Genomic DNA, 57018 nt, shown 5'->3' on the forward strand with positions numbered 1-57018 from the left:
GTGTTCTGCGCGGCGTAGGCGTCATACAGCGGCGCCTGCAGGTTAACGGCAAAGGTCACAGCGAACAGAATCACGGCAAGCAAAGCAGCAGACATAAATCGGAGCATTGGGCGGGCCTCGCAGGTTGACTTGCCTCCGCAATGCCATGAAGTTTCGACGTATGACAATTTTTCTATTGTCCTAATGACAGTGAGCAGATGAAGAAAGCCAGATATATCCGCCTTGCCGATATGCTCGCCAATGCGATCCGCGAGGGCAAACTGGCGCCGGGCTCCAGACTGCCGACACACCGGGCCTTTGCGGAGAAATCCGGCGTCGCGCTGGCGACTGCAACCCGTGTCTACAAGGAACTGGAGCGCAGGGGGCTTGTCAGCGGCGAGGCCGGGCGCGGCACCTTTGTGCGTGATCCTGGCCTGCCCATGACACTGGGGGTGCATCAGACCGCGGCTGAGGGGATCACGGATCTGGTGTTCAATATGCCAGGCGGACCCGCGGACGCAGACATTTTGCGGGCCGGATTGCGGCGGCTGGCGGCGGCGGGCGATTTGGATGCGATGCTGCGCTATCAGCCCCACGGCGGCCGCATGCACGAACGCCGGATCATCGCCGAAAGCCTCGGACGGTCTTTGGGCCGGATTGACCCCGAACACTTGCTGGTCACCTCAGGCAGCCAGCACGGGCTGGCGATCACGTGTCTGGGCCTGTTTCAGCCCGGCGATGTGATCGCTGCTGATGCGCTTACATATCCAGGGTTCAAATCGGCTGCCGCATTGAATGGTCTGGAACTTGCCCCGGTCGGGACGCAGCAGGGTGTCATGGACCCGGATGATCTGGACCGGCAATGCCGCATGCGGAACATAACTGCTGTCTATCTGATGCCGACGGTCCAAAGCCCGCTGGGAACCGTCATGGATGAAACAGTCCGGCTGCACATGCTTGACGTGGCGCAGCGGCACAACCTCCTTATCATTGAGGACGCGGCCTATGCGTTTTTGGAACCGGATCCGCCGCCCGCTTTCCTGTCGCTGGCACCGGACCGGACGGTGCATATCGGCGGTTTTTCCAAAAGCCTCGCAACCGGTTTGCGGTTGGGATATGCGGTCGCGCCTGCAAACCGCACTGCAGCGCTGCTGGAAGCGATCCGCGCGACGACCTGGAACGCGCCCGCATTGATTTCCGCATTGATCACAGGCTGGATCGAAGACGGGACGCTGAAAAACTCAGAGAAAGCCCGCAGGCAGGATGGCGCCGCGCGCCAATCGGTATGCCGGGAGGTCTTTGGCGAGGCTTCGGTCATTTCGCATCGAAACGCGGGGTTTGCCTGGCTGCCGCTTGAAAAAGGTGCCCGTGCGCAACCTATCGTGACGCGATTGAACGGCCAGGGGGTCTCGGTATCCGGCGCAGACGCTTTTGCAACAGCTGCCGCAGCTCCGCAGGCCCTGAGGCTGGCGTTTGGCGGTTTGCCGATGGCAGAGCTGCGCGGCACACTGGAGACGGTGCGCCAAGCGGTTCAAGCTGAGAGGGCAGGCTAGGGCGGGCATCCCAAAATGCGGCCCGCTGGTCATGTGTTTCTTCAGCCGTTGCCGGCTGGGTTCAGAACCACTGCCCCGGCTCCATCAGCCCCAAATCCAATAGTTGGCGCGAATGCCATTCAAACGGCGCGGAGTTGTGCCACCGGAAGGTTTCAATATCGAAGGTGGAGCCGGGATTGCGTTTCAGCGCCTTGGCGGTGCGGAAAGAACAGACCGCAGCAGTCAGGTTATGATGCCAGGGGCAGGCATAGGTGTTGTATTCCTGATCGTTGAAAGTGTGGTCCTGCTGCAGCACCAGTCCCGGTTTGGCCTTGAACAGTGATATCCGGTCGATTTTACGGCTTTTCTCCGGGATATGCTCTTCGAACCGCCAGCGCACCCCGCCAAAGAAATCCAGCTGCCGTTCGCGCGGATGGCCGGTTTCTGGGTCCTTGCGCGACTGGGCATAGTAACCGGATTTGTCGAGATAGGCCGCCTCCAGCGAGACAGCGCCGGGGCAGGCCTCCAGATCGCCGGCATAAAGGTCGATCACATAGCTGAGCACCGCATCCCGCCGCTCTTCGGTGTGGAAGGTCAGCATTTCGCCAACGCTGCGCGTCTCGCAGAACGGGTAGAACAGATATTCGGCATTGTAGCAGTAATAAAGCCAGCAACCGGGTTGCGCGGCAGCGATCATCGCATTGACGGCCCCTGTCAGCGCACCTTCAGGGGCGCAGTCAAACGGCACCCGGTGCACCTTGGCGCGTACATCCTGCGGCAAGTCAAAGGCATCCGGCATCAGGGCCACAACCGCTTTGAAACCGCTTTGCAGGTGGTGGCGCAGCGTGGTGGCGATTTCCACCTCATCCTCGACAAAGACCAGCGCAACCGGTCCTTTGGCCAGCAACGCCTTGCCCTCTTTCAGGAAATCCTGCAGCGAAGAATACATCATGCCTGTCTGCCTTTTGCCTTTCTGGCCATTGCGGCCAAAATCGGGTAAATCCCGCCTCATTGCAAGCGGCGGCATTTGTCTGTAAGGCAGGCCGCTGTTTACCCACCTTGGCTGGAAGGCTGACCCGCATGAGCGCCCCGAAGAAGCTGTTTATCAAGACCTATGGCTGTCAGATGAATGTCTATGACAGCGAACGCATGGCCGAAGCGCTGGGCGGTGAAGGCTATATCGAGACCAAATCGGCAGATGACGCCGACATGATCCTGCTCAATACCTGCCACATCCGGGAAAAGGCCGCCGAGAAAGTCTATTCCGAGCTGGGCCGTTTTAAAGGGCTGAAGGCAGAGAAGCCGGATCTGAAGATCGGTGTCGCCGGCTGTGTAGCCCAGGCCGAGGGCGAAGAGATCATGCGCCGCCAGCCGCTGGTGGATCTGGTGGTCGGCCCGCAAAGCTATCACCGTCTGCCCGAAATGGAAGCCAAGACGCGCGAAGGGGAAAAGGTGCTGGACACCGATTTCCCCGAGGAAGACAAGTTCGAAAAGCTCAAGAACCGCCCCAAGGCCAAGCGCGGCCCCACCGCGTTTCTGACGGTGCAGGAAGGCTGCGACAAATTCTGTGCCTTCTGCGTGGTGCCCTATACCCGCGGCGCCGAAGTTTCGCGTCCCGCGGACCGCATCCTGACCGAAGCCCGCGATCTGGTGGAGCGCGGCGTGCGCGAAATCACCCTGCTGGGCCAGAATGTGAATGCCTACCATGGTGCCGGCCACAATGGCGACCTGACCCTGGCGCAGCTGATCTGGGAGTTGGACAAGGTCGACGGGCTGGAGCGTATCCGCTTCACCACGTCGCATCCCAACGACATGCAGGACGACCTGATCGAGGCGCATGGCACCTGCGCCAAGCTGATGCCTTATCTGCATCTGCCGGTGCAGGCGGGATCGGACAAGATCCTGAAGCGGATGAACCGCGCCCACACCGCCGAAAGCTACCTCCGCCTGATTGAGCGCATCCGCGCCGCGCGGCCCGACATCCTGATCTCCGGCGACTTCATCGTCGGTTTCCCGGAAGAGACCGAGGACGATTTCCAGGCCACCATGGACCTGGTGGAAGAAGTGAAATACGGCACTGCCTATTCTTTCAAATACTCGACCCGCCCCGGCACCCCTGCAGCCGAACGCGCCCAGGTCGATCCGGCCGCGGCGGATGACCGTTTGCAGCGCCTGCAGGCCCTGCTGACCCGGCAGCAGCGCGAGGTGCAGGACAGCATGGTGGGCCGCGAGGTGGGTGTTCTGTTTGAGAAGCCGGGCCGCCGGCCGGGCCAGATGGTCGGTAAATCCGACTACCTCCACGCCGTCCATGTCGCTGATTGCAACCGCGCGCCGGGGGACCTGGCCCGGGTGCGCATCATTTCCTCTGGTGCAAATTCCCTGGCCGGGGAGTTGATCGGCTAAAACTCCCGCCACAGCGCGAATCTTCCCAGCCGCTTTTAACAGAGCGGCTCAATTTCCGTTTATTCTGAATGCGCATGTGAGTCCCGATTGCATCGGTTCCGGCGACAATTTCCTTTTGATGCTTTGAGTGTCCCGGAAAATGCGATTAATCTGCGCGGAATAACAATTAATTTAGCAGGTATACTGCATCAATTTCAGGTAGTTTGACTCTTATGGCCTGAGCGGTGGGCACGTAAGCGGCAAGCGCGCTGGGGGAACTTAGGTGAAGGAAATCTGGTTGTGTTGATACTCAAATTTAATAAGGCGGTTGCATTGGCCGCCGCTGCTGCGGCCGCGCTCAGCATCGCTGCCGCGCCTGCCAGCGCGCAAACTCAGCGGACCATCAAGGGCGAACGTTATGTGCCCACCATCTGGGTTGACCCGGACGGCTGCGAACACTGGGTGATGGATGACGGTGCCGAAGGCTTCATGTCCCCGCATGTGACCCCGGATGGCAAGCCGGTCTGCCGCCGCGGCAACATTTGCGGCGTGATGCCGACAGATCAGTTTTTTGCCACAGACAAACACTACATCAATGCCGCAGGCCGCAAGCGCCTGGGGGAATTTTTCCAGCAGGCGAAATCCAATGGCGCCCGCGCCTTTATCGTGGCAGGCCATACCGACAGCCGGGCCTCGGATGAATACAATATCCGCCTGTCCGAGCGCCGCGCCCATGCCGTGGCTCAGGCGGGCCGTTCGGTGGGTGCGCGGATCAATGATGTGCGCGCTTACGGTGAACGCGATCCGCGGGTGCCTAACACCAGTGCCGGAAATATGGCGCAAAACCGCCGTGTCGAAATCTATTGCCTGCGCTGAGGAGACAAAACCCATGCTGATGCGTAAAACACTTCTGCTCCTCGCCGCCGCGGCCCTGGTCCCGGCCTGTTCCGAAACCCTGGACAAAACCCGTGACCAGCATGCCGGCGATGGCTCCTCCAGCCATCTGTCGAACATGACCGCGGGCATCTGGGTCGACCCGCAGGGCTGCGAACACTGGATCATCGACGACGGTCTCGAAGGCTACGCCGACCTGCGCCGCACACCCGACGGCAAGCCGGTCTGCAACAGCAACCTGCCGCGCAACACTGCCACCGGCCCGTTCAAGGCAGGTTCAACTTTTGCCGACGCGCTGTAATACGGAAAGAACGGCACGCTAAGAAGCCGCCCTCCGGGGCGGCTCATTTGTTTCAATTGAGTGATTTTCCGCTGCTGATGCTTGCGCAAACGGGACAACGGCGGCAAACTGAAAGGGCAACGCCAGATTGAGGAGATCAGCTTGGCCATCAGTGCCCTGAATGACGCGCAAGACCAGTCCGCAACCCATGAAGTGCTTCTGGAATTTCCCGACAACCGATTGCTGATCGACCTGTGCGGCGAATACGACCGCAACTTGGCTGACATCGAACAGAAACTGGGCGTGCAGATCGTCCGCCGCGGCAACCAGCTATCGGTGATGGGCGAGGAGTCGGCACGCGGACAGGCGGCAGGCGTGCTCACCGCGCTTTATGACCGGCTGGAAACCGGCCGCAGCGTCGAAAGCGGCGATATCGACCGCGAATTGCGCATGGGGCAAGAGACTGCGGATGCCGAACCGGACGGCCAATTGCAAATGTTCCGCGGCGGCCGGGTGGAAATCAAAACCCGCAAAAAACTGGTGGAACCTCGCACCGAAGCTCAGAAGGCCTATGTGCATTCGCTGTTCGAAAGTGAACTGGCCTTCGGGATCGGCCCGGCAGGCACGGGCAAGACCTATCTCGCCGTTGCAGTGGGTGTTTCCATGTTCATCACCGGCCATGTGGACCGCATCATCCTCAGCCGCCCGGCGGTGGAGGCGGGCGAAAAGCTCGGCTACCTGCCCGGCGACATGAAGGACAAGGTCGATCCTTACATGCAGCCCTTGTACGATGCGCTGAACGATTTCCTGCCGGAAAAACAGGCGGCCAAACTGATCGAGGAAAAACGCATCGAAATCGCGCCGCTTGCTTTCATGCGCGGGCGGACGCTGTCCAATGCCTTTGTGGTGCTGGATGAGGCGCAGAATGCGACCACCATGCAGATGAAGATGTTCCTGACCCGCCTGGGCGAAGGCTCGCGCATGGTGATCACCGGCGACCGCTCCCAGGTCGATCTGCCGCGCGGCGTGCAATCGGGTCTGGCAGACGCGGAACGGCTGCTGAACGCGATCCCGAGAATCAGCTTCAATTACTTCACTGCCCGCGACGTGGTGCGGCACCCCCTTGTGGCGGCGATCATCGAAGCCTATGACGCGGATGCTAAACCGGCCTGATGCAAAGGCTCTGCCGGGTTTCACCTTTGTAAAAATACTCCGGGGGTGCGGGGGCTGGCCCCCGTATGTGCAACGGCTCCATGACGCTCGACATCACGATCGAAGACAGCCGCTGGCAAGAGGCCGGGCTTGAAGCACTGGCTGAACAGGCTGTCTCAGCGGTTCTGGCGCATTTTGCGTTGGACCCGGAGGATTGCGAAATCTCGCTTCTGGCCTGTGATGACCCGCGCATTGCGGATCTCAACGCCGAATTCCGCGAAAAGGCCAAGCCGACAAATGTGCTGAGCTGGCCCGCCGAAGACCTTGCCGCGGAAGAAGACGGCGGCACCCCGGCGCTGCCCGAGGCGGATTTCACCGGCGAATACCCGCTGGGCGACATTGCGGTTTCTTATGACACTTGCGCCCGTGAAGCGGCGGAAGCAGGCAAGCCGCTGGGCGATCATACCAGCCATTTGATCGTTCACGGAATGTTGCATCTTTTCGGTTATGATCACATTCGTGACCGCGATGCCGCATTGATGGAAGGGATTGAGGTGCTGCTACTTGGCAAAATGGGTATCGCGAACCCATATATGAGTGAGGACGCCCCTTAAGCGGGGCCTTTGGATAGGATCGATGGGCGACATAGAAGGCAGTTCTAACGCGGCGCAGGGCGCGCTGCAGAACATCAATGGCACGGCAGCGGATGCGCCGGCCTCTGGGAAAACCGGTTTCTGGGCACGGCTCTTCGGGGCCTTCAGCGCAGAGCCGCAGTCCGAAGAAGACAGTGGCCGCGAACAGCCCGTTTCCGGCACGGAACCGCGCGGCATGATGAACCTGCGCCGGCTGCGGGTTGAGGATGTCGCTATTCCATCTGCAGAAATCGCTGCCGTGCCGGTTTCCATCGCCAAGGAAGACCTTGTCGGCATTTTCCGCGAAAGCGGCTTTACCCGGATCCCGGTGTATGAGGGCACGCTGGACACGCCGCTGGGTTTTGTCCACCTCAAGGATTTCTCGCTGACCCACGGCTTCAACGGCGGCACCTCGGACTTCGAGCTGTCCCAAATGCTGCGTCCGCTGCTGTTTGTGCCGCCTTCGATGCCGATCGGGGTGCTGCTGACCAAGATGCAGGCCGAGCGCCGCCATATGGCGCTGGTGATCGACGAATACGGCGGTGTGGACGGGCTTGTCACCATCGAGGATTTGATCGAGCAGGTGGTGGGCGAGATCGAGGACGAGCACGACGCGGATGAACTGCAGACCTGGTTCGAGGAAAAGCCCGGATGCTACATCGCGCTTGCCCGGACTCCGCTGCCGGAATTCGAGACTGAGATCGGCCAGTCTCTGACCAGCCACGATGACGTGGACGAGGAGGAGATCGAGACCCTGGGCGGGCTGGTCTTCATGCTCTCGGGCCGGGTGCCAGCCCGCGGCGAGGTGATCGAACACCCCGAAGGCACTGAATTTGAAGTGATGGACGCCGATCCCCGCCGGATCAAGCGGCTGCGGGTGCGGTTGCCGGACGCCGCTGCATGACAACAATCCGGCTGCGGCAGGCCGTGCGGGAGCTCCGCCCGGCCCGGGCCGGGCTGGCCTTTGGCGGCGGCGCGCTGGCGTCTCTGGCACTTGCCCCCTGGAGCTTTTTGTTCGGACTGCCGCTTGCCTTGGGTGCCGCAGGCTGGCTGGTTCTGCAGGCCGCCACGGCGCGCGCGGCGATGCTGGCCGGCTGGCTGTTCGGGCTGGGGTATTTTGCCTTTGGCCTGTCCTGGATCCTGGAACCCTTTCAGATTGATCCGGAACGCCATGCCTGGATGGCGCCTTTTGCGCTGGTATTCCTGGCGGGCGGGCTTGCCTTGTTCTGGGGGGCTGCATTTGGACTGGCCGTCCGGTTCAGCGCCGGCGCCTGGCGGATCCCGATGCTGGTGGCAGCTTGGTCCCTAGTGGAAATTGGCCGCGCTTATCTGCTGACCGGCTTTCCTTGGGCGGCTTTCGGACAGTTCTGGATTGATACGCCTGCCGCAAACCTGCTGCCATGGATCGGCCCGCAGGGGCTGGCGCTGCTGACGCTTGCGGCCTTCCTGCCGCTGACCTTGCTGCGGCAGGCCCCGGCGGCGGCCTTGGCGCCATTGGGACTGGCGGCAGCCGCTGCCTTTGCCGTTCCCGCTCCGCCGCAGGCAAATCCAACAGGCAAGACCGTGCGAATCGTTCAGCCCGACGCACCGCAGGATTTGAAGTGGCATCCGGATCACCGCTGGGAATTCGTCCGCCGCGCTGTTGCCTTTTCTGCCGAAGCGCCGCGTCCGGATCTGATTGTCTGGCCGGAAACCGCGGTGCCGCAGCTGCTGAATTATGCGGATGACACCCTGCGGGTCATTTCCGAAAACGCCGGCGGGGTTCCGGTACTTCTGGGCATCCAGCGGGAGGAGGCCGGCGCCTTTTACAATTCTGCGGTGCTGCTGGACACGGATGGCCAACCCGCTGCCGCCTATGACAAGGCGCATCTGGTGCCGTTCGGGGAATATGTGCCCTTTGGCGACGTCATGGCCCGGTTCGGGATCTATGGCTTTGCGTCGCGGGCAGGTGCGGGCTATGCCGCCGGGCCTGGCCCCCATGTCATGGATCTGCCAATTGGCCGCGCCTTGCCGCTGATTTGCTACGAGGCTGTTTTCCCACAGGATGTGAATGCCGCAGAGACCCGCCCTGACATGCTGGTGCAGGTCACCAATGACGCTTGGTTCGGCACCCGGTCCGGCCCGTACCAGCACCTGGTGCAGGCCAGGATGCGGGCCATCGAGCAAGGCCTGCCAATGATCCGGGCTGCAAATACCGGTGTGTCTGCAATGATCGGTGCGGACGGAACCCTGCTGAACAGCCTGCCGCTGGGTGAAGCGGGTTTTATTGACGCGGCGCTGCCTGCGCCGCTGCCGCCGACGCTCTACAGCCGCACCGGGGATTGGCCGGTGTTCCTGCTGTGCCTGTTGGCTGCAGCCGCGGTTTTTTTGCGCTCCCGCGCCCTTGTGCCGCGGTCATAGCTGCTTAACTCTATTGGAATATAGATTGACCCGCGCGGATGGGCCGCGTACTGCGGCTTGATACCTGCCACAACGGCTTCCTGGCGTGGCAAGGATGGAACCAGTGGAGCACTTTTCATGACCCGTATGAACTACACTTTCACTTCGGAATCTGTCTCCGAAGGCCACCCGGACAAGGTCTGCGACCGCATTTCAGATGCGGTGCTGGATGCTTTCCTGGCGGAAGAACCCGAAGCACGCGTGGCAGCTGAGACTTTCGCCACCACAAACCGTGTTGTCATCGGGGGCGAAGTCGGCCTGTCCGATCAGGATAAGCTGCACGACTACATGGGCAAGATCGATGAGATCACCCGTGCCTGCATCAGGGACATCGGCTACGAGCAGGACAAATTCCACCACGAAACCGTGGAAGTGACCAACCTGCTGCACGAGCAGTCTGCCCATATCGCCCAAGGCGTGGATGCGTCCGGCGACAAGGACGAAGGCGCCGGCGACCAGGGTATTATGTTTGGTTTTGCCACCAATGAAACCGATGCGCTGATGCCTGCGCCGATCCAGTACTCCCACGCGATCCTGCGCCGCTTGGCGGAAGTGCGCAAAAACGGCACTGAGCCTGCGCTGGGCCCGGATGCGAAATCGCAGCTGTCGGTGGTATACGATGGCGGCAAGCCGGTGGGCGTCAGCTCTCTGGTGCTGTCGACCCAGCATCTGGACGAGAGCCTGACCTCGGCTGACATCCGCGCCTTGGTGGAACCCTACATCCGTGAAACCCTGCCCGAAGGCTGGCTGACGGACGCGACCAAATGGCACGTGAACCCGACCGGCAAATTTGTGATCGGCGGCCCGGATGGCGATGCAGGCCTTACCGGCCGTAAAATCATCGTGGACACCTATGGCGGTGCGGCCCCGCATGGCGGTGGCGCGTTTTCCGGCAAGGATCCGACCAAGGTGGACCGCTCGGCAGCCTATGCCGCGCGCTATCTGGCCAAAAACGTGGTGGCTGCGGGCATCGCGGAGAAATGCACCATTCAGCTGTCTTATGCCATTGGCGTGTCCAAGCCGTTGTCGATTTATGCAGACACCCATGGCACCGGTGAAGTGGACGCCGCAGCGATTGAAAAGGCGATCGACCAGGTGATGGATCTGACCCCGCGCGGCATCCGTTCGCATCTGGGCCTGAATAAGCCGATTTATCAGCGCACCGCTGCCTATGGCCATTTCGGCCGCGACCCGGAAGCCGATGGCGGTTTCAGCTGGGAGCGCACTGACCTGGCCGGGGCGCTGAAGAAAGCAGTCTGACACCGGGCTGATCGAAACAAGAGAGCGGGCCGCAGGGGCCGCTCTTTTTCGTTTGGGTGATGCTCCCGCCCGTTTCGGCGCATTCTGGGAATGCGCCTCTCCCGTTGGGCCGGGCGCCGCGCTGCGGCGCGGCGGACCGGTCAGCAATGCTGACCGGGTGTTTCGCGCGCGAAGTATTGAGGCAGAAGAGCGGGCGTTTTGAGGCTGGAAGACACCGCTCTGCTGCACCATAGTGCAAGGAAGACTGTTTCCAGCTGCCGGGACCGCGATGCTGCGCGTGATAACTGTACTTTTCTGCCTGGTTCTGGCGTCTGCCGCGGCCGCTAAAGAGGCATTGCCGCAAAAGTTCAGCCTGCAAGGCGGAACGCTGGTTTATGACACCGAAACAGAGGTGGAAGGAAAACCGGCAGAAATAACCGATGACGATGTCTTAGAGCTGCGGGATATCCTGACGAAAAACCCGGAAATCTCGGAGCTGCAGCTCAACAGCATTGGCGGAAGTGTCTATGCCGGGGAAGAGATTGCCGGGCTGGTGCTGGAACACGGGCTGGACACTTTGGTTGATGGCACCTGCATCAGTGCCTGCGTCGATGTCTTTCTGGCCGGCAGCCGGCGGCGGATGACAATCGGGTCCAGCATCGGTTTTCATCAGCGCAACTGGCCTGCTGATGCTGTGCATAAATACTATCGCAGCGAACGCAAAAAACGCCGCTGGGCAACTCCGTATGATTTAGGGTCCTGGATATACGAGGATACTCAGCGCGAGGTTTATGACCATCTCAGCTATATGGTGGCGCGCGGTGTCGATCCAGGCTTTGCGATTGAGACGCTGCGCACGGACCCGGATGGCGAATGGTATCCCAGCCGATTGCGGTTGATTGCAGCGGGCGTTCTGCGCGAGGTCCGGCAGGGGCAAACCCGCTAGCCGGCTTGACACAGGCTTGACCACGAGGCCCGCATGCGGCAGAGGAGCGGCCAGCCTTTCAAAAGACGCCCTGAACAGGAGCCCAGACGTATGTCCGGCGACCAGAAGCCCCGCGACGACCAGACCAAGAATGCCCGGACCGCTGTTGCCAATGCGGCCGATAAACATGCCAGCGGCGCGCCTTGGCGCAACTTTTACGGCCGCTTCAAGGGCAAGACCCTGAAAGACAGCCAGAAGCGCTATCTTGACGAAGATCTGGCCAGCCTCAGCCCCGGTGCGGTCGATTGGGATGTGAACCCGGACCGCACCCCGCTGGACCTGAACGCGCTGTTCGGTGGCAAAGAAGTCTGGCTTGAGATCGGCTTTGGCGGCGGTGAGCATCTGGTGCATCAGGCTGCCAGCAACCCCGATGTCGGTATCATCGGGGCCGAACCGTTTATCAACGGCGTTGCCATGCTGCTGGGCAAGATCCGCAAAGCCGGTGCCGGCAATATCGCGGTGCATCCCGGCGATGCGCGCGATCTGATGGATGTGCTGCCCGAGGCCTCCATTTCACGCGCCTTTCTGCTGTATCCCGATCCCTGGCCCAAGGCCCGCCACCACCGCCGCCGCTTTGTGACCCAAGAGCATCTTGAGCCGCTGGCCCGCTGCCTGAAGCCCGGTGCGATTTTCCGGGTGGCAACCGATATTCCCGACTATGTGCGCCAGACCCTGGAAGAGGTGCCAAAGGCCGGTTTCGAATGGCTGGCCGATGGCCCGTCTGATTGGCGCCAGTCATGGGACGACTGGATTTCCACCCGTTATGAGCAAAAAGCCCTGCGCGAAGGCCGCACGCCGCATTATCTGACCTTCCGCCGCCTTGGCTAGGGCAGCGGAGGGGCGGCGGGCAAAGGCTCTGGACCGTCCAGCGCCAATCCGTTACCGATAGCGCCAACGTAAGTAAGTACCGACAGACGAAGGAAGCCCCATGTCCGGACACGGCACGCCCATCCCGATGACCTCCCACCGTGCCGACCCGCTTAAGGGCGTGGCAGAGGTGCCCGGCGACAAGTCGATCTCGCACCGCTCGCTGATCCTGGGCGCACTGTCGGTGGGGGAGACCAGGATCTCCGGCCTGCTGGAGGGCGAGGACGTTCTGGATACCGCCAAGGCGATGCAGGCCTTTGGCGCAGAGGTGGTGAACCATGGCGGCGGCAGCTGGTCGGTGTTCGGCGTTGGCGTCGGCGGCTTTGCTGAGCCGGGCAATGTGATCGACTGCGGCAACTCGGGCACCGGGGTGCGGCTGATCATGGGGGTGATGGCCACCTCTCCGATCACCGCGACCTTCACTGGCGATGCATCGCTGAACAAGCGCCCAATGGCGCGCGTCACCGACCCGCTGGCGTTGTTCGGCACCCAATCCGTGGGCCGCTCCGGCGGGCGGCTGCCAATGACCATCGTGGGTGCGGCTGACCCGGTGCCGGTGCGCTACGAGGTGCCAGTGCCGTCGGCGCAGGTGAAATCCGCGGTGCTGTTTGCCGGCCTCAACGCACCGGGCAAAACCGTAGTGATCGAAAAGGAAGCCACCCGCGACCATACCGAGCGGATGCTGGCGGGCTTTGGCGCCGAGATCACCACTAAGGAAACCGAAGAGGGCCGCGTCATCACCCTGACCGGCCGTCCGGAGCTGAAACCGCAGGTGATCGCGGTGCCGCGCGATCCGTCCTCGGCGGCCTTCCCGGTCTGTGCTGCGCTGATCACCCCCGGTTCCGACGTGCTGGTGCCGAACATCGGCCTGAACCCGACCCGCGCGGGCCTCTACTATACCTTGAAGGACATGGGTGCAGATCTGACGTTCGAGAACATGCGCGAAGAGGGCGGCGAGCCGGTGGCCGATCTGCGTGCCAAATACTCGCCCGGCATGAAAGGCATCGAGGTTCCGCCGGAACGCGCCGCCTCGATGATTGACGAATACCCGGTGCTGTCGGTGGTTGCCTCCTTTGCGGAAGGCAAGACCATGATGGGGGGCGTCAAGGAACTGCGGGTGAAGGAAAGCGACCGGATTGATGCGATGGCCAAGGGGCTGCGCATCAATGGTGTGACGGTTGAGGAAGGCGACGACTGGTGGGAAGTCACCGGCCTTGGCATCGACGGTGTGCCTGGCGGCGGCACCTGCGAAAGCGTCCTGGATCACAGGATCGCCATGTCCTTTATGGTGATGGGCATGGGGGCGCAAAAGGCTGTTTCGGTCGATGACGGCGGCCCGATTGCAACATCTTTCCCGATCTTTGAGAGCCTGATGGGGGACCTCGGCGCCAAGCTGGAGCGCACATGAGCGAAAGTTACACGATAGCTGTCGACGGCCCCGCGGCGGCTGGCAAGGGGACACTGTCCAAGGCACTGGCAGCCCATTACGGTTTCAGCCACCTGGATACCGGTCTTTTGTACCGTGCCGTGGGTGCCAAGATGCTGGATGGTGTGGCACCGGTTGAGGCCGCGCAGAACCTGACACCGGAAGACCTGGCGCGCGACGACCTGCGCGGGCGGGAGGTGGCACAGGCGGCCTCCAAAGTGGCAGTGATAGCCGAAGTGCGCGCCGCACTGATTGACTTCCAGCGCGCCTTTGCCCGCCGGGCCGGGGGCGCAGTGCTTGACGGGCGCGACATTGGCACCGTGATCTGTCCCTATGCGCAGGTGAAATTCTTTGTGACCGCCAGCGCCGAAGTCCGCGCCCGGCGCCGGTTTCTGGAACTCGCCGCTGCGGGCAAGGTAACCACGCTGGATGAGGTGCTGGGTGACGTGAAGGCCCGCGACGAGCGCGACATGAACCGTGCCGAGGCGCCGTTGCGGCCGGCGGCTGACGCCATCCTGATCGACACCAGCGATCTGAGCATCGAGGAAGCTCTGGCCAAGGCGATCACCGTGATTGAAGCCCGCCGCGAGGCCGGCGAAACACTGGCGTAGACACCAAACAACCAAAAACACCCGCAGCTGACGCATCAGCCGCGGGTGCAAGGGCAGGCGGGACGGAGCAGACCGCCTGACCCTCCGGGACGCAGTGTGGTTCGTGATCAGAGCTCGCTGACGGCGGTGTGCTTGATCTGGCCCCACTGGGTGTCTGCGGTTTTGGCGGTGCCTGCCACATCTTCCAGGAAGGCGGCACGGGTGGCGGCGTTCAGGAACAGGAACAGCTTGCCGTCATGCACCAGATACTGGTCCGGGTCGCCGTCGAATTTCTTGCCAACAGACACACCATAGGAACAAAAGCCGCCGTGCTGCGGCAGGTATTTCGCCGGATCGGCCTCGAACGCGGTCTTGTTCTCCTCAGAAGTGAAGTAATAAGAGGCGCCATCCACAGTGGCAGAGTAGTTTGCCACGCCGCCCACCGGGTTGCGGCTGTCCAGCAGCGACACAAGGTCAACACCATGCGCGGCCAGCGGCGCACCGCCGGCAGAGATACCGTTGGAGACATTGAGCTCATCCGCGGCAAAGGCCGGGGCAGACAGGGCGGCAGAGAGCGAAATCAGGGCGGTTGTCAGAAGAATTTTCATCGGTGTCCTCATCAGGTTCAGTTGCGGGTTGTTCTGTTCAGTTCAGGCTGTGCAGCCCGATGAGTTGAACTTAGGTCCGGAATCTCGGACGTTTAATTCCCGTTCGTTCGCCTGATATTGCAGATCGTCCCGATCTTCGTTTGGGCTTAGTCACGGAGCCTCACTCATCTGTGCATGGAGCCTCGCGCCGCAGCGCAGTAGCCTGTGTGCATGTGTCAATGAGGAGATGCCGTTATGGCCTGGTTGCGGACGATTGTGACAGCGTGTGTTCTTGCGGTGCCTGCCTTGGCGCAGGACGCGCCCGAAGCCCCCCAAGCCCCGGAGCCGCCGATGACCTATGAGCGATTGGGGCGGATACTCTTTGCGCTGGACGAAAACGCACAGCCCGCGGGCACCGGGTTTCAGCTGACCATTTCCGGCGTGCCGATGCTGATCGTGACCGACCGGACGGCAGACCGGATGCGGGCAATGGTGCCGCTGCGCCCGGCCGAGGGGCTGACAGCGGAAGAGATGATGCGGATGATGCAGGCCAATTTCGACACCGCTCTGGATGCACGCTATGCCGTGGCCAAGGGGCGGCTTTGGGCGGTGTTCATCCACCCGCTGTCATCCTTGGAGAAAGATCAGCTGATTTCCTCGCTCGGCCAGACGGTCAATATCGCCCGCACCTATGGCACGCTTTACACCGGTGGCGCCTTGCAGTTCGGCGGTGGCGACAGCCCCGGCATCCAGCGGCAGCTGATTGAGGAACTGCTGGAAAAGGGAGAGGAAATATAGGCCTTTGATCCCGGACTGCAGCCCGCGCGGCCTGCATTATTGACAGATACGAATTTCAGCCCGTAACCCGTCCACGGCAATAAATTTCGTCACAGCCGCTCGGGAAATATACGCGCCAAGTCATGTTTCGCAGAATAAGGTCGCTGCAAACAGCTTGGGGAACGCATATGAACAGCTTTCAGGACCGCCTGACCGCGCTGCGCCGGGATTTTCACCGGCATCCGGAGCTTGGCTTTCAGGAAGACCGGACCAGGGCCAAGGTTGCCGATCATTTGCGCGGCCTTGGGCTGGAGGTGCATGAAGGGGCCGGTGTTGCCGGCCTGCTGCGGGCGGGAACCGGCAACCGGGCCATCGGGCTGCGGGCCGATATGGATGCGCTGCCGATCACTGAAACCTCCACCCACGGTTATGTTTCTGAAACGCCGGGCAAAATGCATGCCTGCGGCCATGACGGCCATATGACAATGCTGTTGGGCGCCGCGGAACGGCTGGTGCAGGAGCAGGGGTTTGACGGCACTGTTGTGTTCATCTTTCAACCCAATGAGGAACACGGGCTGGGCGCGCAGGCGATGATTTCCGAGGGGCTGCTGGAGCGGTTCCCGATCGAAGAAGTCTATGCCATTCACAATCTGCCCGGCGCGCCGGTGGGGCAGGTTTCGACCCGTCCGGGCCAGATTTGCGGCAGCGAAAGCCTGTTTGAAATCTCGATCAAAGGGCAGGGCGGCCATGCCTCGATGCCGCAGGCGGGGGTTGATGCCATCACCGTCGGGGCGGAAATGGTGCTGGCGCTGCAAACCATCGTTTCGCGCAAGCTGGCGCCGGGGGCGGGCGCGGTGGTCTCGGTCACCGAGTTCCTGACAAACGGCCAGCGCAATGTGCTGCCGGGTCACGCCGTGCTGAAGGGCGACGTGCGCGCACGGGTGCCTGCGGACCGCGAGGCCATTGAAAGTTTCATGCGCCAGATTACGGCTGGTGTTGCGGCCACCCATGCGGTGGAGGTTGAGATGAGCTTCAACACCGAATTTGTCGAAACCATCAATGCGGAAGGCCCGGCCGAAGCTGCCTGCCGTGCGGGCGAAGCGGCGGGTTGCGAGGTGATCCGCAACCGTCCGCCGATGAGCTTTTCCGAAGATTTTGCCCATTTCGCCGCCGCTGTTCCGGGCTGCTTTTTGCTGATGGGCAATGGCGAGGACGGGCCGAACGGCCAGCCGCTGCATGCGGCGGATTATGATTTCAACGACGCTCTGCTGCCTATTGGCGCAGAGTTCTGGGTGCAGCTGGTGCGTGACCGGCTGCCAGCGGGAAAGGACTGACCATGTTTGAACACTTTACTGTTGCCATGCGCCACACGGCAGGCAGCCCGAAACCCGGCGATGCCGCTTATACCGTTCTGTCCGAGCAGGATTTTAGCAATGCCTGTGCAGAAATCACCGCTTGGGACGGCTATGAAGCGACGCCGCTGGTCTCGCTGGCAGGGCTGGCGGACAAGATCGGCGTAGGCCGGATTGATTATAAACACGAAGGACCGCGGTTCGGCTTGGGCAGTTTCAAGGCGCTGGGCGGGTCTTATGCAGCGTTGCGGGTGCTGCAGCGCGAGCTGAGCCGCCAATCGGGCCAGGACGTCAGCCTGGAAGATATCCGCAAGGGCGCCCATAAACAGGCCTGCGCCGGGATCACCCTGGTGTCTGCCACTGATGGCAACCATGGCCGCTCGCTGGCTTGGGGCTGCCAGCGGTTCGGCGCACCCTGCCGGATCTACATACACGCCGAGGTCAGCGAAGGCCGCGCTGTCGCCATGCGCGAACTGGGTGCCGAGGTGATCCGTATCACCGGCGATTACGATGAATCCGTGCTGCTGGCCAAGAAAGAAGCCGAGGAAAACGGCTGGTTCGTGGTCTCGGATACCTCCTGGGAAGGCTACACCGAGCCGCCGCGCGATGTGATGGCCGGTTACTGCGTGATGACCCGCGAAGTTTGCGAGACTCTGGAGCAAGCGCCGACACACGTCTTTCTGCAGGGCGGTGTCGGCGGTCTGGCGGCTTCGGTCGCGGCGGCGCTGCGGCAGTACTATGGCGCCGAGGCACCGCGGGTTGTGATCGTTGAGCCGGAACTGGCCGCTTGCCTGTTCGACAGCGCCCGCAACGGCAAGGCGACCAATTTCGCAATCCGGGAAGAAACCATCATGGCGGGCCTGTCCTGCGGCGAGCCGTCGGGAATGGCCTGGGAAATCCTGGCCGAGGAAGCCTCGGATTTTCTGACCATCCCGGACAGCATTGTGGCCCCTGCGGTGCGGCTGCTGGCCAATGCGGAAACCGGCGATCCGGCGGTTGAAGCGGGTGAAAGCGCAGTTGCGGGCCTTGCAGCCCTGATTGCCGCCTGCCAGGCGCCGGATCTGGCCGAACAGCTGGGGCTGGGGCCAGACTCGAGGGTTCTGCTGATCGGCTCTGAAGGTGTCACCGACCCGGCGATCTACGCTGCGATCATGGCCGGAGAAAACAATGTCTAATGCGCCCATGCGCGGGTTCCCGGACGCGGAATTCGCTGCCCGGACCCAAAAGGCGCAGGCGCTGATGGCACAGCAGGGGCTTGATGGGCTGTTGCTGCTGACCGAGCCTGAAGTGCGCTATTTCAGTGGTTTTCACACCCTGTTCTGGCAAAGCCCGACCCGGCCCTGGTTCCTGTTTGTGCCGCCTGCGGGCAAACCCATTGCGATCATCCCGGAAATCGGCGCCGACCTGATGCACCGCACCTGGATCGAGGATATCCGCACCTGGAGCGCCCCTGCGCCCCAGGACGACGGCCTCAGCCTGCTGACAGAGCTGCTGTCGCCGATTGCCGGGCGCGGCGGCAGCATTGGCATCATGAAAGGGCATGAAACCGCGCTGCGGATGCCGCTGGGTGATTATGAACGCCTGATGACCGGCTTGCCGGGGCTGAAGGTCGCGGATGCAACACCGCTGGTGCGCAGCCTGCGGATGGTGAAATCCGCGGCGGAGATCGAAAAACTAGCGCATATCTGCGCCATCGGCTCGCGCAGCTTTGCGCAGGTGCCGCAGATCGCCCAGAAAGGCCAGCCGTTCGAGGATCTGTTCCGTGCCTTCCGCCGCGAAGCCCTGGCGCAAGGCGCGGATGACGTGCCCTATCTGGTCGGCGGCGCCGATCAGGGCGGCTATAGCGACGTGATTTCACCACCGACCGGCCGGCCGTTGCAGGCAGGCGACATTGTGATGCTGGATACCGGTGCCACCTGGGACGGGTATTTTTGCGATTTTGACCGCAACTTTGCCATCGGCCGCGCCGACGATCTGTCGCGCCGGGCCTATGACGTGCTGTGGCGGGCGACCGAGGCCGGGATTGCTGCCGCCAAACCCGGCGCCACCTGCCGGGATTTGTTCCAGGCGATGCAGGACGTGATTGCAGAGCTGGACGATCAGGGCGGCGATGTAGGCCGGCTGGGCCACGGATTGGGAATGCAGCTGACCGAATGGCCCTCGCACGCGGTGTTTGACGGGACGGTGATCGAGGAAAACATGGTGCTGACGCTGGAGCCTTCGCTGGGGTACGGTGACGGCAAGATCATGGTGCATGAGGAAAACATTGTGGTGCGCGCTGGTGGTGCGGAATTGCTGACAACCCGCGCCGCGCCTGAACTGCCGGTGATCTGAAGGAGGACCCGCGATGAAGCTCCCTTATGACACGGACGCCGGCATCGGCACCCGCGCGACCCTGGGTGTGATCGTGCTGGAAACCGATGAGACGCTGGAGCCGGAATTCTCCCGGATGATGGCGCGGGACGGCGTGGCGCTTTATCACAGCCGCATTCCGATGGTGCCTGAGGTCCGGCCTGAAACCCTGGTACAGATGCAAGCGGATCTGCCGGCCTCGGCCCGGTTGTTCCCGTCTTCCCTCGACTTTGATGTGATCGGCTATGGCTGTACCTCGGCGTCAACCGTGATCGGCTCGGCCAAGGTTTCCGAAGCGGTGCAGACGGTCTTGCCCAAGGCCAAGGTGACCGACCCGCTGGCGGCGATCATTGCAGCGGGCAGGGCGCTGGGCGCCTCCCGGCTGGGGTTTGTCACGCCGTACTTGCCAGAGGTTTCAGCGCAGATGCGGGCCAATCTGGAAGATGCGGGATTTGCAATCGCAGGCTTTGGCTCGTTTGAGGAAATGGACGACCGGGTGGTGGCGCGGATCACCGAGGCGGCCATTGCGGATGCGGCGCAGCAGGTTGCCCAGGCAGGGGAATGCGATGCCATCGTGATTTCCTGTACCAACCTGCGTTGCCTGCAGATCATTCCAGAGATTGAGGCGCAAACCGGGGTACCGGTGATCTCCAGCAACCAGGCGCTGGCCTGGCACATGCTGCGTCTTGCAGGTGTTACGGAGCCGCAACCGCAATTCGGCAGGCTGTTCGCACGGGGCCTGGCCGTCTGATAGATACAATTGTCCAGGATTTGTCAGCTGACAACTTTTCAGATTGCATCCTGCCGAGCGGTGTAAACGGAGCTTGAAATCCCTGTGCAGATCGCGACAGATTGCCAGTCGAAATCTGTCTTGTGCTTGCAAGGATGCCTGGATGCCTGCCAACCACCCCGAGACCCGTCCCGCAAACCGGAACGTGCTGTTCATCATCATCGACCAGCTGCGCGCGGATTGTTTGTTTGGCGCATTGGCGGAACATGTGGAGCTGCCGAACATCCGTGCCTTTATGAAGGATGCGGTGTCCTTCAAACGGCATTTCTCGGTCACCAACCCTTGCGGGCCGTCGCGGGCCTCAATCCTGACCGGGCAATACGCAATGAACCATCGCTCGGTCCGCAATGGCACGCCGCTGCGTCATGACACGCCGAACATTGCGACGGAAATGCGCAAGGCAGGCTATATGCCGATGCTGTTCGGCTATACTGATACGTCGCAGGACCCGCGGGCATTTGATGCCAATGATCCGGCGCTCAGAACCTATGAATTCCCGATGAACGGGTTTCATGAGATGACCGAGATGCGGATGGAGATGTCCTATCCGTGGCAGTCGCATCTGATGAACCGGGGCTATGCGTTCGAAAACTATTGGGATGTCTACAAACCTGTGCCGCCAAGTGGCGGCGCGCCCAGGCTGAACGATCCGGCGCTCTATGCCGCTGAAGACAGTGACACCGCGTTTCTGACCAATTCCTTCCTTGGCAAAATGACCGCCTACCACAAGGAAAGCTGGTTCGCGCATCTGACCTATATCCGCCCGCACCCGCCGTTGGTGGCGCCAGCCCCCTATAACACCATGTATGATCCTGCCTCGCTGCCGCTGCCGGAACGGCTGGCGACACCGGATGCGGAGTGCGAACAGCATCCGTTCTTTGATCCGGTACTGCGCAAGAGTACGATCGCGGGCTTCGTAGAAGGGTTCCCGGATCTTGAGCCGACAGATGATAACATCCGCACCCTGCGCGCGGTTTATCTGGGGCTTGCGAGCGAGGTGGACCATCACGTCGGCCGTGTGATCGAGTTTCTTAAAGACACGGGCCAGTACGACAACACGATGGTGGTGATCACTGCCGATCATGGCGAGATGCTGGGCGACCGGCATTCCTGGGGAAAAATGACGGTCTATGACGCCGCCTATCACACGCCGCTGATCATCCGGATGCCGGGCAATGAGGCGAATGCCGGAGCCTGCCTCAGCCAGAGCACCGAGTCGATTGACGTGACGCCGACCATTCTGGAATGGGTCGGGCAGGAGATCCCGAATTCGATGGACGGGCGGTCGCTGCTGCCGCTGTTGCGGGGAGAGGAGCCGCAGGACTGGCGGCAGTATTCCTTCTCGGAACTGGATTTCTCAGAGCCGCAAAAGCAGACGCTGTGGCAGCAGGCGCTGGGCACATCGCCAAGCGAGAGCGGCCTGGGCATCCTGCGGGACGAACGGTTCACACTGGTTGAGTTTGCCGCTGATCTGCCGCCGATGCTGTTTGACAGCGAAGGGCAGGGGGAGCTGGAGAATGTGGCCGGGCAGCCGGACTACGCAAGCGATCTGAACCGGCTGACCCGGATGATGCTGCGGCACCGGATGAAAAACATGGATCACACGCTGTCGCTGATGTCGATCACCCCGGATGGCGCGCGCGGCGTGGCGCGGTTTCCGCAGTCGAAAACCTGACCGCGGTTTTTTGCGGGCTGTAACGGGAAAAAAACAAACACCCGGCCCCCTTGACGGAGACCGGGCGTTTGTTTTCATGCGGGCTTTAGATGAACCAGTCGTCGGTCAGCTCGGCATTTGACCTCACCCCTCTCAGATAGGCGATCTGAAACGCGTCCTCGCCCCCCTCACCGTCAGCGTCATATTCCAGCCAAACTGCACGGCTGTCGCTAAGGCTCAGGTTGCCGCTGGACAAGGCGTCGTCAAGATTGGTGCCCAGATCCTGAAGCAGCCCGTCGATGTCGAGCAAGTCCCCATCGCTCAGCTTGAAATCGCTGATGGTGTCCCCTGCGTCCTCGGCCGCGGCAAAGATAAACACATCGGCATCCCTGCCGCCTTTAAGGAGGTCCGCCCCGGCGCCGCCTTCCAGCCGGTCCATGCCGGACCCGCCATCCAGCTTGTCTATTCCGGCACCGCCCGACAGCGTGTCATCGCCGTTGCCGCCTTTCAGCTGGTCGATGCCGCTGCCGCTGCTGAGCATGTCATTGCCATCGCCGCCATCGGCCTTGTTATTGCCGTTGCCAGCCGAAAGCGTGTCATCCCCCAGGCCGCCCTTCAGTTTGTCGTCCCCTGCGCCACTGGTGATCTGGTCGTTCCCGTCACCGCCAAATAGCCTGTTTTCGCCATCACCGGCGTATATCGTGTCGTCCCCTTCACCGCCTTTAATGTTGTCCTGTTCGCTGCCGCCGGACAAGCTGTCATCGCCTTCACCGCCGTTCAGTTTGTTTTCGCCATCGCCGGCGTATAGCGTGTCATCGCCTTCGCCGCCAATAAGCTTGTCTTTGCCACTGCCCGAGGTGAGGACATCATCACCGCTGCCGCCATCCAGCTTGTTGCTGCCATCGCCGGCAGACATCGTGTCATCGCCTTCGCCGCCTGACATTTTGTCCTTTCCGCTGCCGCCGGACATGCTGTCATCGCCCTCGCCGCCATCCAGCTTGTTGTTGCCATCGCCGGCCGACATTGTGTCGTCGCCACCGCCGCCTGACAGCCGGTCTTTGTCAATGCCGCCGGTTATGGCGTCGTCCCCTTCGCCGCCTTCAATCCGGTTCTTGCCATCGCCGCCGTCCAAATTGTCATTGCCCAGACCGCCATATATCCGGTCTGTGCCGGAGCCGGCTGTCAAAGTGTCGTCACCCTCTTCACCGGTCAGGAAGTTTCTTCCGCCGCCGCCGTGGATCGCGTCGTCCCCGTCGCCGCCATAGATTTTGTCGTTTCCGTCCTCGGCAGTCAGACTGTCATCGCCCAGGCCGCCATAGATCTTGTTGTTACCGACGCCGCCGTCCAGCGTGTCATTGCCGCCGCGCCCTTCCAGTAGATCGTTGCCAGCACGGCCTTCGATCAAGTTGGCAAGGTCATTGCCATAGGCCTTGTCATTGCCGCTGCCCAGGATGGCGTTCTCAATCTCGGTGCCTTCACTGATTGTCAGGCTTTTGGAGCCTATTTTGCTGGTTGCCCCGCTTGCCAGGTCGATCGTGGAACCCCGCGTGACGGCACTAAGATCCAGTGTGTCAATGCCGCCATTTGTGTCAGTGACGGTGCCGAGTTGAATGGTCCATTGCGTCGTGAAGGTGTCATCGTAGACATACACGTTATCAATAGTCCCTGGGGTCGGGTCCGGGTCGGGAGTCGGGTCCGGATCAGGAGTCGGATCCGGATCAGGTGTGGGATCAGGGTCAGGTGTCGGATCCGGATCGGGTGTTGGATCAGGATCCGGTGCGGGTTCAGGATCGGGTGTTGGGTCCGGTGCCGGCCCCGGGGTGCCGGAGGTGTTGATGATCTCTGCCAGGCTGGCGTCCTCATTCACGCCGACAAGAAAGACCAAAAGAGCATTGTTGCCGCCGTGTGAAATCTTCAGCCAGGATCCGCCGCTGCCGGCCTGCAGCGTTGCAACGCCGTCGCCTGCCGGATCATCTCCCTCATAGCCGATTGCTTGCAGCAGCTGCGCGATGTTGATCCTGTCGCCTGCTGCCAGATCAAAGTCAGCAATGGAATCGCCGGCCTCGCTGAGGCTTGTATATACGAACCGGTCCGCACCATTGCCGCCTGTCAGCAGGTCAGCACCATCGCCGCCGATCAAGGTATCGTTGCCGTCACCGCCCTCAATCTGGTCATTTCCGGCGCCGCTTTCCAGCTGGTTATCCGCTGCATTGCCTGTGATATGGTCGATACCCGAGCCGGTAATCGCGTTTTCGATCACGGTGCCGCGGGCAATGGCGAAATTGCCGGTCTTACCGTTGAGGCTGGAAAAGGTTTCCTCATTCAGGTTCAGCGTCTGATTGTAGCTGCGCGAGCTGAGGCTGATCAGATCTATGCCGCCGTTATCTACAACAGCCACGCCGAAGCTGCCGTTCAAATCCATGCCGAAGCGGCCGGTGGTTTGCCCGTCGCCATAAATGGTGTCGCCCGTTTCGATGTCCACGGGTGTGCCATAGAGATGGTGAACCGCTGCGATATCAGCAAGCTGAGCGGTTGCCAGATAGGCAAAGGACGCATCCACCGCGGTGTTCTCGGACTGGCTGAAGTAGGACATGATCGACATTTGCCAGCTGTCATTGGCAAAATGCGCGTCCGAGCCGTAGCTGGCGCTGCCGTTGTAGCTGCCGGTGTGGCCCAGGCCCAGGGCGTGGCCGATCTCATGGATGTAAGTTTGCAGGTAGTAATTGCCGTATTGGGCCCAGGCATCGTCGATATTGATGCTGGAGCTTAGAATGGTGCCATTGCTGACCGAAGAACTGGCATAGGCGCCGGACCGGTTGTCGTCGAAAGTGATCTTGGCGCTGCCGGTGGTTTCGACAAATTCGATCCCGCTCAGCGCCGTCCAGCTCTCCAGCGCCTTGCGTGCGGTTTCTTTTCCGGTTCCATTCAACCCGCTGAGGTTGACAGTGAGCTGACCGCCGGTTTCCACATCAAAGGAGCGCTCTGTGCGGCCGGTCGACTGCCAATATCCCTTGTAAAGATACTCTGCCACCTGATCGACGGTGTAGGTGGGTTTGCTGCCAGCAGACTGGCCGCCCGAGCCTGTGCCGCTGCCATCGGTGCTTTCGGGAATTCTGTGATTGGCTTGACCGCAATATTCACACATGTCCGTGCTCCATCCTAGATCTTTAAATTACAAAGGGAATTCAGTGTGCTGGACCAATTGGCCGGCATAGCCCGCAAGACTGTCACCGCTCAGCTGCCCATCCATGACCGACTGTTCGATGACCGGGCCTTGGCCGCTGCGGCCGTCGCTGTGCCGCCAGGCCAACCAGCCGGAGATCCAATCCGCCGACCGGTTCTGTTCGACGAAACGCAAGGTCAGGTCCGGACCGGCCTGCAAGCCGTCAGCAGCGGTAACCGCGGCGCCGGTGAATTTCTGGCGCAAGCCGCCGGCCAGCGCATCGCAGAGCGGTTGCTGCAGAGATCCGCTGCATTGCAGCTGAACAATCTGCACCGGGCTGCCAGCCACAGAAGTGTCAGTGATCAGCAGCTGGATTGCATCGGAACAGCTGGAAAGATTTCCAGGTGAAGTCATGGGGAATGTGCTCGCTCAGTAGGTCGAAGGATCAGGTTCAGTCCCGCGCCGTTCTGGCTGCAGCTTCAGGTTTAGGCGGTGATTGGGGCGAAATGCCGGTTGCGATACGGGCAACATTAAGACGTCATTAACCGCCGTTAACCTTTAGGCAGGGAAGCGGCGGCGGTTCGGCCCCGGTCGGGCGATGCCCGGTTATTGCAAATCATTCGCAATTTCATTGACAGTTGCGAATGATTTGCAATAACAGGAGGTCAAAGACATCTTCAAAACGGAGAATCGGATGTTCCCGAACCTGCTCAAGACAGTTTCCGCCGCCGCTGTTGCGGCCGTTGCTGCCAGCGCTGCCATGGCTGAAGACAAGATGAAGGTTGTCACAACCTTTACCGTGCTGGCCGATATGGCGGCAAATGTGGCAGGGGATGCTGCCGAGGTTGTTTCGGTCACCAAGCCGGGCGCCGAGATCCACGGCTATGAGCCGACCCCGCGTGACATCGTACGGGCACACGATGCCGACCTGATCCTGTGGAACGGGATGAACCTGGAGCTTTGGTTCGAGCAGTTCCTGTCGAATATGGAAGACGTGCCCTCGGTGACGCTGACCGATGGCATTGACCCAATCCCGATTGCAGCGGGCTCTTATGAGGGCAAGGCCAACCCGCATGCCTGGATGGGGTTGGATAACGCGCTGATCTATATCGACAACATCGTCGAGGCCTTTGCCGAGCACGACCCGGAGAACGCCGCAGTCTATGTCAAGAATGCAGGTGAATACAAAGACCGCTTGCGCGCCACAATCGAACCTCTGCGCCGCGCCATTGCCGAAATCCCGGAGGACAAGCGCTGGCTGGTGACCTGCGAGGGCGCCTTTAGCTACCTGGCCCGCGATTTCGGCATGAAGGAGCTGTATTTGTGGCCGATGAACGCCGATCAGGTCGGCACTCCGCAGCAGGTGCGCGGTGTGATCGACGGGGTGCGGGCCAATGATATCCCTGTGGTGTTCTGCGAAAGCACCGTCAACACCGCCCCGGCCGAACAGGTGGCCCGTGAAACCGGCGTGGCCTATGGCGGTGAGTTGTATGTGGACTCGCTCAGCGAAGCGGACGGCCCGGTGCCAACCTATCTGGATCTGCTCAGGGTCACATCCGAAACCGTGGCACGCGGCCTGACCGAGGTCACCAACTGAGCCATCCAACGGAAATCCCTACGCCCCGCAGTTCATGCTGCGGGGTGTTTCATTTCACAAAGCACATTTTCTGTGTGTAACTCTGCAGGACAGCCCCATGCTTGATGCCAGTGAGACCCACATAATGAATACCAGCGCCACGCCCGCCGATGACGGGATCGCCGCAAAGAATGTCACCGTCACCTACCGCAATGGCCACACGGCCCTGTGGGATGCTAGTTTTTCCATTCCCCGCGGCACCGTTGCGGCGCTGGTCGGGGTGAACGGGGCCGGCAAATCGACCCTGTTCAAGGCGATCATGGGGTTTGTGCCGGCCGCGCAGGGTGAAATCCGCATCCTCGGCCTGACCGTCAAGGAGGCACTGCGCAAGAATCTGGTTGCCTATGTGCCGCAATCCGAGGAGGTCGACTGGGCCTTTCCGGTGCTGGTCGAGGACGTGGTGATGATGGGGCGTTACGGCCATATGGGGTTCTTGCGCCGGCCCAAGGCGGCGGATCACGAGGCGGTGGACGAGGCACTGCGCCGGGTCAATATGCAGGACTTCCGCCACCGCCAGATCGGCGAGCTGTCCGGCGGCCAGCGCAAACGGGTGTTCCTGGCCCGCGCCCTGGCACAGGACGGGCAGGTGATCCTGCTGGACGAACCTTTTACCGGCGTGGACGTGAAGACCGAGGAGCAGATCATCGCCCTGCTGCGAGAGCTGCGTGCCGAGGGCCGGGTAATGCTGGTTTCCACCCACAATCTGGGCAGCGTGCCGGAGTTCTGCGACCGTACCGTGCTGGTCAAGGGCACCGTGCTGGGGTTCGGCCCGACCGAGACCACCTTTACCCGCGCCAATCTGGAACATGCCTTTGGCGGTGTTCTGCGCCATTTCACCCTGGGCGGCGATGCGCTGCATGACGACGGCGACACCCGCGAGGTCACCATCCTGACCGACGACGAGCGGCCCTTTGTCCAATACGGCGAAAAAACCCAAACCAGCGAGGGCAAGGCTGAGGGCGGGGGCAAGCCGTGATGGAATACCTGCTGGAGCCGTTCACCTACGGCTATATGACCAATGCGATGTGGGTCTCTTCCTTGGTGGGCGGCGTCTGCGCCTTCCTGTCGGCCTATCTGATGCTCAAGGGCTGGTCTCTCATTGGCGATGCGCTGTCCCACTCCGTTGTGCCGGGGGTGGCAGGGGCCTATATCCTCGGTCTGCCGTTTGCGCTGGGCGCGTTTATTGCGGGCGGGCTGGCGGCGGGGGCGATGCTGTTTTTGTCGGAACGCTCGGGCCTTAAGGTGGATGTGATCATCGGGCTGATCTTCACCTCTTTTTTCGGGCTTGGCTTGTTCATTGTTTCAATCAGCCCGATGTCGGTGTCAGTCCAGACCATCACCATGGGCAACATCCTGGCGATCACGCCCGAGGACACAGCTCAACTTGCAATCATCGGCTTTGTCTCGCTGACAGTGCTGCTGGCCAAGTGGAAGGACTTGATGGTCACCTTCTTTGACGAAAACCACGCCCGCACCATCGGGTTGCGGCCCGGGCTGCTGAAGGCGGTGTTCTTTGTCTTGCTGTCGGCCTCTGTCGTGGCGGCGATGCAGACCGTGGGGGCGTTTCTTGTGATTGCCATGGTGGTGACGCCGGGCGCCACTGCCTATCTGCTCTGCGACCGGTTCCCGCGGCTGATCTTGGTGTCCGTGCTGATCGGTGCCCTCACCAGTTTCTTCGGCGCCTATGCCAGTTACTTTCTGGACGGTGCCACCGGTGGCATCATTGTGACATTGCAAACGCTGATCTTCCTGGCGGTCTTTGTTTTTGCTCCGAAACACGGGCTTCTGGCGGCAAAACGTAAAGCACGCGAAGCATTGAAGCGCGGCCCCGCCGCACAACAGGGAGCCGCGTGATGGACCTTGATACGCTTTTGATGCCGTTTCAGTTTGCGTTCATGCAGAACGCCTTTCTGATCTCACTGATCGTTTCAATCCCGACCGCGTTGCTGTCCTGCTTTCTGGTGATGAAGGGCTGGGCGCTGATGGGCGACGCGGTCAGCCATGCGGTGCTGCCCGGCATTGTGCTGGCCTATATCGTGGGGCTGCCGCTGATCCTTGGCGCCTTTGCCGCTGGGATGCTCTGCGCGGTTGCGACCGGCTATCTTTCCGGCAACAGCCGGGTCAAGCAGGACACGGTGATGGGGGTGGTGTTCTCTGGCATGTTCGGCCTCGGTATCGTGCTTTATGTTTCGGTTGAGACCAACGCCCACCTGGATCACATCCTGTTCGGCAATATGCTGGGGGTTGAAGGGCACGAGCTGCTGACGGCGGGGATTATCTCCCTGGTGGTGGGTGTGGCGCTTGTCCTGAAATGGAAAGATCTGCTGCTGCACAGCTTTGACCCGGCACAGGCGCAGGCGTCCGGGCTGCCGGTCACGGTGCTGCACTATGGGCTGCTGGCGGCCTTGTCGCTGACGATTGTGGCCACCCTGTCGGCGGCGGGGCTGATCCTGGCGATTGGATTGCTGATCGCGCCGGGGGCCATCGCCTTTCTGGTAGTGCGCAAGTTCAGCACCATGCTTTGGGTGTCCGTTCTGATCTGCATGTTCTCGATGCTGGCGGGGACCTATGCCAGCTTCTTCCTCGACAGTGCGCCGGCGCCGACCATTGTGCTGATCCTGACCGCGCTGTTCATCCTCGCCTTTGTGCGGCGGCTGTATGTGACCCGCAAGACCTCGATGCAGCGGGCCAAGGACCCTTCCGGGATCGCGTAAGTCACGCGGCGCCGGGCTGGGCCATTTCCAACAGCCACTGCCGCACCAGTTCGGCATTGGGAACCAGATCCTGGGTCTTGGACCACACCAGGTAAAACCCGGCGCCGGTGGTCCAGGACCAGTTCTTGCGTGCGGCCAGCAGCCCCTGTTTGATCAGCGGTTGCGTCACGTGCTGCCAGCCGAAGGCAAAGCCTTCGCCGGCTATCGCCGCCTGCAGTACCAGCGCGTAATCATTGAGCCGCAGACCTGCCGCGGGCAGGGGGCCTGTAACTCCGAAATGGGCAAACCACTGCTGCCAGCTGGGGCGCTCGCGGATCGGTTCCTCCAGATGTATCAGCCGCTCGTGCAGCAGGTTTGGCACTGTCGCCAGGTTGACGGCCGAGGCCATCACCCGCGGGCTGGCCACCGGATAGATTACCTCGGGCGCAATCAGGGCGGAATGGCAGTCCGGCCAGTTGCCGTGCCCGCGCCGCACCGCCAGCGAGATGCCTTCGGTATTGATATCCGGCTCCCGGTCCGAGCTTTGCAGGCGCAGGTCGATATCGGGATGCGCATCATGCAGCCGGGGCAGTCTTGGCATCACCCAGTAGTATGCAAAAGCCGAGGAGCAATTGAGCGTAACGTGGTCATTGCGTCCGAATTGGCGTACCGCTTTGGCAGAGGACAAGATGTCCTCTAATGCCTTGGACACATCGGTGTAAAGCCGCATTCCCGCCCCGGTCAGCTCCACTTTTCGGTGGCCTCGGCGGAATAAAATAACACCTAACGACGCCTCCATCTGCTTTATGGCCGCACTGACAGCAGGTTGCTGCACGTTCAGCTCCTCCGCCGCACGGGTAAAGGAGCCGTGCCGGGCGGCGGCCTCAAAAACAATCAGGTGACGGGGGCTGGTGAGGAGTTTCCAGAGTTCTTGCATAACTCCTGATTATCCAAACGATCAGATTTTTCAACCGTCACAAACGCGGGTGCCAGAAGTATCGTAATTCATCATTTGGATACTGGAGAGCCCCATGGCCCGACGCGCCCGCGCATCCCGCGATAGAAACACCGCCCCGGCGGGTGCCCCCGCATCGCCATTTATCCAGCGCACACTGCCGTTCTTTGATGTGCTGGATGAGGAAAAACTGACCAGGATCGAGGCCCAGGTGGACTGGATCTTTGAAGACGTCGGCATTGCCTTTCGCGATGATCCCGAAGCGCTGAAGATCTGGAAAGAGGCCGGTGCGCGAATTGATGGCGACATCGTGCGGGCGGATGCGCAGTGGGTCCGGTCGCTGTGCGCCAAGGCACCGCGGGAATTCACCCAGCTGGCCCGCAACCGTGAACGGTCGGTCACCATCGGCGGTAATAATCAGGTGTTTGCCCCGATCTATGGCGCGCCGTTTGTGCGCGATCAGGAGGGCGGCCGCCGCTATGGCGATATGGAGAGTTTCGAGAAGCTGGTGAAGCTCACCTATATGCATCCGAACCTGCACCATGGCGGGCTGGTGATCTGCGAGCCCTGCGATGTGCCGGTCAGCAAACGGCATTTCGACATGCTCTATGCTCATATGACCCTTAGCGACAAACCGCATCTGGGCGCGATCACCGAAATGTCCCGCGCTCAGGACAGTGTCGACATGGCCGAGATCGTCTTTGGGCGTGAGGTCATGGACAACAACTGCGTGATCATGGGCAATGTGAACACCAACTCACCCTTGCTGGTGGACAAGGTGGTGACCGAGGCCGTGCGCACCTATTCCGCCCGCGGGCAGGGGATGATCGTTGTGCCGTTCATTCTGACCGGCGCGATGGGGCCGGTGTCCACCGCGGCCTCTGTGGCGCAGGCGATGGCCGAGGCGATGATGGTCTGCGCCTTTACTCAGCTGGTGCGTCCTGGTGCGCCGTTTGTGCTGGGCAACTTCCTGTCGTCGATGTCGCTGAAATCCGGCGCGCCGACATTTGGGATGCCGGAGCCAGTTGTCTCTAACTATGCCATTGGTCAGCTGGCCCGCCGGGCCGGACTGCCGTTGCGCTGCGGCGGGTCGCTGACCGCGTCCAAGATCGAGGATGCGCAAGCGGCTTATGAAAGTGCCGACTCGATGCACTCCACCATGCTGGCCGGAGCCAACTTTGTGCTGCATTCTGCCGGTTGGATGGAGGGCGGTTTGTGCACCGGTTTCGAAAAGCTGATCATGGATGCCGACCGGCTGGGTTCCTACCAGAAGGTGCTGAGCCAGGGGCTGGACACCAGCGACGAGGCCTTTGCCCGCGATGCTTATGCCGAGGTGGAGCCTGGCGGGCATTTCCTGGGATCGGGCCACACCATGCGCAACTATCAGACCGCGTTTTATGAGCCGAAGCTGAGCGACAGCGAGAATGTCGAAAGCTGGGAAGAGGGCGGCTGCAAGGACATGCGCCAGCGCGCCTATGAGCGCTGGAACCAGATGCTGAACGAGTATGCGGCGCCGCCGATGGATGAGGCGGTGAAAGAGGAGCTGGCCGCCTATGTCGCCCGCCGTAAACAAGAAATTCCGGATGCTTGGTACTAACCCGCTGCTCCGGCCCGCTAGCCAAGATCTCTCACGGCCCAGCTGCCGCTTGCCCCAGACCTGAGGACATAACCCATGTCAGACAATTTTGCCCAATCGACGCTCAACATTCACAAGGAGGACAGCACTGGCGACAAGAAACTGCCCAGCCACGCCAAGGCCGTGATCATCGGCGGCGGTGTTGTTGGCTGCTCGATCCTGTTCCACCTGGCCAAGTTCGGCTGGAAAGACGTGGTGCTGCTGGAGCGGGACGAGCTGACCTCCGGCTCTTCCTGGCATGCGGCGGGGCAGATCCATACGATATCGTCGGACCCGAACATCTCGCGGCTGCAGTCTTATACCATTGATCTGTATAAAGAGATTGAGGAATTGTCAGGCCATTCCGTTGGCCTGCACATCACCGGCGGGTTCTATCTGGCGTCGAACAAGACCTGGTATGATTACCTGAAGCGCGAGCGTTCTAAGGCGCGTTACATGGGGCTGAACCAGGAATTCATCAGCCCCAAGGAAGTGGCCGAACGCCATCCGCTGATCGACCCGAAACATTACCATGCTGCCCTGTGGGACGATCAGGACGGCGATCTGGACCCGTCGGGCGCGACCTATGCCTTTGCCAAGGCTGCCAAGGTGCACGGCGCGCAGTATTTCACCCATACGCCAGCCACCGCGACCACTCAGCGCCCCGATGGCAGCTGGGACGTGGTGACGCCGCGCGGGGTGATCAATGCCGAGCATATCGTGAACTGCGGCGGGCTGTGGGCGCGTGAAGTCGGCCATATGCAGGGTATCAATCTGCCGGTGCAGCCGATGGAGCACCACTATCTGATCACCGACAAGATCGACGCGGTGGCCAACCACCCGACCCGCCTGCCGGCCGGTATTGATTACGAGGCGAACATCTATTTCCGGCAGGAACGCCAGGGGATGCTGCTGGGCACCTATGAGCCGAAGGGCACACCCTGGAAGGTGGGCGGCACCCCGTGGGATTTCGGGCATGAGCTGCTGCAGCCGGATCTGGACCGGATTGCCGACCGTCTGGAAATGTCGTTCGAGCGGATCCCGGCGATTGGCGAGGCGGGCATCAAGGACATGATCAACGGCCCCTTCACCTTCGGCCCCGACGGCAACCCGATGATCGGCCCGGTGCCGGGCATGAAGAACTACTGGTGTGCTGTGGGCGTGATGGCGGGCTTCTGCCAGGGCGGCGGCGTTGGTTTGACTATGGCCGAGTGGATGATCGACGGCGAGCCGTCGATTGACGTCTGGGCGATGGATGTGGCGCGTTTTGGCGACTTTGCGACCCCCGACTGGGGCACCGTGAAATCAACCGAGAATTACGAGCGCCGTTTCGTGATGACCTTCCCGAATGAAACGCTGCCCAAGGGGCGGATGCAGAAGACCACCGCGCTCTATGACCGGTTGGTCGCCAAGGGTGCCCGTATGGGCCAGGGCTTTGGCCTGGAGAACGCGCTTTGGTTTGCCGACGGGCCGGAAGACGCGCATGAGGAGCCGACATTCGAGCGCAACCGCAGCCATGATTATGTGGCGCGCGAGGTCAAAGCCGTGCGCGAGGCAGTGGGCGGCATCGAGGTTGCCAACTTTGCCAAGCATGAGTTCAAGGGACCGGGTGCGCGGGCTTATCTGGACCGCGTGCTGGCGGGCTATGTGCCGAAACCGGGCCGGCTGACGCTGACACCGATGCTGACGCCCAAGGGTAAGCTGTACGGTGATCTGACCGTGGCCTGCCTGGCAGAGGAACACTTCATGCTGTTCGGCTCCGGCGCCATGCAGGAGGCGCACCGCCGCTGGTTCGAGAAGGATCTGCCGGAGGATGTGAGCTATCAGAATGTCTCTGATGACTGGCACGGCATTGCCCTGTCGGGTCCGAAATCGCGGGAGCTGCTGCAGCGGATCACCCGCGAGGATATCTCGGGCGAAGCAATGAAATTCCGCGACCTGCGCCAGACATTTGTGGGCGGCGTGCCGGTGATCCTGAACCGGATCAGTTTTTCGGGCGAGCTGGGCTATGAGATCTACTGCAAGCCGCAGTATCTGCTGCGCCTGGCGGAAGCGATCGAGGAGGCGGGCAGCGATCTGGGCTACCGCTGGTACGGTGCGCGGGCGCTGATGTCGATGCGGCTGGAGAAGGGCTGGGGCGTCTGGACGCTGGACTTCCGCCCTGACTTCGACGCGGCGGAAAGCGGCATGGATGTCTTCATCAACTGGAAGAAGGGTTTTGTTGGCAAGGAAGCCGCGCTGGCCGCCAAAGAAGCCGGACCAAACCGCAAGCTGGTCACCATGACCATCGACGTGGACGGCATTGATGTCTCCAATGACGAGGCGATCCTGAAGGATGGCGAAGCGGTCGGCTATATCTCCTCGGGCGGTTATGCGCATCACGCGCAGACGTCGATGGCGATGGGCTATGTCTCGGCGGAACATGCGGCGGCGGGCACCAGGCTGCAGGTCGAGATCCTGGGCGAGATGTATGACGCCGAGGTGCTGGGCGCGCCGATCTATGACGCCAACGGCGCCAATATGCGCGCCTGACCGGACCAAGGGAGCGGATATCATGAGCCACCCCATGCGGACGCTCCCCGAGGCGGCCCAGGCCGCTCCGGCCTGCCGCTGCATCTTCCTGCTGCTGCCCACCTTCTCGCCGCTGGATCTGTCCAGCGCGGTGGCAGCGTTGGAGGCGGCAAACCAGCATGACGGGACTGCGCGCTATGACTGGCGCGTGGTCAGCGAAGACGGCCTGTCCGTTACCGCCCCTAACGGGCTTGGCGTGGCAGTAGACGGCGGCCTGCCGGACCTGGTGCGCGGCGACATGATCTTTGTTTGCGGCGGCCAGGGGCAGGAGCCGGGTATCTCGCTTAAGGTGCTGGGCTGGTTGCGCAAAGCGCAACGCATGGGGGCAGCTCTGGGTGCGCTGGGCGGCGGTGTGCTGGCGCTGGCGCGCTCGGGGCTGCTGGCAGGGCGCCAGGTCTCGGCCCACTGGGCGCTGCGGGCGGTTCTTGCCGAGGCGCATCCGGACGTGGAGGTGAAGAATTCGCTGTTCACCATGGAGGGCAAGCTGATCACCTGCGCTGGCGGGACTGCTACCATCGACATGATGCTGAACTTGATCTCGGATCATCACGGGGCGGCCGTGGCAACGGGTGCGGCGGATCTGATGGTCTGTTCCTCGGCGCGCAAGGGCAATCAGGATCAGACGGTTTCCGAATACGGCCGGACTGGCGTTCGGCATGAAAAGCTTGCTGCCGCGCTCAGCCTGATGCGCAGCAACCTGGAGGAGCCACTGACACCGGGCGGCATTTCCGATCTGGTCGGCCTGTCGGTCCGCCAGCTGGAGCGGCTGTTCTCCAAGTACCTGCAGACCACACCCAAGGTCTATTACACAAGGCTGCGGTTGGATTATGCGCGCAGCCTGCTGTTGCAGACCAACATGCGGATTATCGATGTGGCACTGGCGTCGGGGTTCAACAGCCAGACCCATTTCGCCAAGGTCTACCGCCGGTATTTCGGCAAGTCACCGCATCAGGAACGGCCGTTTTAGCCCTTGGGCTGGGCCTTGCCGGACCCGGTGATTTGCCCGGCAAGACAGAGGGCGGTGTCCCTCTTCTGATCAGAGACCGCGATCACTGAGGCCGGGTTGATCCGCCGGACGCGGGCATTGCGGCCAGTGGAACAGGCGGTCTTCTCCGTTGATTTTCGGGTCGTTGACTGAGGCGAAGCGGAGCGCCATACGGCCCACCCGAGGGGGCGGCTTGGCCAAGGCCGCCATCTGTGACGCAAGGAGAAACCCGGGTGGGGTGAGGCCAAAAGCTTGAGAGAAAATGCGCACGCGCGGCCCATTCCTAAGCATGGCTGAGCTTGATCTTCATGCTTGGGGAAGGGTGGTAGCGGAGGAGGGACTTGAACCCCCGACACGCGGATTATGATTCCGCTGCTCTAACCAACTGAGCTACTCCGCCGCTCGCTGTGTGGAGGCGATTTACGGAATGCTGCCGGTCGGGTCAAGAAGAAAAGCGGAAGAATTGCAGATTCCGTTGAGGTTTTTCCGGCTGGATGATTAAGCTTTTTAAAAACAAACACTTGTGTAGGGTGCGGGATTGGCGCCTCTGGCCTGCAAGGTCAGCCGTGGCCGGAGTTGGCAAGCCATGCCCGGGCGGCCTTAATCACTCGGGGTGTCCAGGGCAGCCAGTTCAGGCAAGGGCAGCTGGTCCAGAAGGCCAAACACCAGTGCGCGGCAGGTTTCACCTGTCCAGTCCGCAGGATGAAAGCTGGGCGGTAAATCCGGATGGCGCAGAACCACGCGGCGCCAGCGGTGCACAATCAAGGTGCGCAGAGTGCCGGTTTGAGCCGGAGACAGCCGGGATGGCGGCGGGGTGATATGTTTCAGATCCTGCTGCAATTCCTTGCAGGCTTCACATAGTGGCAGCGGAAACAGCCGTGCCTTCAGCCAGCCTGGAACAGCGATGCTGCTGACCTTTGCGGCCATCATGTCATCCAGATTGTGCGGTATCGGCCCATGCCCCAGGGCAGTGGTGCGGTTCACGGCCACGTAGTTGGGCAGCAGCAGAACCTCGTCCAGGGTGGTTTGGCCGGTGCCGTCCTCGGCGATGAGCACATGCCAGTCGCCAGGCGCCGCGGCGCTGCGGCCGTAAATCCGGGGCGTCACGGCGGCGGATTGGTTGCGGCCGTATTCGGTCAGATAGTGGATAGATGCCCGGCCTGCGCGGGCGCTTTCGATCCAGCCGTCCTTGCGCAGCCGGTGCAGCGCCACACGGATGGCTTCGGGCTTGATCCCCATCGGGGTGATGATGCGGGTCAGGGCGCTGCCGCTGATCCGGGCACCCTTTTCCTGTGCCAGATCGCCGAACAGCGAAACAATCACCGACCAGACCCGCTGGTTCTGCGGATCATTCAGTTGCTGGACAGTCGCGTCAAACCAGGGGTTTTGCTGTTCGTTCATAGAGATAAACATAGTTCGCCCGGACAGGTTAGACCAGCCCGGGCGCACGGCAGCGTTACCGCTGCCTACCACTTTTGCGCAGGTTCAGAAGGCGTTCATCGTCAGCAGCTCATACTCTGCTGCAATCTCGCCGTCCTGATTGGTGAGGGTGACGTGCCAGCGGACTTCGCCATAGTCCTCATTGCGCGGGGTCTTCTTTTTGACGGTCAGGCGGACCTTGATGCTTTCGCCCGCGGAAATGGGCTTCATGAAGCGCAGGTTATCCAGGCCGGTATTGGCCAGAACCGGGCCTTCGTCAGGCTGCACGAACATGCCGGCGGCAAAGGACAGCAACAAGTAGCCATGCGCCACCCGGCCCGGGAAGAACGGGTTCCGCTTGGCGGCGTCGTCGTCCATATGGGCATAAAAGGTGTCGCCGGTGAAATGGGCGAAGGTTTCGATATCCTCCAGCGTCACGGTGCGCGGCGCGGTGTGCAGCGTCTCGCCGATGGACAGCTCGCCGAATTTGCGGGTGAATGGGTGCGCGGGGCCTTTGACCTCTGCGCTGCCGGGGACCCATTTCTCACCTATCGCCGACAGGATATCCGGGGAACCCTGTATCGCTGTGCGCTGCATGTAGTGTTTGACACCGCGCACGCCGCCCAGTTCCTCGCCGCCGCCGGCGCGGCCCGGACCGCCGTGCACCATATGGGGCAGGGGGGAGCCATGGCCGGTCGATTCCTTCATCGAGTCGCTGTTGTTGAAGTAGAGGCGGCCGTGGTAGGCGCCGGCGCCGATGGCGACCTCACGCGCGACACTGGCGTCATGGGTGATCACCGAGGCCACCAGAGAGCCCTGGCCGCGGTTGGCAAGGTCGATGGCGTGGTCCAGGTCGCGGTAGCCCATGATGGTAGAGACGGGGCCGAAGGCCTCGGTGTCGTGCACGCGGCTCGCATTGTCCGGGTCGGCGCAGAGGAACAGCATCGGCGGCACAAAGGCGCCTTTGTCTGCGTCGGCACCGTCAACGGAGAAGTTTTCCGGGTCGCCAAAGACGCGCTCGGCTTCCTGGCCGATGATCGCGGCCTTTTCCAGCACGTCGCGTTTCTGGCTGTTTGAGACCAGCGCGCCCATGCGGGTGGTGTCCAGCCGGGGATCGCCGATTGTGGTCTTGGCGAGGCGGGCAGAGAGCGCTTCGATCACCGCGTCCACCTGCGACTGCGGTGCGATGATGCGGCGGATGGCAGTGCATTTCTGACCCGCCTTGGTAGTCATCTCGCGGCTGACTTCCTTGACGAAGAGGTCGAACTCCGGTGTGCCGGGGGCCGCGTCGGGGCCAAGGATCGAGGCGTTGAGGCTGTCCTGTTCGGCGACGAAGCGAATGGAGTTTTCCAGGATCACCGGGTTGGCGCGCAGTTTCAGCGCGGTATTGGCAGAGCCGGTGAAGCTGACCACGTCCTGCATCGTCAGGTGGTCCAGCATGTCGCCGAGGCCGCCGGAGACCAGCTGCAGCGCGCCTTCGGGCAGAATGCCGCTGTCGAGCATCAGTTTCACTGCCAGCTCTGTTACATAGCAGCTGTTGGTGGCGGGCTTCACGATGGCCGGAACGCCGGCCAGCAGGGTCGGGGCCAGTTTTTCCAGCATGCCCCAGACCGGGAAGTTGAAGGCGTTGATATGCACCGCAACGCCGCGCAGCGGGGTGCAGATGTGCTGGCCCAGAAAGGTGCCGCTGCGGCTGAGCTGCTCTACTTCGCCATCCAGATAGACATGCCCATCCGGCATCTCGCGGCGGCCTTTGGAGGCGAAGACAAACATGGTGCCGATGCCGCCGTCGATATCGATCATGTGATCGCTTTGTGTGGCGCCAGTGTTGAAACTGAGATCATACAGCGCCTGCTTGTGCTTGTTCAGATGACCCGCCAGCGCTTTCAGCATCCGGGCGCGGTCGTGGAAGGTCAGCTTGCGCAGGTTTGCACCGCCCACACTGCGGGCGTAGTCGAGCATTCCCTGCACATCGAGCGCATCGTTGCCGGCTGTGGCCATGACCTCGCCGGTGATGGCGCTGGCGATGTTGCGGGCACCTGCGCCCGGTGCGACCCATTGACCCGCTGCAAAGCTGGAAATCTCTAGAAGGCTCATGATGCTGTCCTTTTCATCAGGCCGGCGCCGGGCCGGCTGGTGGAATCCGATGTTGAGATATATTGACCGTCCGGTCGGTTTATGCAAGAAGTTTGTCAAATGCGCCGCTGACAGGGTGAGGGAGCGATGAGCGATACAATTCTGGTGGAGGATCACGGGACCTGGGTGGAGATCACCCTGAACCGCCCGGACCGGCTGAACAGTTTCAACGAAGAGATGCACAACGCCTTGCGCGCAGCGCTGGAAGGTGCCCGCGACGGCGGTGCCCGCGCGGTGCTGCTGACCGGCGCCGGGCGGGGCTTTTGCGCCGGGCAGGATCTGGGCGACCGCGATCCGCGCAAAATGGACGGGCCGCCGGACCTGAGCCAGACCGTGCGCAAATACTACGCGCCGCTGGTGCGGCTGATCCGCGAGTTGAACTTCCCGGTGATCTGCGCGGTGAACGGTGTGGCGGCCGGGGCGGGGGCCAATCTGGCGCTGGCCTGCGATATGGTTCTGGCTGGCGAAAGCGCCAAGTTCATCCAGTCGTTCTCCAAGGTTGGCCTGATCCCCGATACCGGAGGCAGCTGGCACTTGCCGCGTCTGCTGGGCGAGGCGCGCGCCAAGGGGCTTGCGCTGACCGCCGAACCTTTGCCTGCCAAGAAGGCTGAGGGCTGGGGGCTGATCTGGAAGGCATTGCCGGATGAGGAACTGATGGCCGAGGCCCGCGCAATGGCGGAGAAATTCGCCAACGGCCCGACGCTGGGGCTGGGCCTGACCAAACAGTGCATTCAGGCTGCGGCAGTCAACACGCTGTCCGATCAGTTGGAGATTGAAGCGGATGCGATGAAAACCTGCGGTGAGAGCGCGGATTATGCCGAGGGCGTTGCCAGCTTCCTGGAAAAACGCGCCCCCGCGTTCATGGGGAAATGACCATGACCCCCAAGGAACGCGCCGAAAAATCCGCAGCTGCCATGTGGGCGGACGACCATGCATCCAAGTGGGCGGGGATGGAGATCACCCATGCGGATGAGGGCGAGGCGACGCTGGAGCTGACCATCGCCCAGCATCACTGCAACGGCCATGGCATCTGCCACGGCGGCGTCACGTTTATGCTGGCCGACAGCGCCTTTGCCTTTGCCTGCAACAGCCGCAATCAGGCGACCGTGGCGCAGCACAACGTGATCAGCTTCACCGCGCCGGGACGGCTGGGTGATCGGCTGATTGCCAAGGCCCGCGAGATTTCCCTGACCGGGCGCAGCGGCATTTATGATGTGGCTGTGACCAATCAGGACGGCCGGCAGATTGCCGAATTCCGGGGCTTTTCCCGGGCGGTCAAAGGCCAGTTGTTCGACGAATAAGGCGTGGAGGATGCCATGAAAGACCTGACCCCCAACAAGGCTGATCTGGATCCGATCGAGATCGCCTCGATCGACGAAATCCGCGCTCTGCAGCTGGAACGGCTGAAATGGTCGCTGCGGCACGCCTATGACAACGTGCCGATGTATAAGCAGCGGTTCGACGAGGCGGGTGTGCATCCGGACGACTTGCAGCAGTTGCCGGATCTGGCCAAGTTTCCCTTCACCTACAAAAACGACCTGCGCGACAATTACCCCTTTGGCCTGTTTGCGGTGCCGCGCGAACAGATTATGCGCCTGCACGCGTCCTCTGGCACCACCGGCAAGCCGACGGTGGTGGGCTATACGGCAAATGACATCAGCAACTGGGCCGATCTGGTGGCGCGGTCTTTGCGCGCGGCTGGTTTGCGCAAGGGCGACATGGTGCACAACGCCTATGGCTACGGGCTGTTCACCGGCGGCCTGGGCGCCCATTACGGGATCGAACGCCTGGGCGCGACCGTGGTGCCGATGTCCGGCGGGCAGACCGAAAAACAGGTTGGCCTGATCACCGATTTCCAGCCTGACGGCATCATGGTGACGCCCTCCTACATGCTCAACATTCTGGAGCAGTACCACAAGGTTGGCTTGGACCCGCGGGGAAGCTCGCTGAAAGTCGGCATCTTCGGCGCCGAACCCTGGACAGATGCGATGCGCAAAGAGGTTGAACAGGCTTTCGACATGCATGCGGTCGATATCTACGGTCTTAGCGAAATCATGGGGCCAGGGGTGGCCAATGAATGCGTCGAGACCAAGGACGGTCCGGTGATCTGGGAGGACCACTTCCTGCCGGAAATCATCGACCCGGCCACCGGCGAGGTGCTGCCGGACGGCGAGATGGGGGAGCTGGTGTTCACCACGCTAACCAAGGAAGGCCTGCCGATGGTGCGCTACCGCACCCGCGACCTGACGCGGCTGCTGCCGGGCACTGCGCGCACGATGCGGCGGATGGAGAAGATCACCGGGCGCAGCGACGACATGATCATCCTGCGCGGCGTCAACGTCTTTCCCAGCCAGGTGGAGGAGCAGCTGATGGCCACCGGCGGGCTGGCGCCGCATTACCAGATCGAGCTGTATAAATCCGGCCGGATGGACGCGATGCGGGTCTATGTGGAGGCCAATCCTGATGCCACGGATGAGCTGAGCAAAACCGCCGCGGCGCGGATGCTGACCAAGCGGATCAAGGATATGGTTGGTGTTTCCACCGAGATCATTGTAGGCGACCCGGGATCGGTCGAGCGCAGCCAGGGCAAGGCCAAGCGTGTCGTCGACAACCGCGGCAAGTCCTGAACAGGGGAGTGAGTTTTGGCCCGCACCATCGCAAAAGACCATGATCAGAAACGCGTGCAGATCCTGAAATCCGCAGCCAAAGTATTTGCGGAGGCAGGCTATGACCGCGCGTCAATGACCCAGCTGGCGCGGGAATGCGGGATCTCCAAGGCGAATATCTACCACTACTATGACAGCAAGGATGCCGTGCTTTTCGGCCTTCTTGACACCTATCTATGCGAGTTGCGCGACCGGGTCTGCGGGGCGGAGCTGGAGGGGCTTGGCCCCGAGGACCGGCTGCGCCGTATCGTGTCGGAAATCATGCTGGCCTATCAGGGCGCGGATCATGAGCATCAGGTGCAGATCAGCGCCATGGGCGCGCTGCCCGAGGATCAGCAGAAGCTGCTGCGCGCCTATCAGCGTGAAATGGTGCAGTTTGTCAGCGACGCGCTGGCGGCTGTGGCACCCGGGGTGTTTGCGGGCGAAACGGCCAAGCTGCGCGGCGCCACCATGTCGGTTTTCGGCATGCTGAACTGGTACTACATGTGGAATTCCGGTGCTGGTGCGAAGGCACGTGATGACTATGCGCGGCTGGCGGCAGATCTGGTTTTGAATGGCGTCAAAGGGCTTTGACGCCCGCGCAGGCCTGCACAAATGCTTGAAGCTAACAGCCGGCACAGTTTCTTTTGCGTTTGCGCCGCTTCGCGCTAAGCTATCGCCCCAATAGGAGGGCGGCATGGCAAACCCTGAAAGTTTCGAAAAGTTCTACTACAAGAAAGTCGGGCTGGGCGAGGGCTGCGGCTGCGCCGAGCGGGTGATCGACAACCACGAATTCGACCGTCAATCGGGCCACCCGCAGCTGAAATCATTTGGCCGCAGATTTTCACTGCGGTCTTTTGCGCTGAAGTACGGGCTGATCTCCCGGCGCCGGCCGTCCCCGGACGCGGAATAGGCGCTCGCAGGGGCAGCAAAGGCTACGCCACCAGCCTTGTGGAAAGCCAATGGCGTAACTGGTTTTGTCAGATCTGGACCGGCGGCACCATACCGACGATTTCATAAGTTTTGCGCAGGATCGGCGCGGTGATTTCGCGCGCGCGCTCGGATCCGCGGGTCAGAATGCGGTCGATCTCGTCCTGTTCACCCATCAGCCGCGCCATCTCGGTCGAAATAGGCGCCAGTTTCGACACTGCCAGATCCGCCAGCATCGGCTTGAATTCCGAGAACTGTTTGCCGCCGACATCCGCCAGCACCTGATCTACGGTCTGCTCGTTCAGCGCCGCATAGATGTTCACCAGATTGCGCGCCTCGGGGCGGTCTTCCAGGCCCTTGGCCTCGGACGGCAGCCCTTCGGGATCGGTCTTGGCCTTGCGGATCTTCTTGGCGATGGTGTCGGCGTCATCGGTCATATTGATGCGGCTGGCATCCGACGGGTCAGATTTCGACATTTTCTTGGAGCCGTCGCGGAAGCTCATCACACGGGTGGCGGCGCCCTCGATCACCGGTTCGGTCATCGGGAAGAAATCGACGCCATAGTCATGGTTGAACTTGGCGGCGATGTCGCGGGTCAGCTCCAGATGCTGTTTCTGGTCCTCGCCCACAGGCACATGGGTGGCGTGGTAGGTCAGAATATCAGCTGCCATCAGCGCCGGATAGGCGAACAACCCAAGCGAGGCGTTCTGGGCGTTCTTGCCGGCCTTGTCCTTGAATTGGGTCATCCGCTGCATCCAGCCCATGCGGGCGACGCAGTTGAAAATCCAGGCCAGCTGCGCGTGTTCAGGCACCTGGGACTGATTGATCAGGATGGATTTTTCCGGATCCAGGCCGGCGGCGATGAAACCTGCGCACAGCTCGCGGGTGGATTTCATCAGGTCCTTGGGGTCCTGCCAGACAGTGATCGCATGCAGGTCCACCATGCAATAGATGGACTCCACATCCTTGGCCTGCCAGTCGACGAACCGCTTCAGGGCACCAAGGTAGTTGCCCAGGTGCAGGTTGCCGGAGGGCTGAATCCCCGAAAAGACGCGCGGGGTGAATGTGGTTTCGCTCATCTAGCGTAACTCCCGTCTGGAAATAGCGACCCCGGTGGCTTACCCATGGGGCTTGGATAGGTCAACAGGTGCAGAGGGTTCTGCACTGCAAGGAGACTCAATGAGCAGCCCGAATAACACCGCACCCGTCAACCCGCTGCCTGCAGCCGTCGTTGCGATAGTGCTGATCATCATCGGGATCGAAGCGGTGTTCTCGCTTGGCGCCCGCGGAATCCTGGGCGGGCCTGAGGCCATCGGCTGGCGGCTGGAGGCAGTCCAATCCTATGCGTTTTCCAGCGAGATCTTCTGGTGGATGCAGGAAAGCGGCCGCTGGCTGCCGGAGCATCTGAAGCGTTTTGTCTCTTACATCTTTGTGCATGGCGCCTTTACCCATGCGCTGTTTGTCTGCGTCTTTGTGCTGGCGATGGGCAAGATGGTGGGCGAGGTGATGGGCGATCTGGCGATGGTGATCATCTTTGTGCTGTCCGGTGCCGGCGGCGCACTGGGCTATGCGCTGCTGGTCAGCGGCGGCCAGCCTTTGATCGGCGGCTTTCCGGCGGTCTACGGGCTGATCGGGGCCTTTACCTTTCTGTTGTGGCGCTCGCTGGCTTTGGTCGGGGCGCAGCAAAGCCGGGCGTTTTCGCTGATTGCCTTTCTGATGGGGGCGCAGCTGCTGTTCGGGCTGCTGTTTGGCGGCCAGAAGGACTGGGTTGCGGATCTGGCAGGCTTTGCCACCGGGTTCGGTCTGTCGTTCTTCCTGGCGCCGGGCGGCTGGGCGCGGATCCGCAACCGCATCCGGCACGATTGACGCCGGGGGCTTCCGCCTGCTGTCAAAGCCCCTGGCGGGGCATCTCCAGCCGTTGGGCCGGGCCGGCCTGAAGGGGCGCGGGGGTCAGGCCTGTTTCCGGCGGCTGAGGGCGGTGCGGAACTCTGACAGGCGGAAGGCGCCAAGCGCCTGGCCTGCGGCGAAGTAGACCAGGCCGCCCAGCACCACCAGGCCTAGCAGGGACAGGTAGCGCCAGTAATCCAGCGTGAACAGCCAGCCCGCAGCCGAAGCAACAGCATAGAGCACTGCCCCCATCACAGCAGAGGCTGCCAGGATGCGCCAGGCGCGGGTGCGGAAGCGGGCGTCGAAGCGGGCCTCTTCCCCCATGCCGCGGGCGCCGAGTGCCAGTAGTGCCACCATCACCCAGCCGGCAGCGGAGGCGGCGATGGCGGGGGCGATCCAGCCCAGTACTGGCTTCAGGCCAAAGGCCAGCGCGGCGTTGACAGCCATCGCAGCCAGCGCGTAGCGAAAGGGGGTTTTGGTGTTCTCCCGCGCGAAGTAGAGCGGCTGCAGGACCTTTTGCAGCATGAAGGCTGGCAGGCCTGCGCCATAGATAGCGACGGCGATGGCGATTGCGGCCACGTCTTCGGGGCCGGTTGCACCGCGCTCATAGAGCACAGACACCAGCGGCACCGGCACGGTGATGAAGGCGACGGCAGAGGGTACGGCCAGCAGCAGCGAGAATTCTCCGGCGCGGGACAAGGCGCCCTGTGAACCGGCGCTGTCCCCGGCCCGCAGGCGGCGGGAAAGGGCAGGCAGCAGCACGATGCCGACAGCAATGCCAACCACGCCCAAAGGCAGTTGATACAGCCGGTCGGCGATGAACAGCCAGCTGGCCGCCTTTTCGATGTCAGAGGCCACGTATTGCCCGACCACCAGATTGATCTGGGTGACTCCCATGGCCAGAGCAGCGGGCACGGCAACACGCATCAGGCTGCGCATTTCGGTGTTCCAACGGGGCAGACCGGGCCGCAAGGTTATACCAGCACGGGCGGCGGCGGCCCAGACAAGCGCCAGCTGCGCGACGCCCGCCACCGGGATGGTCCAGACCAGCCACAGGACAACATCGCCGCCCATGAGGGCGCCGGCTGTCATCGCTGCACAGGCAAAAATGTTAAGGAGGACCGGCGCGGCGGCGGCGGCGGCAAAGCGGCCGGTGGCGTTCAGCACGCCTGAGAACAATGCGGCCAGCGACATGAACAGGATGTATGGAAAGACGATGTAGCCGTAGCCCACCGCCATATCAAACCGGGCATCGCCGACAAATCCGCCGGCCGTCAGCCAGACCAGTCCCGGCATGAACACCATGCCGAGGCCAACCAGCGCCAGCACCGCAGCGGCAAGCAGGTTGAAGGCCTGCTGGGCATAAGTTCTGGCGTCCTCACCGGCCTCATACCGCTTGGAGAAAGCGGGCACAAAGGCGGCGTTAAATGCACCTTCGGCGAAGAAGCGGCGGAACATGTTGGGCAGGCGGAAGGCAACGATAAAGGCATCCAGCACCGGACCGGGGCCGATGAAGGCGGCAATCAGGATCTCGCGGGCGAATCCAAGCACGCGGCTGGCCAGCGTCCAGAACCCGACGGTCAGGAAGCCCGAAAGCAGTTTGATCGGTTTCATACATCCGCCCGTTTTGCGCCTGCGGTGATGGCCTCGCGCAGTTTCTTCTCCAGAGTCCGCTGTTTGGACTCCGCATAGTATTTCAGGCCGAACATGTCTTTGACATAAAAGGCGTCCACCACCTGCTCGCCATAGGTCGCGATGACTGCGTTCGCAATATAGACATTGGCGGCCGCCAGCGCCCGGGCCAGATCATAAAGCAGCCCTGGCCGGTCGCGGGTGTCGACCTCGATGATGGTGTAGATTTCCGAGCCGTCGTTATCGAAGGTGATATGGGTCGGGACCTTGAAGGCGCGCTCCCGTTTCTTGATCTTGTCACGGGATTTCAGCGCGTCGCGGGTGATCACCTCGCCCTTCAGGGTCTTTTCAATCATCTGCTTAAGCCGGTGCAGGCGGATCGGATCGAAGGGGTGGCCCTCGCTGTCCTGGATCCAGAAGGCATCGGTCACATATCCGTCCTTGGTCGTATAGGAGCGCGCATCCACCACATTGGCGCCGACCAGCGCCAGCGCGCCGGCAATGCGGGCAAAGATGCCGGGGTGATCCTCCATCACGAAACAAGCGCGGGTCGCGTCACGGTCCACGTCCGGATAAAGCCGGATCATCACCTCGCCCGCGTCGCCCTTGGCAATGTAGTCGCGCAGCATCTCGGCGAAATCCACATGCGCGGTAATGTGCAGCCCGTGCCAGTACGGCGGATAATGCCGGGCGGTTTCGGTTTTGAGGTCGGCTTTGGTCCAGTCCTGCAACGCCTCGCGCAGGGCCTTCTTGGCCGACGCACCGCGGTGTTCGCGGTTCAAGGCTTCCATGCCGCCCTCAAGCGCTGCACGGGTCTGGCCGTAAAGCGCCCGCAGCAGGGCCGCCTTCCAGTTGTTCCAGGTGTTCGGACCAACGCCGCGGATATCGCAGACAGTCAGCAGCAACAGCAGATCCAGCCGTTTGACCGTTTGCACCGCCTTGGCGAAATCCCGCACCGTGCGCGGGTCGGCAATGTCGCGTTTCTGGGCCATATCCGACATCAGCAGGTGATAACGCACCAGCCATTCCACGGTCTCGCATTCGGATGGCTTCAGCCCCAGCCGCGGCGCCACCTTGCGGGTGATCTGCGCACCAAGGATCGAATGGTCCTGTTCGCGTCCCTTGCCGATGTCATGCAACAGCATCGCCACCATCAGCACTTTGCGGTTCAGCCCCTTGCGCAGGATCGAGGAAGAAAGCGGCAGCTCATCCTCCAGCTCTCCGCGCTCAATCGCGGCAAAGTTGGAGATCACCTGAATGGTATGCTCGTCCACCGTGTAGGAGTGATACATGTTGAACTGCATCATCGCCACGATGGGTTCGAACTCAGGCAGGAAGGCGGATAGCACGCCAAGTTCGTTCATCCGCCGCAACGCGCGTTCGGAATTTCCGTGTTTCAGCAAAAGGTCCAGAAAAATGCGCCGGGCTTCTTTGTCGTTGCGCATGCCGTCATCAATCAGGCGCAGATTGGCGGTGACCAGCCGCATGGCATCGGGGTGGATCAGCATGCCGGTGCGCAGGGCTTCTTCGAAAATCCGCAGCAAATTCACCCGGTCGGCCAAAAATGCCGCCGGGTCCAGCACATCCAGCCGGTTGTGCACCACCTTGTAGCCGGGCTTGATTCGCGGGCGGCGGCGGAAGATGCGTTCCAGCAGCGGTGCGCCTTTTTGCTGACTGGCCTCCAGCTTGGTCAGGAAAATCCGGGTCAGGTCGCCGACCCGCGTCGCATGGCGGAAATACTCCTGCATGAAGATTTCCACCCCGCGGCGGCCGGCCTTGTCCTTGTATCCCATGCGGCTGGCAACCTCGACCTGCAAATCAAAGGTCAGCTGTTCCGTGGCGCGGCCGGTGGCAAGGTGCAGATGCGACCGCACCGCCCAGAGGAAAGTCGCGGCCTTGGCAAACCGCTCCAGCTCTGCCGGGCGGAACAGGCCCAGCGGCACCAGGTCTTCGGCGTCCTGCACCTGGTACAGATACTTGGCGATCCAGAACAGCGATTGCAGGTCGCGCAAGCCCCCTTTGCCCTCTTTCACGTTAGGCTCAACCATATACCGCTGGCCCTGCTTCAGGTGGCGGGCGTCGCGTTCGGCCAGTTTCGCCTCAATGAAATCAGGCGCATCCTTCGAGAACAGCTCCGCCTTCAGCCGCTTTTCCAGCTCCTTGGCCAGCGGCGCGTGGCCGGCCAGAAACCGTTGTTCCAGCATCGCGGTGCGGATCGTGTAATCCTCGCCGCCCAGCCGGATGCAGTCCTTGATGGTGCGGCTGGAATGGCCGACCTTCAGCCGCAAGTCCCACAGGATATAGAGCATGGATTCGATCACGCTCTCGGCCCAGGCGGTGATCTTGTAGGGGGTCAAAAACAGCAGATCGACATCCGAGGCCGGGGCCATTTCCCCCCGGCCATAGCCGCCGACCGCGATAACCGCGATGCGTTCGCCGCGGGTCGGGTTGGCCAGCGGGTGAAGCAATTCGCCGGCGACATACAGTGCCGTGGTCACCAGGCCGTCGGTCAGGAAAGTGTAAGAGCGGGTCAAGTCCCGCGCAGCAAAGGGGGCCGCGGCGAAGGCTTCGGCGATCGCTGCACGTCCGGCCTTGTTTGCCGCCTTCAGGATCTTCACCGTTTCCGCGCGCAGGGCCGCGGGGGTGTTGTCTTCCGCCAAGGCTATGATCCGGGACCGCACGGCTGCGGCATCAAAGATGTCCGCAGGATCGCAGATCAGCGGACCCTGCGGTTCGGGAAAGCCGTTGGCGGCGGGCTGCGCGGGGCCGGCAGCGGGTTCAGAATCCGGCGCCGGTGAAGCTGCTTGGGGCAGGGTCAATGATCACGACCTTCTGTTCTTGGATGGTGGCAACCGCCAGGCCGCGGTCGTTGGTGCCGTCAGGCAGCAGTCGGAAGATGCCGCCGGCCCCCTGGAAACCGGCCCCTTGTGTCAGGGCCGCGCCGGTCAGAGCATCGGATTTACCAGCAGCCACCAGCGCGCCGATTGCGGCAATCCCGTCATAGGCCAGGCTGCCGATCGAATGCGGCGATCCGCCATAGCTTGCCTGGTAGCGGGCGCTGAACTGCTGCACCTTGCCCTGGTCGGGCATCGCAAACCAGCCGCCCTGCACGCCGGGCAGGGCCAGGGTCTGGGCCGGAATATCCCAGCGGGTCAGGCCAATATACTGCTTCTCTGCCGGGTCCACACCGGCTTCGGGCAGCAGTTGCGCCAGCAGCGGCAGTGCTCCGGCGGTGGTCGAGGTCAGGAATACCGCATCCGCCTGGCGCGATTCATTGCGGATGGCAGGAATGGCGTTGATCACCCCCTGCTGGGACAGCTCATAACCGACACTGCCAGCGATATTGGCACCGGTCTGGCTTGCGGCGCGCTGAATGGCGGTGCGCCCGGCAACCCCGGCAGCATCATTGCCGCCGACAATCAGAATGTTCCGTTTGCCGTTGCGGGATGCAAAACCGGTCAGCCTGCGCGCAGTATTGTCAAAGGTCGGGCCCAGGATAAAGACATTGCCGCCGGCAATCGCAGGGTTGTTCGAGAAGGCCAGCACGTTGACGCCGCGCTGGCGTGCTGCAATGCCCGCCGCATTTGCGGCTTCGGCGTAAACCGGGCCCAGAATGATACGGGCGCCGTCCTTCAGCGCCTGCTGCGCTGCACCCGAGGCTACTTCGGGATTGCCCGCCGTGTCATAGACCCGCAGATCGATCTGCACGCCTTGCAGATCGGCAATCGCCATGCGGGCCGCGTTTTCCAGGCTTTGCGCCAGCACGCTGTCGCCCTGCTGCGCCGATCCGCGCGGCACCAGCAGCGCCACCGGCACCGGCTTGGAAGTGTTGATTGTCGGACCACTGCCGAGGGAAACCGGGTCACAGGCAGTCAGGGCAATGGCGGAAACTGCCGCGGCAGCTGTCAGTGCCGCCTTGCGGGCGCGTTTGAAAACAGCAAACATAATGGACTTGAAACTCCGTTCTCCCGGCGCGTTGCGCCGTGTGGGTTTAAGGGCGGATCATAAACGACCAAAAAGGCGGGTCCAGCGTTGAATCACCAGAATGTCATATTGGCCCCAGGGCTTTACTTTGTTGCCACGCCCATTGGCACGGCCCGCGACATTACCCTGCGTGCGCTGGATGTGCTGGCCTCGGCCGATGTGCTTGCGGCTGAGGATACACGCTCGCTGCGCAAGCTGATGGAGATTCACGGCGTGCCCCTGGGCGGGCGGCGGATCATTGCTTACCACGACCACAGCGGCGCCGCTGCGCGTGCCAAACTGCTGGAAGCGGTGGCAGAGGGCAAATCGGTAGCCTATGCTTCCGAGGCCGGAATGCCGCTGATTGCCGATCCGGGCTTTGATCTCAGCCGGGCGGCGGCAGAGGCGGGTCATACCGTCACCTGCGCGCCAGGCGCCTCGGCGGCGGCAACGGCGCTGACGCTGGCCGGGCTGCCCACGGATGCGTTTTTTTTCGCTGGCTTTCTGCCCAATGCCTCCGGTGCCCGGCGCAAACGGCTGGAAGAGCTGCGGGAAATCCCCGGCACGCTGATCTTCTATGAATCACCCAAGCGGGTTGCCGCCTCGGTCGCCGATATGGCGGCGGTGCTGGGCAACCGCCCGGCGGCGATGGCCCGCGAGCTCACCAAGAAATTCGAAGAAGTGCGCCGCGCGCCGCTGGCGGATCTGGCCGCGGGGCTGGAGGAAAAACCGGTCAAGGGCGAGATCGTGCTGCTGGTCGACCGGGCGCAAGAGACCGAGGTGAGCGAGGGCGATCTGGAAAGCGATCTTCAAGCAGCTCTAAAGGATAATTCGGTCAAGGACGCCGCCGGGATCGTGGCTGAGATGCACGGGCTGCCGCGCCGCAAGATCTATCAGCTGGCGTTGCAGCTGGCGAAGGACAGTTAGGCCGTGTCCCGTGCCCGGCAGTATCGCGGTGCCCGTGCCCATCTGGCGGGAGAGGCGGCGGAAGAGATTGTTGCGCGCCACTATGAAAACCGCGGCTACACCGTTGCGGAACGACGTTGGCGCGGGCCGGGTGGCGAGATCGACCTGATCCTGCGCGGCCCGGAAGAGCTGGTGTTTGTGGAAGTGAAACACAGCTCTACCAGCGCCGCTGCGGCCCTGCGGATTACCCCGCGGCAAGTGGAGCGCATCTATGCCAGCGCCGGGCAATATCTGGAAAACGAGCCGCAAGGACAGCTGACCCCTGCCCGGTTCGACGCCGCACTGGTGGACGGCACCGGCGCGGTTGAGATCATCGAAAACGCCATCGGCCTGGACTGATCCGCTGCCGCCCCATTGAACCCCGGGGCGCGGTGGGCCATGTATCTGGCCAGTTTACAAGGGATACTGCCATGAAAATCGCCTTTCAGATGGATCCGGTCATGGGCGTGGACATCAACGCGGACAGCAGCTTCCGCCTGGCCGAAGAAGCGCAGGCGCGCGGGCACGATCTGTTCTACTACGCCCCCGACCAGCTGGCCTATCAGGAGGGCCGCATCACCGCCCGTGGCCATGACATGACCGTGCAGCGGGTGGCAGATGCTCCGGCGGTGCTAGGCCCGGAGCGCGAGGTGGATCTGGCGGATTTCGACGTGGTCTGGCTGCGTCAGGACCCGCCGTTTGATATGCATTACATCACCTCGACCCACTTGCTGGACATGCTGAATGGCCAGGCGCTGGTGGTAAATGATCCGTTCTGGGTGCGTAACTATCCGGAAAAACTGCTGGTTCTGACCTTCCCGGACCTGACCCCGCCGACCACCATTGCCCGCGACCTGCAAACCATCAAGGCGTTCAAGGAAAAGCATGGCGATGTGATCCTGAAACCGCTTTACGGCAATGGTGGCGCCGGGGTATTCCGGTTGGATGCAAACGACCGCAACCTCACCTCGCTGCATGAGCTGTTCACCGGTTTCAGCCGCGAGCCTCTGATTGTGCAGAAGTTCCTGCCGGACGTCAGCAACGGCGACAAGCGGGTGATTCTGGTCGACGGCGAGCCTGTGGGCGCAATCAACCGTGTTCCTGCAGCGGGCGAGACCCGTTCGAACATGCATGTGGGCGGACGGCCCGAGAAAATCGGGCTGAGTGAACGCGATCTGGAGATCTGCGCCGCCATCGGCCCGCTGCTGCGCGAAAAGGGCCAGATCTTTGTTGGCATTGACGTGATCGGCGACTACCTGACCGAGATCAACGTGACCTCGCCGACAGGTATTCAGGAGCTGGAGCGCTTTGACGGTGTGAACATCGCCGAAAAGGTCTGGCAGGCGATCGAAGCCAAGATCAGCTGATGAGCTGGCAGCGCCGGGCCCTGAACGCGTGGATGCGCTATGGCATGAAGCCGGTGCTGCAGCGCACCAGCCGCCCGGAGCTGGCACGCCGGAGTTTCGAGCTGCTGGCGCCGCTGTTCTGCCCGCCGCTGCCCTATACCCGGCTGCTGCCGCGGCCCGCGCCGGTGCCGCTGAACCTGATTTCAGTGGGCCGGACGCGCCGCAAGCAGATCATTTTGTTCCTGCATGGCGGCGCCTATCTGGCAGGCAGCGCCCGTGCCTATCAGGGGGTTTTGTCCCGCCTTTCTTTTGCCGCAGGCATGGAGATTGCTGTGCCCGACTACCGGCTGCTGCAAGAGGCACCGTTTCCGGCGGCTTTCGAGGATGCGCTGGCAGCCTGGCAATACCTGCGAAGCACGGGCTATGCCGCCGCCGATATCCTGCTGGCAGGCGACAGTGCCGGCGGCGGGCTGGCGCTGGCCTTGCTCGCGGCCCTGCTGGGGGAAGGGGAACGCCCCGCCGGCCTTGTGGCCTTATCCCCCTGGTGCGATCTGACGCTGAGCGGGGCAAGTATTGAGGTCAACCGTTCCAGGGATGTGATCATCCCGGCAGGGCGGATGAAGGAAGCCGTTGATCAGTATCTCGCGGGTGCGGATCCATCAGATGCCCGCGCCTCGCCCTTGTTCGCTGACTTCCCGAACCCGCCGCCGGTGCTGATCCAAGCAGGGGATACCGAGGTGTTGCTGTCGGATGCGCAGCGTATGGTGCAGCGTCTGGAGCAGGCAGGCGGCGCTGTGCGGCTCAGCCTGTGGCGCGATGTGCCGCATGTCTGGCAATTTATGGCGGGTCAGCTGCCCGAGGGGCAGGCAGCATTGGACGAAGCTGCCACCTTCGCCATATCCGCCTTCGACGGCGGCTCAGCGGGCTGAGGGCAGCCTGAAACTCAGCGCCTCGGCGAAATGCGGGCGTTGCACCCGGTCTTCGCAGGCCAGATCGGCAATGGTGCGCGCAACGCGCAGAATCCGGTGGTAGCCGCGGGCGCTGAGGCCAAACCGTTCGGCGGCCCGCAGCAAAAGATCACGGCTTTCGGCATCCGGCGCTGCAATATCTTCCAGCACTGCGCCTTCGGCATCTGCGTTCTGGCGCAGGCCGGGATGGCTGCGGAACCGCTCAGCCTGGGTGTTCCGGGCAACTGCGACCCGTTGCGCCACCTGTACCGAGCCTTCGGCGCTGGCGGGCAGCTCCAGGTCGGACACATCCACCGGCGGCACGTCCAGATGCAGGTCGAACCGGTCCAGCAGCGGGCCGGAAATCCGCCCCAGGTAATCCGCACCGCATATTGGTGCCCGCGAACAGGCGCGGTTGGCATCAGCCAGATATCCGCATTTGCAGGGGTTGGCCGCAGCGATCAGCATAAAACGGCTGGGGTATTTCACATGGGCATTGGCGCGCGCCACCATCACCTCTCCGGATTCAAGCGGCTGGCGCAGGGTTTCCAGCACGGGACGGCCGAATTCCGGCAGCTCATCCAGAAACAGCACGCCATTATGCGCCAAGCTGATTTCCCCCGGCTGCGCCCGCCGCCCGCCACCGGCAATCGCCGCCATGGAGGCAGTGTGATGCGGTTCGCGGAAAGGGCGGGCGCGGCTGATGCCGCCCGCATCGATCAGCCCGCATAAGGAATGGATCATCGAGGTTTCCAATGCCTCGGCAGGAGACAGCGGCGGCAGGATCGATGGCAGCCGTGCCGCCAGCATCGATTTGCCGGATCCGGGCGGGCCGATCATCAGCATGTGGTGGCGTCCGGCGGCAGCAATCTCCAGCGCGCGCTTGGCTTGCTCCTGGCCTTTGACGTCGCGCAGGTCCTTGCCGCCAAGCCCGCTGATGGCTTCACCGGGCATGGACGGCTCAATGCGCCGCTGGCCGGTGAAATGCTGGACCACCTCGGTCAGTGTGGCCGCACCGATGACCTGTGCCGCATCGACCCAGGCAGCCTCGGGTCCGGACGGTTCCGGGCAGAGCAGCATGCGCCCTTCCTCTGCCGCGGTGACGGCTGCGGGCAGGGCGCCCGCGACAGGCATCAGCTGGCCGTCCAGCGACAGTTCGCCCAGGGCTATGGTCTCCTCGGCCTTTTCCGCTGGGATGATGCCGATTGCCGCCAGCAAGGCCAGCGCAATCGGCAGGTCGAAATGACTGCCTTCCTTGGGCAGGTCCGCGGGTGACAGGTTTATGGTGATCCGGCGGGAGGGCAGGGCGATCGACATCGCCGCAAAGGCCGCCCGCACCCGTTCGCGGGCCTCGGAGACGGCTTTATCCGGCAACCCAACCACCGAGAACGCTGGCAGGCCAGGGGCGACTGCGCATTGCACCTCCACCAGCCGGGCCTCAACCCCTTGAAAGGCAACTGTGTACGACCGTGCCGTCATTTCTCCCCGCCCCTTCTGGTTCAGGGAGAAATGCTTGGCGATCGTGGTTTCCGAAGTGTTAACGCCAGCGGTGCCGCCCGGCGAATTCACGCAGAATTCGCGCTCGCCGCCGGTTCAGTCCAAAGACCAGGGCCGCCGCGGCAGATCCCGCGCATAAGGCTCCGGGTCATAGCTGACCTCATGCGCCTGCTCTTGCCAGCGCAGTACTGGCGGGTCGGACAGCAGCAGCTTGCAATAGGCACGCGTGGCGGCAGAAACCGGCAGCCCGTAACCGATGATGCGTGCGGCAACCGGGGTATAGAACGCATCCGCCAGCGAATACTCTCCGAACAGACAGCCCGCTGACTGGCCGGACACCTGGCGCGCATGGGCAAACAGCGTTTCGATCCGGTCCAGATCCGCCTGAACCGCGCCGGAGGTCTCAAACCCTTCGTAGATATGGGCCAGCTGCATCGGACATTCGCTGCGCAGCGCGCTGAAGCCCGCAACCATTTCTGCCGCCAGCCAGCGTGCAGCGGCACGCTGTGCCGGGTCCGCGGGCCAAAGCCCGGCGTCCGGGTTCTGTTCGGCCAGGGTCTCGGCTATCGCCAGGCTTTCGCCAACAACCGCGCCTTCAGGCGTGCGCAACGCGGGCACCAGCCGTGCCGGGGCCAGATGCGCCATCTCTTGCGCCATGGTTCCTGAGTACAGCCCCACCAGATGCACCGTATGGGGAAGGGAGAATTTTTCGAGCATGAGCCAGCCGCGCAATGACCAGCTGGAGAACATGCGGTCGCCGATATAGATTTCATAAGCCATGCGCAAAGGCTAGCGCGGTGTGTCCCATCGTGAAACGGAATGTTTGTGATGGCATCCGTCACGGCAGATGATTGATAGCCCCCGCCCGCCAGCCTTCGGGGCCGAACGCGATTTCACTGACCGACAGATTGTCGATTCGATGGGCAAAGGCTTCCTCTGGGGTCAGCATCTCCGCCCGCTGAACCTGGGTCAGGATTTGACCGAAATGCCCGACAACAATCAAATCGCGACCCTGATTCGCAATGATCAGCCCGTCAATTGCTGCGTTCACCCGGTTTCGGACCTGATTCCAGCTCTCGCCGCCCGGCGGTGTCACATCACCCGGCGTCTCCCAATAGGCCCGGATCCGGTCCGGATCCTCAGCGTCCACCTCGGCCCAGGTTCTTAGCTCCCAAGCGCCGAAATGGATCTCGCGCAGCGCTTCAACATGGGGCAGGCGCTGACGGCTGCCTTGGATGGCGTTGGCAGTCTCCACTGCGCGCAACAGGTCGGACGACACGATCAGCGCGTCCGCCGGCAGGTAATCCGACAGGCGTTTCAGCGCGGCGGTGTCAGACAGGTCCGCGGGCAGATCTGACCAGCCGACCATGCATTTTGCGTGCGTTGGCCCGTGCCGTACCAGAAACAGCCGGTTTGTCACAACGCCCCTTTCAGCACCAGCGGCAGCCCGGCGGTCACTTGCACAACAGTTCCGGCACACGCAGCCAGTGCGATATTGAGCCGTCCCTGCGCTTCGCGGAAGCGGCGGGCCAGCTTGTTCTCAGGCACGATGCCAAGACCGGTTTCGTTCGAGACGATCACCAGATCCGCGCGGCAGCGGCCGATTGCGGCCAGCAGGTCCTCTTGTGCAAACGCCAAATCATGCCCGGCCAGCAGATGGTTGGTCAGCCACATGGTTGCACAGTCCATCAGGCAGATTTGCCCCGCAGCCAGCGCGTCCAGAACCCGGCCGGCTGTTTCCGGTTCTTCGACAGTTGCCCAGCCTTCCCCCCTTTGTTCGAGGTGGCGGGACACTTTTTCGCGCATTTCGCTGTCAAAAATTTGTGCAGTCGCCCAGTAAACCCTGTCTTTTTCAGTGTTTTTACAGAGCTGTTCGGCAAAGGCCGACTTTCCAGAGGCCGCCCCGCCCAGAATAAAAGTTACATTTGCAGGCATTTTTTGCTAACCTGTAAGAACGAAGCCGTTCCTGTGGGTAAACGCAGGGCCCGGTTAAGACAAGAGACCGCAGTATCCCGGGGTTCCACTTATTAAGGCCGGGAAAGTCTGCACAGGGGCCAAAAAACCATTTTGTTTTTCATTTTTGGCCCGTGGATGTGCCGAGAGTCGTATCCAGTGCATTGATACTGCCGGTCTGCAGAAGACCC

The 57018-nt window shown here is 62.2% G+C and carries 52 protein-coding genes, 1 tRNA gene and 1 riboswitch (1 of these 54 cut by a window edge); of the genes, 36 read left to right on the forward strand and 17 right to left on the reverse strand.

Annotated elements, in window-relative coordinates; genetic code table 11:
* Positions 1-107: the 5' portion of an MFS transporter gene (locus tag ETW24_RS01680; protein ID WP_129369471.1), read on the reverse strand. Its footprint begins 1072 nt before the window's first position; only the first 107 of its 1179 coding nucleotides appear in the window; its start codon is at positions 105-107; the stop codon falls past the left edge of the window.
* A 90-nt stretch (positions 108-197) separates the two neighbouring features.
* Between ETW24_RS01680 and ETW24_RS01685 the strand changes: the two genes are divergently transcribed.
* Positions 198-1532: an aminotransferase-like domain-containing protein gene (locus ETW24_RS01685; RefSeq protein WP_129369472.1), complete on the forward strand. Its 1335-nt coding sequence runs from the start codon at positions 198-200 to the stop codon at positions 1530-1532.
* Between the two features lie 61 nt (positions 1533-1593).
* Here the strand turns inward: ETW24_RS01685 and ETW24_RS01690 are convergent, their stop codons facing one another.
* A complete protein-coding gene (locus ETW24_RS01690) occupies positions 1594-2463 on the reverse strand; it encodes a glycosyltransferase family 2 protein (protein ID WP_129369473.1) in 870 nt (289 codons plus the stop codon).
* Between the two features lie 128 nt (positions 2464-2591).
* Between ETW24_RS01690 and miaB the strand changes: the two genes are divergently transcribed.
* The 12 genes from miaB to ETW24_RS01750 all read left to right on the forward strand — a co-directional run bounded on the left by miaB (position 2592) and on the right by ETW24_RS01750 (position 14418).
* Positions 2592-3914: a tRNA (N6-isopentenyl adenosine(37)-C2)-methylthiotransferase MiaB gene (miaB, locus tag ETW24_RS01695; protein ID WP_129369474.1), complete on the forward strand. Its 1323-nt coding sequence runs from the start codon at positions 2592-2594 to the stop codon at positions 3912-3914.
* A 273-nt stretch (positions 3915-4187) separates the two neighbouring features.
* Complete coding sequence (locus ETW24_RS01700) at positions 4188-4769, forward strand: OmpA family protein (RefSeq protein WP_129369475.1); 582 nt, start codon at positions 4188-4190, stop codon at positions 4767-4769.
* Positions 4770-4782: 13 nt separating this feature from the next.
* Positions 4783-5088, forward strand: a complete 306-nt coding sequence (locus ETW24_RS01705; protein ID WP_129369476.1) for a hypothetical protein — start codon at positions 4783-4785, stop codon at positions 5086-5088.
* 141 nt (positions 5089-5229) lie between these two features.
* Positions 5230-6240, forward strand: a complete 1011-nt coding sequence (locus ETW24_RS01710) for a PhoH family protein (RefSeq protein WP_129369477.1) — start codon at positions 5230-5232, stop codon at positions 6238-6240.
* A gap of 80 nt (positions 6241-6320) precedes the next feature.
* The gene (ybeY, locus tag ETW24_RS01715; protein WP_129369478.1) at positions 6321-6833 is read left to right on the forward strand and encodes an rRNA maturation RNase YbeY; all 513 of its coding nucleotides are present in this window, start codon (positions 6321-6323) and stop codon (positions 6831-6833) included.
* 22 nt (positions 6834-6855) lie between these two features.
* Entirely contained in the window at positions 6856-7755 is a 900-nt protein-coding gene (locus ETW24_RS01720; protein ID WP_129369479.1) for a hemolysin family protein, read from the forward strand.
* Positions 7752-9251, forward strand: a complete 1500-nt coding sequence (gene lnt, locus ETW24_RS01725; protein ID WP_129369480.1) for an apolipoprotein N-acyltransferase — start codon at positions 7752-7754, stop codon at positions 9249-9251. Before ETW24_RS01720 ends, lnt begins: the two co-directional genes overlap by 4 nt.
* A gap of 61 nt (positions 9252-9312) precedes the next feature.
* A riboswitch (SAM-SAH riboswitch) is annotated at positions 9313-9362 on the forward strand.
* Positions 9363-9368: 6 nt separating this feature from the next.
* A complete protein-coding gene (gene metK / locus ETW24_RS01730) occupies positions 9369-10550 on the forward strand; it encodes a methionine adenosyltransferase (RefSeq protein WP_129369481.1) in 1182 nt (393 codons plus the stop codon).
* 268 nt (positions 10551-10818) lie between these two features.
* A complete protein-coding gene (locus ETW24_RS01735) occupies positions 10819-11475 on the forward strand; it encodes a hypothetical protein (protein WP_129369482.1) in 657 nt (218 codons plus the stop codon).
* A 90-nt stretch (positions 11476-11565) separates the two neighbouring features.
* Positions 11566-12342: a tRNA (guanine(46)-N(7))-methyltransferase TrmB gene (gene trmB, locus ETW24_RS01740; protein ID WP_129369483.1), complete on the forward strand. Its 777-nt coding sequence runs from the start codon at positions 11566-11568 to the stop codon at positions 12340-12342.
* A 100-nt stretch (positions 12343-12442) separates the two neighbouring features.
* Positions 12443-13789 carry a 3-phosphoshikimate 1-carboxyvinyltransferase gene (gene aroA / locus ETW24_RS01745; protein ID WP_129369484.1) on the forward strand — a complete coding sequence of 449 codons (1347 nt, stop codon included), beginning with the start codon at positions 12443-12445 and terminating at the stop codon, positions 13787-13789.
* Positions 13786-14418: a (d)CMP kinase gene (locus ETW24_RS01750; RefSeq protein WP_129369485.1), complete on the forward strand. Its 633-nt coding sequence runs from the start codon at positions 13786-13788 to the stop codon at positions 14416-14418. The genes aroA and ETW24_RS01750 overlap by 4 nt, the downstream gene beginning before the upstream one ends.
* A 107-nt stretch (positions 14419-14525) precedes the next feature.
* On the opposite strand, the gene ETW24_RS01755 is transcribed toward ETW24_RS01750, so the two are convergent.
* A complete protein-coding gene (locus ETW24_RS01755) occupies positions 14526-15005 on the reverse strand; it encodes a YHS domain-containing (seleno)protein (RefSeq protein ID WP_129369486.1) in 480 nt (159 codons plus the stop codon).
* A gap of 234 nt (positions 15006-15239) precedes the next feature.
* On the opposite strand from ETW24_RS01755, the gene ETW24_RS01760 reads away from it, so the two are divergent.
* From ETW24_RS01760 to ETW24_RS01785, 6 genes are all read left to right on the forward strand, one after another.
* Complete coding sequence (locus ETW24_RS01760; protein ID WP_129369487.1) at positions 15240-15782, forward strand: hypothetical protein; 543 nt, start codon at positions 15240-15242, stop codon at positions 15780-15782.
* A gap of 167 nt (positions 15783-15949) precedes the next feature.
* Complete coding sequence (locus tag ETW24_RS01765) at positions 15950-17095, forward strand: amidohydrolase (RefSeq protein WP_129369488.1); 1146 nt, start codon at positions 15950-15952, stop codon at positions 17093-17095.
* Positions 17096-17097: 2 nt separating this feature from the next.
* Positions 17098-18288: a diaminopropionate ammonia-lyase gene (locus ETW24_RS01770; RefSeq protein ID WP_129369489.1), complete on the forward strand. Its 1191-nt coding sequence runs from the start codon at positions 17098-17100 to the stop codon at positions 18286-18288.
* A complete protein-coding gene (locus ETW24_RS01775) occupies positions 18281-19447 on the forward strand; it encodes a M24 family metallopeptidase (RefSeq protein ID WP_129369490.1) in 1167 nt (388 codons plus the stop codon). The genes ETW24_RS01770 and ETW24_RS01775 overlap by 8 nt, the downstream gene beginning before the upstream one ends.
* 13 nt (positions 19448-19460) lie before the next feature.
* Positions 19461-20216, forward strand: coding sequence for a maleate cis-trans isomerase family protein (locus tag ETW24_RS01780; protein WP_129369491.1), 756 nt, complete (start codon positions 19461-19463; stop codon positions 20214-20216).
* 142 nt (positions 20217-20358) lie between these two features.
* A complete protein-coding gene (locus ETW24_RS01785) occupies positions 20359-21930 on the forward strand; it encodes an alkaline phosphatase family protein (protein WP_129369492.1) in 1572 nt (523 codons plus the stop codon).
* 85 nt (positions 21931-22015) lie between these two features.
* Here ETW24_RS01785 and ETW24_RS01790 read toward each other — a convergent pair whose 3' ends face one another.
* Positions 22016-25054, reverse strand: a complete 3039-nt coding sequence (locus tag ETW24_RS01790; protein ID WP_129369493.1) for a M10 family metallopeptidase — start codon at positions 25052-25054, stop codon at positions 22016-22018.
* Between the two features lie 27 nt (positions 25055-25081).
* Positions 25082-25486, reverse strand: a complete 405-nt coding sequence (locus tag ETW24_RS01795; protein WP_129369494.1) for a hypothetical protein — start codon at positions 25484-25486, stop codon at positions 25082-25084.
* Positions 25487-25766: 280 nt separating this feature from the next.
* Here ETW24_RS01795 and ETW24_RS01800 point away from each other — a divergent pair, with 280 nt between their 5' ends.
* From ETW24_RS01800 to ETW24_RS01815, 4 genes are all read left to right on the forward strand, one after another.
* Positions 25767-26669, forward strand: coding sequence for a metal ABC transporter substrate-binding protein (locus ETW24_RS01800; protein ID WP_129369495.1), 903 nt, complete (start codon positions 25767-25769; stop codon positions 26667-26669).
* A 97-nt stretch (positions 26670-26766) separates the two neighbouring features.
* The gene (locus ETW24_RS01805; RefSeq protein WP_275423049.1) at positions 26767-27684 is read left to right on the forward strand and encodes a manganese/iron ABC transporter ATP-binding protein; all 918 of its coding nucleotides are present in this window, start codon (positions 26767-26769) and stop codon (positions 27682-27684) included.
* The gene (locus ETW24_RS01810; RefSeq protein ID WP_129372809.1) at positions 27684-28562 is read left to right on the forward strand and encodes a metal ABC transporter permease; all 879 of its coding nucleotides are present in this window, start codon (positions 27684-27686) and stop codon (positions 28560-28562) included. The genes ETW24_RS01805 and ETW24_RS01810 overlap by 1 nt, the downstream gene beginning before the upstream one ends.
* The gene (locus ETW24_RS01815; RefSeq protein WP_129369496.1) at positions 28562-29422 is read left to right on the forward strand and encodes a metal ABC transporter permease; all 861 of its coding nucleotides are present in this window, start codon (positions 28562-28564) and stop codon (positions 29420-29422) included. Before ETW24_RS01810 ends, ETW24_RS01815 begins: the two co-directional genes overlap by 1 nt.
* A gap of 1 nt (position 29423) precedes the next feature.
* Here ETW24_RS01815 and ETW24_RS01820 read toward each other — a convergent pair whose 3' ends face one another.
* Positions 29424-30338, reverse strand: coding sequence for a LysR substrate-binding domain-containing protein (locus tag ETW24_RS01820; protein ID WP_129369497.1), 915 nt, complete (start codon positions 30336-30338; stop codon positions 29424-29426).
* Positions 30339-30432: 94 nt separating this feature from the next.
* On the opposite strand from ETW24_RS01820, the gene ETW24_RS01825 reads away from it, so the two are divergent.
* The 3 genes from ETW24_RS01825 (at position 30433) to ETW24_RS01835 (ending at position 35509) form a co-directional block, all read left to right on the forward strand.
* Positions 30433-31953, forward strand: a complete 1521-nt coding sequence (locus ETW24_RS01825) for a trimethylamine methyltransferase family protein (protein ID WP_129369498.1) — start codon at positions 30433-30435, stop codon at positions 31951-31953.
* Positions 31954-32028: 75 nt separating this feature from the next.
* Positions 32029-34503 carry a GcvT family protein gene (locus ETW24_RS01830; protein ID WP_129369499.1) on the forward strand — a complete coding sequence of 825 codons (2475 nt, stop codon included), beginning with the start codon at positions 32029-32031 and terminating at the stop codon, positions 34501-34503.
* 22 nt (positions 34504-34525) lie between these two features.
* Positions 34526-35509 carry a GlxA family transcriptional regulator gene (locus ETW24_RS01835; RefSeq protein ID WP_164982668.1) on the forward strand — a complete coding sequence of 328 codons (984 nt, stop codon included), beginning with the start codon at positions 34526-34528 and terminating at the stop codon, positions 35507-35509.
* 341 nt (positions 35510-35850) lie between these two features.
* Here ETW24_RS01835 and ETW24_RS01845 read toward each other — a convergent pair.
* The 3 genes from ETW24_RS01845 to paaZ form a co-directional block, all read right to left on the reverse strand.
* Positions 35851-35927: transfer RNA gene (locus ETW24_RS01845), tRNA-Met, on the reverse strand.
* 200 nt (positions 35928-36127) lie between these two features.
* Entirely contained in the window at positions 36128-36940 is an 813-nt protein-coding gene (locus tag ETW24_RS01850; protein ID WP_254695678.1) for a PaaX family transcriptional regulator C-terminal domain-containing protein, read from the reverse strand.
* Between the two features lie 72 nt (positions 36941-37012).
* Entirely contained in the window at positions 37013-39043 is a 2031-nt protein-coding gene (paaZ, locus tag ETW24_RS01855) for a phenylacetic acid degradation bifunctional protein PaaZ (RefSeq protein WP_129369501.1), read from the reverse strand.
* 126 nt (positions 39044-39169) lie between these two features.
* Here paaZ and paaG point away from each other — a divergent pair, with 126 nt between their 5' ends.
* The 5 genes from paaG to ETW24_RS01880 all read left to right on the forward strand — a co-directional run bounded on the left by paaG (position 39170) and on the right by ETW24_RS01880 (position 42640).
* Positions 39170-39955 (forward strand): 2-(1,2-epoxy-1,2-dihydrophenyl)acetyl-CoA isomerase PaaG, encoded by a 786-nt coding sequence (gene paaG / locus ETW24_RS01860; RefSeq protein WP_129369502.1) that lies wholly within the window; start codon positions 39170-39172, stop codon positions 39953-39955.
* Positions 39956-39957: 2 nt separating this feature from the next.
* Entirely contained in the window at positions 39958-40383 is a 426-nt protein-coding gene (paaI, locus tag ETW24_RS01865; protein WP_129372811.1) for a hydroxyphenylacetyl-CoA thioesterase PaaI, read from the forward strand.
* A gap of 15 nt (positions 40384-40398) precedes the next feature.
* Complete coding sequence (gene paaK, locus ETW24_RS01870; protein WP_129369503.1) at positions 40399-41709, forward strand: phenylacetate--CoA ligase PaaK; 1311 nt, start codon at positions 40399-40401, stop codon at positions 41707-41709.
* Between the two features lie 15 nt (positions 41710-41724).
* A complete protein-coding gene (locus tag ETW24_RS01875) occupies positions 41725-42321 on the forward strand; it encodes a TetR/AcrR family transcriptional regulator (protein ID WP_129369504.1) in 597 nt (198 codons plus the stop codon).
* Positions 42322-42424: 103 nt separating this feature from the next.
* Positions 42425-42640, forward strand: a complete 216-nt coding sequence (locus ETW24_RS01880) for a hypothetical protein (protein ID WP_129369505.1) — start codon at positions 42425-42427, stop codon at positions 42638-42640.
* Between the two features lie 67 nt (positions 42641-42707).
* Here the strand turns inward: ETW24_RS01880 and trpS are convergent, their stop codons facing one another.
* Positions 42708-43736 (reverse strand): tryptophan--tRNA ligase, encoded by a 1029-nt coding sequence (gene trpS / locus ETW24_RS01885; RefSeq protein ID WP_129369506.1) that lies wholly within the window; start codon positions 43734-43736, stop codon positions 42708-42710.
* A 100-nt stretch (positions 43737-43836) separates the two neighbouring features.
* Here trpS and ETW24_RS01890 point away from each other — a divergent pair, with 100 nt between their 5' ends.
* On the forward strand, positions 43837-44523 hold the full coding sequence (locus ETW24_RS01890) for a rhomboid family intramembrane serine protease (protein ID WP_129369507.1): 687 nt from the start codon (positions 43837-43839) through the stop codon (positions 44521-44523).
* A gap of 84 nt (positions 44524-44607) precedes the next feature.
* Here the strand turns inward: ETW24_RS01890 and murJ are convergent, their stop codons facing one another.
* From murJ to ETW24_RS01905, 3 genes are read right to left on the reverse strand one after another with little or no spacing between them, the layout of a single operon-like run.
* Positions 44608-46158 carry a murein biosynthesis integral membrane protein MurJ gene (gene murJ / locus ETW24_RS01895; protein WP_129369508.1) on the reverse strand — a complete coding sequence of 517 codons (1551 nt, stop codon included), beginning with the start codon at positions 46156-46158 and terminating at the stop codon, positions 44608-44610.
* Complete coding sequence (locus tag ETW24_RS01900) at positions 46155-48995, reverse strand: [protein-PII] uridylyltransferase (RefSeq protein WP_129369509.1); 2841 nt, start codon at positions 48993-48995, stop codon at positions 46155-46157. The genes murJ and ETW24_RS01900 overlap by 4 nt, the downstream gene beginning before the upstream one ends.
* Positions 48955-50121, reverse strand: coding sequence for a penicillin-binding protein activator (locus tag ETW24_RS01905; RefSeq protein ID WP_129369510.1), 1167 nt, complete (start codon positions 50119-50121; stop codon positions 48955-48957). The genes ETW24_RS01900 and ETW24_RS01905 overlap by 41 nt, the downstream gene beginning before the upstream one ends.
* 87 nt (positions 50122-50208) lie before the next feature.
* Between ETW24_RS01905 and rsmI the strand changes: the two genes are divergently transcribed.
* The 4 genes from rsmI (at position 50209) to ETW24_RS01925 (ending at position 53359) form a co-directional block, all read left to right on the forward strand.
* A complete protein-coding gene (gene rsmI, locus ETW24_RS01910) occupies positions 50209-51066 on the forward strand; it encodes a 16S rRNA (cytidine(1402)-2'-O)-methyltransferase (protein WP_129369511.1) in 858 nt (285 codons plus the stop codon).
* 3 nt (positions 51067-51069) lie between these two features.
* A complete protein-coding gene (locus tag ETW24_RS01915; protein ID WP_129369512.1) occupies positions 51070-51444 on the forward strand; it encodes a YraN family protein in 375 nt (124 codons plus the stop codon).
* A 71-nt stretch (positions 51445-51515) separates the two neighbouring features.
* On the forward strand, positions 51516-52451 hold the full coding sequence (gene gshB, locus ETW24_RS01920) for a glutathione synthase (RefSeq protein ID WP_129369513.1): 936 nt from the start codon (positions 51516-51518) through the stop codon (positions 52449-52451).
* Positions 52451-53359 carry an alpha/beta hydrolase fold domain-containing protein gene (locus ETW24_RS01925; RefSeq protein WP_129369514.1) on the forward strand — a complete coding sequence of 303 codons (909 nt, stop codon included), beginning with the start codon at positions 52451-52453 and terminating at the stop codon, positions 53357-53359. Before gshB ends, ETW24_RS01925 begins: the two co-directional genes overlap by 1 nt.
* On the opposite strand, the gene ETW24_RS01930 is transcribed toward ETW24_RS01925, so the two are convergent.
* From ETW24_RS01930 to cobU, 4 genes are all read right to left on the reverse strand, one after another.
* Positions 53348-54856, reverse strand: coding sequence for a YifB family Mg chelatase-like AAA ATPase (locus tag ETW24_RS01930; protein WP_129369515.1), 1509 nt, complete (start codon positions 54854-54856; stop codon positions 53348-53350). The two genes, ETW24_RS01925 and ETW24_RS01930, sit on opposite strands and share 12 nt — an antisense overlap.
* 114 nt (positions 54857-54970) lie before the next feature.
* The gene (locus ETW24_RS01935; protein ID WP_129369516.1) at positions 54971-55654 is read right to left on the reverse strand and encodes a glutathione S-transferase; all 684 of its coding nucleotides are present in this window, start codon (positions 55652-55654) and stop codon (positions 54971-54973) included.
* Between the two features lie 58 nt (positions 55655-55712).
* Positions 55713-56243, reverse strand: coding sequence for a histidine phosphatase family protein (locus ETW24_RS01940; RefSeq protein WP_254695679.1), 531 nt, complete (start codon positions 56241-56243; stop codon positions 55713-55715).
* A gap of 47 nt (positions 56244-56290) precedes the next feature.
* Positions 56291-56809: a bifunctional adenosylcobinamide kinase/adenosylcobinamide-phosphate guanylyltransferase gene (cobU, locus tag ETW24_RS01945; protein ID WP_129369518.1), complete on the reverse strand. Its 519-nt coding sequence runs from the start codon at positions 56807-56809 to the stop codon at positions 56291-56293.
* Between the last annotated feature and the right edge of the window lie 209 nt (positions 56810-57018).

Origin of the sequence: Leisingera sp. NJS204 (assembly GCF_004123675.1) — a bacterium.
In the GTDB taxonomy this organism is placed as follows: domain Bacteria; phylum Pseudomonadota; class Alphaproteobacteria; order Rhodobacterales; family Rhodobacteraceae; genus Leisingera.

Bases quoted from the DNA above. Each gene is read 5' to 3' on its own strand.
- ETW24_RS01685 (WP_129369472.1), top strand. From the start codon at position 198: ATGAAGAAAGCCAGATATATCCGCCTTGCCGATATGCTCGCCAATGCG.
- ETW24_RS01690 (WP_129369473.1), bottom strand. From the start codon at position 2,463: ATGATGTATTCTTCGCTGCAGGATTTCCTGAAAGAGGGCAAGGCGTTG.
- miaB (WP_129369474.1), top strand. From the start codon at position 2,592: ATGAGCGCCCCGAAGAAGCTGTTTATCAAGACCTATGGCTGTCAGATG.
- ETW24_RS01705 (WP_129369476.1), top strand. From the start codon at position 4,783: ATGCTGATGCGTAAAACACTTCTGCTCCTCGCCGCCGCGGCCCTGGTC.
- ybeY (WP_129369478.1), top strand. From the start codon at position 6,321: ATGACGCTCGACATCACGATCGAAGACAGCCGCTGGCAAGAGGCCGGG.
- ETW24_RS01720 (WP_129369479.1), top strand. From the start codon at position 6,856: ATGGGCGACATAGAAGGCAGTTCTAACGCGGCGCAGGGCGCGCTGCAG.
- lnt (WP_129369480.1), top strand. From the start codon at position 7,752: ATGACAACAATCCGGCTGCGGCAGGCCGTGCGGGAGCTCCGCCCGGCC.
- metK (WP_129369481.1), top strand. From the start codon at position 9,369: ATGACCCGTATGAACTACACTTTCACTTCGGAATCTGTCTCCGAAGGC.
- ETW24_RS01735 (WP_129369482.1), top strand. From the start codon at position 10,819: ATGCTGCGCGTGATAACTGTACTTTTCTGCCTGGTTCTGGCGTCTGCC.
- trmB (WP_129369483.1), top strand. From the start codon at position 11,566: ATGTCCGGCGACCAGAAGCCCCGCGACGACCAGACCAAGAATGCCCGG.
- aroA (WP_129369484.1), top strand. From the start codon at position 12,443: ATGTCCGGACACGGCACGCCCATCCCGATGACCTCCCACCGTGCCGAC.
- ETW24_RS01750 (WP_129369485.1), top strand. From the start codon at position 13,786: ATGAGCGAAAGTTACACGATAGCTGTCGACGGCCCCGCGGCGGCTGGC.
- ETW24_RS01755 (WP_129369486.1), bottom strand. From the start codon at position 15,005: ATGAAAATTCTTCTGACAACCGCCCTGATTTCGCTCTCTGCCGCCCTG.
- ETW24_RS01760 (WP_129369487.1), top strand. From the start codon at position 15,240: ATGGCCTGGTTGCGGACGATTGTGACAGCGTGTGTTCTTGCGGTGCCT.
- ETW24_RS01765 (WP_129369488.1), top strand. From the start codon at position 15,950: ATGAACAGCTTTCAGGACCGCCTGACCGCGCTGCGCCGGGATTTTCAC.
- ETW24_RS01770 (WP_129369489.1), top strand. From the start codon at position 17,098: ATGTTTGAACACTTTACTGTTGCCATGCGCCACACGGCAGGCAGCCCG.
- ETW24_RS01775 (WP_129369490.1), top strand. From the start codon at position 18,281: ATGTCTAATGCGCCCATGCGCGGGTTCCCGGACGCGGAATTCGCTGCC.
- ETW24_RS01780 (WP_129369491.1), top strand. From the start codon at position 19,461: ATGAAGCTCCCTTATGACACGGACGCCGGCATCGGCACCCGCGCGACC.
- ETW24_RS01785 (WP_129369492.1), top strand. From the start codon at position 20,359: ATGCCTGCCAACCACCCCGAGACCCGTCCCGCAAACCGGAACGTGCTG.
- ETW24_RS01790 (WP_129369493.1), bottom strand. From the start codon at position 25,054: ATGTGTGAATATTGCGGTCAAGCCAATCACAGAATTCCCGAAAGCACC.
- ETW24_RS01795 (WP_129369494.1), bottom strand. From the start codon at position 25,486: ATGACTTCACCTGGAAATCTTTCCAGCTGTTCCGATGCAATCCAGCTG.
- ETW24_RS01800 (WP_129369495.1), top strand. From the start codon at position 25,767: ATGTTCCCGAACCTGCTCAAGACAGTTTCCGCCGCCGCTGTTGCGGCC.
- ETW24_RS01805 (WP_275423049.1), top strand. From the start codon at position 26,767: ATGCTTGATGCCAGTGAGACCCACATAATGAATACCAGCGCCACGCCC.
- ETW24_RS01810 (WP_129372809.1), top strand. From the start codon at position 27,684: ATGGAATACCTGCTGGAGCCGTTCACCTACGGCTATATGACCAATGCG.
- ETW24_RS01815 (WP_129369496.1), top strand. From the start codon at position 28,562: ATGGACCTTGATACGCTTTTGATGCCGTTTCAGTTTGCGTTCATGCAG.
- ETW24_RS01820 (WP_129369497.1), bottom strand. From the start codon at position 30,338: ATGCAAGAACTCTGGAAACTCCTCACCAGCCCCCGTCACCTGATTGTT.
- ETW24_RS01825 (WP_129369498.1), top strand. From the start codon at position 30,433: ATGGCCCGACGCGCCCGCGCATCCCGCGATAGAAACACCGCCCCGGCG.
- ETW24_RS01830 (WP_129369499.1), top strand. From the start codon at position 32,029: ATGTCAGACAATTTTGCCCAATCGACGCTCAACATTCACAAGGAGGAC.
- ETW24_RS01835 (WP_164982668.1), top strand. From the start codon at position 34,526: ATGAGCCACCCCATGCGGACGCTCCCCGAGGCGGCCCAGGCCGCTCCG.
- ETW24_RS01850 (WP_254695678.1), bottom strand. From the start codon at position 36,940: ATGTTTATCTCTATGAACGAACAGCAAAACCCCTGGTTTGACGCGACT.
- paaZ (WP_129369501.1), bottom strand. From the start codon at position 39,043: ATGAGCCTTCTAGAGATTTCCAGCTTTGCAGCGGGTCAATGGGTCGCA.
- paaG (WP_129369502.1), top strand. From the start codon at position 39,170: ATGAGCGATACAATTCTGGTGGAGGATCACGGGACCTGGGTGGAGATC.
- paaI (WP_129372811.1), top strand. From the start codon at position 39,958: ATGACCCCCAAGGAACGCGCCGAAAAATCCGCAGCTGCCATGTGGGCG.
- paaK (WP_129369503.1), top strand. From the start codon at position 40,399: ATGAAAGACCTGACCCCCAACAAGGCTGATCTGGATCCGATCGAGATC.
- ETW24_RS01880 (WP_129369505.1), top strand. From the start codon at position 42,425: ATGGCAAACCCTGAAAGTTTCGAAAAGTTCTACTACAAGAAAGTCGGG.
- trpS (WP_129369506.1), bottom strand. From the start codon at position 43,736: ATGAGCGAAACCACATTCACCCCGCGCGTCTTTTCGGGGATTCAGCCC.
- ETW24_RS01890 (WP_129369507.1), top strand. From the start codon at position 43,837: ATGAGCAGCCCGAATAACACCGCACCCGTCAACCCGCTGCCTGCAGCC.
- murJ (WP_129369508.1), bottom strand. From the start codon at position 46,158: ATGAAACCGATCAAACTGCTTTCGGGCTTCCTGACCGTCGGGTTCTGG.
- ETW24_RS01905 (WP_129369510.1), bottom strand. From the start codon at position 50,121: ATGTTTGCTGTTTTCAAACGCGCCCGCAAGGCGGCACTGACAGCTGCC.
- gshB (WP_129369513.1), top strand. From the start codon at position 51,516: ATGAAAATCGCCTTTCAGATGGATCCGGTCATGGGCGTGGACATCAAC.
- ETW24_RS01925 (WP_129369514.1), top strand. From the start codon at position 52,451: ATGAGCTGGCAGCGCCGGGCCCTGAACGCGTGGATGCGCTATGGCATG.
- ETW24_RS01930 (WP_129369515.1), bottom strand. From the start codon at position 54,856: ATGACGGCACGGTCGTACACAGTTGCCTTTCAAGGGGTTGAGGCCCGG.
- ETW24_RS01935 (WP_129369516.1), bottom strand. From the start codon at position 55,654: ATGGCTTATGAAATCTATATCGGCGACCGCATGTTCTCCAGCTGGTCA.
- ETW24_RS01940 (WP_254695679.1), bottom strand. From the start codon at position 56,243: ATGGTCGGCTGGTCAGATCTGCCCGCGGACCTGTCTGACACCGCCGCG.
- cobU (WP_129369518.1), bottom strand. From the start codon at position 56,809: ATGCCTGCAAATGTAACTTTTATTCTGGGCGGGGCGGCCTCTGGAAAG.